Below are 46,252 nucleotides of genomic sequence, written 5' to 3'. Positions count from 1 at the left end.
CGCCGGCCGCGGCATCGGCGCCGCCCTCGCCCACGCCTTCGCCGCCGCCGGCGCCCGGGTGGTGGTCAACGACCACGACCCGACGGCCGCCCGGGCGGTGGCCGCCGCCATCGGCGCCGTCGCCGCCCCCGGTGACGCGGCGGGCGCGGCCGGCCTCGCCGGCCTGGTCGACCGGGCGCGCGCCGAACTCGGCGAGATCGACGTCTGGTGCGCCAACGCGGGGGTCGCGCCGGTGGGCGGCGCCGACGCCCCCGCCGAGGCCTGGGCGAGCGCCTGGGAGGTCAACGTCCTCGCCCACGTCCGCGCCGCCGACCTGCTGCTCCCCCGCTGGCTGGAGCGCGGGTCCGGCCGGTTCGTCGCCACCGTCTCGGCCGCCGGACTGCTCACCATGCTCGGCTCCGCCCCGTACTCGGTCTCCAAGCACGGCGCGCTCGCCTTCGCCGAATGGCTCTCCGCCACCTACCGCCACCGCGGTCTGCGGGTGCACGCGCTCTGCCCGCAGGGCGTGCGCACCGCGATGCTCGACGGCACCGGCCCGGTCGGCGAGGCCCTGCTCGCCCCGGCCGCGCTGGAACCCGAGGACGTCGCCGCGGCCGCCCTGGACGGCATCCGCGCGGAGCGGTTCCTGCTGCTCCCGCACCACGAGGTGGCCGGCCACTACGCCGGCCGCGCGACCGACCCCGACCGGTGGCTCACCGGCATGAACCGGCTCCAGCAGGGGCTGGAGAGGAGCGGGATCCTGTGAGGGCCTGGCAGGTACGAGAGCTCGGCGAGCCGGCCGCGGTGATGCGCCTGACCGAGGACGTGCCCCGGCCGGTGCCGGGGCCCGGGCAGCTGCTGGTCCGGGTACGGGCGGCGGCGGTGAACTTCCCCGACGCGCTGATGGTGCGCGGCCGGTACCAGGTGCGCCCACCGCTGCCGTTCACCCCGGGCGTCGAACTCTGCGGGGAGGTCCTGGAGTCCGCCGACGACTGGACGGCCGGCGAGCGCGTCATCGGCAACCCGGTGCTGCCCTCCGGCGCCTTCGCCGAGTACGCGCTGCTGGAGTCCGCCGCCACCCACCGGGCACCCGACGCGCTCGACGACGCCGAGGCGGCCGCCCTCCACATCGGCTACCAGACCGCCTGGTTCGCCCTGCACCGGCGGGCCGCGCTGCGCCCCGGCGAGACCCTGCTGGTGCACGCGGCGGCCGGCGGGGTCGGCAGCGCCGCCGTCCAGCTCGGCAAGGCGGCCGGCGCCCGGGTGATCGCCGTCGTCGGCGGGGCGGAGAAGGCCGCGGCGGCCGAGAAGCTCGGCGCCGACCTGGTGGTCGACCGGACCGCCGAGGACTTCGTCCAGGCGGTCAAGGACGCCACCGGCGGGCACGGCGCGGACGTGGTCTTCGACCCGGTCGGCGGCGACGCGTACACCGGCTCCACCCGGTGCGTCGCCTTCGAGGGCCGCATCGTGGTCGTCGGCTTCGCCGCCGGGCAGATCCCCGCCCCGGCCCTCAACCACGCGCTGGTGAAGAACTACGGCATCCTCGGCCTGCACTGGGGGCTGTACAACACCCGTGCCCCGCACACCGTCCGCGCCGCCCACGAGGAACTCACCGCACTCGCCGACCGCGGTGTCGTCCGCCCGCTGGTGAGCGCCCGTCTGCCGCTCGCGGACGCCGCCGGGGCGGTCCAGCGGGTGGCCGACGGGCGTTCCACGGGCCGGCTGGTGGTCCTCGGACGGTAGGCGCCCCCACCACCCGCGCGGCCCACCGGCCGGGGCTCTCCCCGCCGGTGGGCCGCTCGCTGCCCGGACCCGGACCCCGGGCGTCGCGCCGCCGCCTACCCCGCGTACTTCCGCAGCTCCCGCCGCGCCAGGGAGCGCTTGTGCACCTCGTCCGGCCCGTCGGCCAGGCGCAGCGTCCGGTTCCCGGCCCAGAGTTGGGCGAGCGGGGTGTCCTGGCTGACGCCGGCGGCGCCGTGCGCCTGGACGGCCTTGTCGAGGATCCACTCGACCGTGCGCGGGGTGGCGATCTTGATGGCCTGGATCTCGGTGTGCGCGCCGCGGTTGCCGACGGTGTCCATCAGCCAGGCGGTCTTGAGCACCAGCAGGCGCAACTGCTCGATGCGGACCCGGGATTCGGCGATCCAGTCCTGGACGACGCCCTGGTCGGCGAGCGGGCGGCCGAAGGCGACCCGGTCCAGGGCGCGGCGGCACATCAGCTCGACCGCCCGCTCGGCCATGCCGATGGCGCGCATGCAGTGGTGGATGCGGCCGGGGCCGAGCCGGGCCTGGGCGATGGCGAAGCCGGCGCCCTCCTCACCGACCAGGTTCTCCACCGGGACGCGGGCGTCCTCGAACAGCACCTCGGCGTGGCCGCCGTGGTCGGAGTCCTCGTAGCCGAAGACCGTCATCCCGCGTCGCACGGTGACGCCGGGGGTGTCGCGCGGCACCAGGATCATGCTCTGCTGCCGGTGCGTCGCGGCCCCCGGGTCGGTCTTGCCCATCACGATGAGGATCCGGCACTGCGGGTTCATCGCACCGGTGATGTACCACTTGCGGCCGTTGACCACGTACTCGTCGCCGTCGCGCTCGATCCGGGTGGCGATGTTGGTGGCGTCGGAGGAGGCCACATCGGGCTCGGTCATCGCGAAGGCGGAGCGGATCTCGCCGGCCAGCAGGGGCTTCAGCCAGCGTTCGCGCTGCTCCGCGGTGCCGAACTGGGCCAGCAGCTCCATGTTGCCGGTGTCGGGCGCGGCGCAGTTGAGGGCGGGCGGGGCGAGTTGGGGGCTGTGCCCGGTGATCTCGGCGAGCGGCGCGTACTGGAGGTTGGTCAGGCCGGCGCCCTCCGCGCCGGGCAGGAAGAGGTTCCACAGGCCCAGTTTCCTTGCCCGCTCCTGGAGTTCGGCGATCACCGGCGGCACCGTCCAGGCCGGGCGGGCCGGGTCGGCGAGCTGGGCGGCGAGGACGGGCTCGGCCGGGTACACGTACTCGGTCATGAACGCGAGGAGCCGCTCGCGCAGTTCGAGGGTGCGGGCGTCGGGGGCGAAGTCCATCGGGGTTCAGCTCTCCTTGGTGGCGGCGAGGGTGGCGAGGCCGTGGTCGGCGAGCAACGGGGCCATCGCGCCGGCGTGCTCGAAGCCGGCGCCGACCGTGCCGCCCTGCCGGTAGCGGTAGTGGATGCCCTCGGCGACGACGGCGAGCTTGAACGAGGCGAAGGCCACGTACCAGTCCAGCGCGGCGGCGTCCCGGCCGGTCACCGCCGCGTAGTGGGCGGCGAGTTCGGCGGGGGCGGGGAAGCCGGGGGCGGTGGCGGCGGAGGGGATGATCCCGCCGCCGACACCGGCGAGTCCGGTGTACATCACCAGCAGGCCGACGTCGGTGAGCGGGTCGCCGAGCGTGGACATCTCCCAGTCCAGGACGGCGGTGAGCCGGTCCTCGCCGTCCACCCGGTCGACCAGGACGTTGTCGAGCCGGTAGTCGCCGTGCACCAGGGCCGGCGGCCCGGAGACCGGCAACCGCTCGGCGAGCAGCGTGAACAGCCGCTCCACGCCCGGCAGTTCGCGGCTGCGGGAGGCGGCCAGCTGGGTGGACCAGCGGCGCAGCTGGCGCTCCAGGTAGCCCTCGGGGCGGCCGAAGTCGGCGAGGCCGACGGCCGACGGGTCGATCCGGTGCAGGGCGGCCAGGGTGTCCACCAGCCGCAGCCCGAGGGCGCGGGTCCGGGCCTCGCCGAGGGCGGTGAGGGCGGCCGGGTCGCGGTGGGCGGTGCCGGGCACCTCCTCCATCAGGTACCAGGGCGCGCCGATGACCTCGTCCGTGGGGTCGAGCAGCAGGGTGGCGGGGACGGGCACCTCGGTGTCGCGCAGGGCGCTCATCACCCGGCACTCGCGGCCCATGTCGTGGGCGGTGGCGAGGACGTGGCCGAGCGGCGGGCGGCGCAGCACCCAGCGGGAGGTGCCGTCGGTGAGCCGGTAGGTGAGGTTGGAGCGGCCGCCCTCGATCAGCCGGGCGTCCAGCGGGCCGCGGACGGCGCCGGGCAGCCGCCGCTCCAGGTGCTCGCGCAGCCGGGCGAGGTCCAGCCCGGGCGGGTCCGCGTCGGCGCGGCCCCGCGGGCCGGGGCGCCCTTCCGACACGGGCCGCCCTTGCGACGTGGGTCGCCCTTCCGACGTGGGCCGTCCGGACGGCGCGGGCCTGTCGGACGCGGGCTGCCGGGCGGGCCGCCCGGACGGCGAGGGCTGGGCGGGGGCATCGGGCATCTGGTCGCTCCCAACGGGCCAGGAAGGCGTCTACCGGTTCTGCTGACTAAGCGCTTGCTCAGCATTCATCGCGACGCCCGCCCTGTCAACGGTCCCGGCCGTCCGGAACCACCCCTCACGACCGCGACAATGACGCCCATGAGATTGATCCACACGCTCGCCGGCACGCTGATCCTGCTGCTCACCATCGCCAGCGTGCTGCGCACCATGGTCGTGCCGCGCGGCCTCTACTCGGCGCTGGTGCACCGGCTGTGGCGGGCCCTGCGGACGGTGCTGCGGCTGGTCGCGGCGCCGTTCGGCACCTACCGCGCACAGGACCGGGTGCAGACCTGGCTGGCGCCGCTGGTCCTGCTGGGCATGCTCGCGGTGTGGCTGGGCTCGATGCTGATCGCGTACACGCTGCTGCTGCACGGCACGTCGGAGCTGCCCTGGTCGGTGTCGTTCCGGGAGGCGGGTTCCAGCCTGCTGACCCTGGGCTTCGCCAGCGGCGAGCGGCTGCACCTGTCGGCGATCGACTTCATGGCGGCCGCCAGCGGGCCACTGGTGATCGCGCTGCTGATCTCGTACCTGCCGACCCTGTACGGCGCCTACAACCGCCGCGAGGTGGAGGTCACGCTGCTGCAGTCCCGGGCCGGTGAGCCCGCCTGGGGCCCGGAGCTGCTGGCCCGGCAGTCGCTGGTGGACACCGAGACCGCGCTGCCCCAGCTCTACCGGGACTGGGAGCGGCTGGCCGCCGACATCGGCGAGAGCCACTCCAACTACCCGGTGCTGCTCTCCTTCCGCTCCCCGCAGCCGCACCGCAGCTGGGTGGTCGGCCTGATCGCGGTGATGGACGCGGCCGCGCTGCACCTGGCGATCTGCCCGCGCACCGCGCCGCCGGAGGCCCGGCTGGTGCTGCGGGCGGGGTTCACGGCGCTGCGCGACATCGCCAGCTCGCTGCGGATCGACTTCGACCCGGACCCGACGCCGGAGACCCCGATACGGCTGAGCTACACCGAGTTCGACGCGGCCGTGGCGATGATCACCGCGGCCGGCTTCGAGCGCGAGCGGTCGGTGCCGGAGGCCTGGCCGCACTTCCACGGCTGGCGGGTCAACTACGAGGCGCTGGCGTACGAGCTGGCGCGCCGCAGCGACGCCGTACCGGCGCTGTGGACCGGCCCGCGTGACTTCCGCTCGGCGACCATCCCGCCGGCCCGCCCGGCCGACCGCCGCCCGGGCGGCCGCCAGGGCTGAGCCTCCGGGCCCGGTGACCGCGCCCCGGTCACCAGATCCCGGTCACCACGGCTCGGCCGTCGGGGCGGGATCAGACCTCGACGGTCCGGTCCGTCGCCAGCGACTGCTCGGCGGCGGCCAGGATCTCGACCACCCGCAGCCCGAAGGCGGCGTCGCAGGGATGGGGCAGGCCGGTGCGGGCGGAGTCCAGCAGGGCGTCCACGGCCCGGTGCAGCGCCCGGACCGGCCCCTCACCGCGCTCGGGCAGCCGGACCACCCCGGCCTCGCCGCGCAGCTCCATCCCGGTGCCGCCGCCCTCGACCGGGGTGGTGAGGCTGAGCGCGAGGGTGCTGGACGCGCCGCCTGCGTGCCGGAGCACCAGGTGGACGGTGTCGCCGGGCCCGTCGACGGCGGTCACCCGGGTGGCGTCGCCGAGCACCGGGAGCAGCACGGACAGCGCGTGCGGGCCGACGTCCCAGAGCGCGCCCTTCTCCACCCGCCAGGGCGAGGCCGCGTACGGGCTGGCGCTGTCGGGGGCGAAGACCGAGCCGAGCCAGTCGGAGCGGCCGGTGAACCAGCCGCCGGTGGCGGCCTGCCGCTCGATCCAGGGCAGTTGCTCGCCGCCGAAGCGGACGGTGAAGAAGACCACCGAGGCGAGCCGGTGGGCGGCGACCGCCTCGGCCACCCGGCGGGCGTCCGGGACGGTCAGCGCGACCGGCTTGTCCAGCAGCAGGTGGCGGCCCGCCTCGGCGGCGCGGACGGCGAGCCCGGCCTGGACGGTCGGGGGCAGCGCGATCGAGACCGCGTCGACCTCGGCCAGCAGCTTGTCGAGGTCCTCGTACCCGGGCACGCCGTGGGCGCCGCCGAGCGCGGCGGCCGCCTCGGGCCGCCGGCCCCAGACGCCCGCGAACTCGATTCCCGGGTGTTCGGCGAGGACGGGTGCGTGCACCCGCTCCGCCCAGGGGCCGGTGCCCAGCAGTCCGATCCGCACGTCCGTACCGCTCCGCTTCCTCGTGGTGCCGTTGTCGCCGTCCTGCCGACCTGCCGTTCCCGGGGCCGCGCCCGGTCCGGTCAGGCCTGGACGCGGGCCAGGGTGAAGCCGTCGTACCCCTTGCTGCCGACCGTCTGGACCGAGGTGGCGGAGACCCGCGGCTCGGCGTTGATCACGTCGTGCAGCCGCCGGGTGCCGAGCACGGAGGGGTCGGTGGAGTCGGCGTCGGCGACCGCGCCGCCGCGCACCACGTTGTCCACGATGATCAGCGAGCCGGGCCGGGTGAGCTTGAGGGCCCAGCCGAAGTAGTCGGGGTTGCCGACCTTGTCGGCGTCGATGAAGACCAGGTCGAAGGGCTCGACGCCCTCCTCGGCGAGCGCCGCGAGCGAGTCGGCGGCCGGGCCGAGCCGGACCTCGGCGGTCTTCTCCAGGCCGGCCCGGGCGAGGTTGCCCCGGGCGACCTCGGCGTGCTTCGGGTCGATCTCCAGGGTGATCAGGGTGCCGTCCGCGGGCAGGGCGCGGGCCAGCCAGATGGCGCTGTAGCCGGCGAGGGTGCCGACCTCCAGGATCCGGCGGGCGCCCTGGGTGAGGGCCAGCAGGTGCAGCAGCTTGCCCTGGTTGGGCGCGACCGCGATCCGGGGCAGGCCCGCCGCGTCGGCGTCGGCCTGGGCGGCCTCCAGCACCGGGTCGTGGCCGACCAGCCGCTCGGAGAAGTACTCGTCCACCGCGTCCCAGGTGGGCTGGTTCATCCGGTCCTCCACGTGCTGCGTCGTCGGTCACCGCCGGGATACGCCCGAATGCTACCCCGGCGGTGCGACGAGCCGGACGGACCGTCAGTCGGCGGTGACGCCCACCGCGGGCGTGGCCGGGGCGCCCTGCGCCGCGTCCTCGGCCTCGTGGGCGGCCTTCGCCTTGGCGGCCTTGCGCTTCACCAGCCAGGCCGAGAACGCGCCGCCGACGACGGCGAGGACCAGGCCGATCCAGGAGAAGCTCTTCAGGTAGTGCTCGGCGGCCTTGCCGACCTGGTAGACGAGCAGGGTGGTGCCGCCGGCCCAGACGATGCCGCCGAGCACGTTGGCGATCAGGAAGCGCCAGTACGGCATCTTCAGCGCACCGGCCAGCGGGCCGGCGAAGATGCGCAGCAGCGCGATGAAGCGGCCGAAGAAGACCGCCCACATGCCCCACTTCTGGAACGAACGCTCGGCGCTCGCCAGATGGTCCGGCCCGAAGTGCTTGGGGAACTTGCGCCCCAGCTTCTCGAACAGCGGCTTGCCGCCCCTGCGCCCGATCGAGTAGCCGATCGAGTCACCGATGATCGCGCCGGCGATCGCGCAGATCGCGACGCCCCACGGGTTGACGACGCCCTGTGCCGACAGGAGTGCGGCGGAGACCAGCGCGATCTCGCCGGGCAGGGGAATGCCGAGGCTCTCCAGGCCGATGATCAGGCCGACCATGGCGTAGACCGCGACGGGCGGGATGCCCTCGATCCACTCTGCGACGTTCAAAAGGCCGGTACCTCCGTGGCAGGCCGAGGCGACGCCCGGCCAGGCGCGTCTCGACGGTTTCCGATGGCGGCGACGCCGCTCCCCGAAAGGGCAGCCTAACGCGCCGGGCGGCCTGTCCCCCCGGCCGATCACCCCCGACTACGACGTACGGGCCCGCGGCGTGGTTCCCCGCACACCACGAATCGGCCACCCGGGAACGGGCCCGGGCACGGGCACGGGCACGAACGCGGGCACGAACGCGGGCACGGGCGCGGGCACGGGCGCGGGCACGGGCGCGGGCACGGGCGCGCGAACCGCCGGGGAGGCACCGAACGCCCACCCGGAGCCACCGCCCGGGAGGCCCGGGCGGCCCCGGGAGGCCCCGGGGCCCTCAGCCCCCGCCCAGGCGGCTCAGCGCCGTCATCGCCTCCCGCTCGACCCGGGCGAGCTCGCCGAGGACGGCGCCGGCCTCGTCGAGGTGGCGTGCGTCACGGGACTCGCCGGCTCTGGTGATCAGCTCCGCGACCGCCGTCCACAGGACGGCCGCCTCCGCGTACAGCGCGTGGCCGGTGCGCAGGTGGTCGCTGTCGAGCCGCTGCGCGCACTCGGCGAGGAAGTCGCGGTAGAGGTTGCGGAACAGGGCGCCGCCGGTGCCGGCCAGCTCCATCAGCCGGGCGGCCCGCGGCAGGTCCCGCCCGGGGTCGTCGGTCCGTTCCAGCCAGCCGCGGACCTGTCGGCCGGCCTTCTCGATGCCGCGGTGGCCCAGGTTGGCGATGGGCGGGTTGAGGAAGGACTCCGCGCAGGCGGTGATCGCGGGGACGATCCGGTCGCGCGGGTCGGGCGCTGCGGCCGGGACGGCGAGGGTGAAGGAGCGGTGCCGGGCGGTCATCGGGCCGCGTTCGGCCCTGGCCCGGGCGAGGCCCGCCAGCCCGGTGGTGACCGCCCCGCCCTGCTGGTCGGTGTCCACCAGGTGGGCGTCGTGCCGGTCGTAGCCGTACAGGGCGACGACGTGGCCGCCGAAGTGCGCCTTCGAGGTGAAGTAGTCCAGGTGGTAGCTGTCCAGCTGCAGTCCCACGGGCCGGCCGGCGTCGAGGGCGGCCGTCACGTTCTCCCACCCCTTGCGCGCGGAGGCGGTCTCCCGGACGTCCAGCTCCAGCCCGAGCCCGGCGGCCAGGTTCCGGGTGAGCTCGAACGGCTTGACGCGTCCCCCGAGGAAGGGGAAGTCCAGGTTCCGGCCGTCCCAGTAGATGAAGGAGAGCCCGGAGCCGAGGCCGAAGAGCATCGGCTCGGACAGGTCGAGCCCCTCGTGGCGCAGCAGCACCCCCAGCGCCGTCGTCTCGCAGTGCCGCCCACCGCGGGCCTCGACGTCCACCCTCACGCTCATGCCGTGTCCTCCTCGACGGGAATGATCAACCGGGTCATCAGTTCCTCCTGCGGCGCCTCCGCCGGACCGACGAGATAGGCCTCGCGTACGGGCCCGCGCGGACGCAGCCCGCGCTCGTGGACGGCGGCGAAGAGCGCGTTGTACGCCAGCGGCAGCTGCGCGTACGGCCCGAGGTGCACGGTCTCGGCGACCGGTCCGCCGGGCAGCACCTCGAACTCCAGGCCCTCGGCGCCCTCCCCCCGCGCGGTCGGCGCCCCGAGGGCGATGTCCAGCCGCTCCCCCAGGTCGAGCGGGTACAGCCCCCACAGCGGCGGCTCCCACCCGACGCCCGCCCGGCCCAGCGCGGGCAGCAGCCGGCCCACGCACCCGGCGACCGCCTCCCCGATGCCCGCGGGCGTGCAGACCGCGCGCACCACGGCCAGCCGCAGCGCGGGCACCCGGCCCAGGGCCACCTCGTAACCGGGCAGCCCGCCCTCCGCGAGGCGGTCCAGCATGGCCAGCCGCGCCTGCTCCCGACCGATCCGCTCGGCCAGCCGGTCCCGCTCGGCGCGCAGGATCCCGGCCCGCTCCTCGGGCCCGGCCAGGAGGGCCCGGGCGATCACCGCCAGCGGCAGGTCCATGTCCCGCAGCAGGGCGATGGTCAGCGCGTCGCGCGCCTGCTCGGGCGCGTAGTACCGGTACCCCGAGGCCGGGTCGACCAGCAGCGGGGCCAGCAGCCCGGTCTCGTCGTAGTGCCGCAGCTGCTTGACGCTGAGCCGGCACAGGCGGGCGAAGCGCCCGATGGTGAGGAGTTCGTCGTGCACGCCCTCATCGTGGACCCTCCCACGGGGGGAGGGTCCAACGCCGTCACGCGTGCCGGACGGCCGTACGGCGCGAAGCCCCCGGGGACGTCCCCGCGGGCGCCCGGGCGCTCCCGGCGAGGGCCGGGCGCAGCACCCGGGCGGCGGCCTCGGCCTGCCGGGCGTCGAGGATCCCGGCCTGCCGCTCGGCGCGGGAGGCCAGCCGCCACAGCCGGGTGTGGAGCGGGTCGCCGTCCGGAGCCGCCGCCCGCAGGGTCTTCCAGAGCGCGGTCTTCCCCTGGACGCCCGTGCGCATCGCCTCCAGCTCCAGCAGGTCGCTCAGCGGTGACCGGCGCACCAGCCGGCCGTTGAGCTTGAGCCGGCCGACCCGCTCGGCGGCGGCGCCGAGCAGTTGCCGGTGCCAGCGGGGCCGGACGCCGAACGAGCGCATCAGGTCGACGAGTTCGTCCCGGTCCTCGGTGATCTCGCGGGCCAGGGTGCGCAGGTCGTCGGCGCCGGGGCCGTCCGGGTGCTCCCGCGCGATCCGGCGGGCGAGGGCGGCGCCCCCGTAGGCGCCGGCCAGATGGTCGTTGAGGTAGATCGCGAGCAGCCGCTCGCGGTCGGGGGCGGGCGTGGTCATGGCGTCGCTCCTCCAAGGGTCCGGTGCCGCTCCGGCTTCCTGTGCACCACTGCCTTCACGTCGACCACCCTCTCCGCCGTTCGCGCTCGGCCGTACTCGTGGTCCGAAGGTCGCGGCTGCCCACCGGGAGCGGACGCAAACCGTCCGCCGCCGCCCGTTCGCCGCGCATGGCGGACGGGCGGGCCGGGTAGGCGCGGGATCCGATCCCGGACCGCTCCGACGAGAGGACGACGTGATGAACACCCGCGACGGGAACGACAACGACCCCCGGCCCGACGAGGAGACCCGGGAACGGTCCGCGGAGGAACGGGGCATCGCCCCCCCCCCCCCGCGCGCGACGTACGGGCCAAGGCCGAGGCCCACGGGGCGGGGCACGACGAGGCCCCGCGGCCGCCGGCGGCCGACCGGCAGGCGCCGTGACGCCCGTACGCCCGCCGAACACCGGACACCGGACACCGGACACCGGACACCGGTGGAACACGAACAGGGACCGACCACGGACCCTACGACCGACAGGAGGCGCGCACATGGATGACGGTGCTGATGGAGAACGTGCGGCACCACGTCGAGGAGGAGGAGCAGGACTGGTTCCCCGAGGTCCGCAAGGCCATGGGCCGCAACCGTCTCCAGGAGGTCGGCGACCTCCTCGAGGCGGCCAAGCGCTCGGCCACCCGCGACCCCCTGGAGGTGCCCAGCGCCTCCGAGTAGCGCGGGGTTTCCACGCGGGTTTCCGCGCGGGGTGCCGGGTAGGCGCCCGGCCGTACCGGACGCCCGAGGAGGAGCCATGCCGGCCGGATCGAACAAGAAGCGGGAACGCCAGTACGAGCACATCAAGGACAGCGCGCTGGACCGCGGGGAGAGCGAGAAGCGGGCGAAGGAGATCGCCGCCCGTACGGTGAACAAGGAGCGGGCGCGGCACGGCGAGTCGAAGACCGCCAGCCGCTCGTCCGTCCAGGACACCTCGTCCGCCAGGAGGGGCGGCCGCCGCTCCCACTCGGGCTCCGAGGGGCCCACCTACGACCAGCTCTACAACGAGGCCAGGCAGCGCAACATCCACGGCCGGTCCTCGATGAACAAGAAACAGCTCGCCGACGCCCTCGGCCACTGACCGGGCGAGCACGGACGGACCGGGCGACCGCGGAGCCGTTCGGCGGCCGGGTCATCCCGGTCCTCCCGGTCATCCCGGCGAAGGGAGTCGAACCGTCCGTGTCCGCACACCCTGCGCCCGACCCGGACCCGAACTGATCAGCCCTCACCGACCGTGCCGCAAAGTCCTCGTACGCGCGGGGTGGCCGGAGCGGTGGGGGTGTGGTGCATCGGTGGGCCGTGCGAACGCATGTGCATGTCCACATAGGATCTGACGTGCGTGGACGGCGGCCCGGTGCGGAGCGGTCCCGGCGTCGGGGGGGGCGCTCCTGCTCCGGCTGTCCGACGCCCACTTCTCCGCGACCGCCGCCGACTTCGCGCGTGCCCGTACCGATCGCCGGACCGCCCTCATCACCGGAGCCACCCTCATGACGTTCGCCCCGCCGGCCCCACCCGCCTTCGCCGACAGCTCCCCCCGGCAGAAGGCGGCGCGCGTCATCACCGACGTCCTGGCTCCCGCGAACCTCGTGATCGCGCTCCTGCTGCTGGTCGGCTGGCACAGCACCGAGTCGTGGTCCGGCCTCGGTTGGGGCCTCCTGGCGGCGCTGTTCTGCGGTGTCATCCCGATCAGCATCATCCTGTTCGGTGTCAGGCGCGGCGAGCTGACCGACAAGCACATCCGGGTCCGCCGCCAGCGTCTCGTCCCGATGGCGCTCAGTCTGGTCTCCGTCGTCGTCGGCATCGCCACCGTGTACCTGCTGGACGCGCCGCGCGACGTCTCCGCCCTCGTGGTCGCGATGCTGGTCGGCCTGGTCACCTCGCTGCTGGTGACCGTCGGCTGGCAGATCTCCATCCACAACTCGGTCGCCGGCGGGGCCGCCATGATCCTCGTGCTGGCCTTCGGCCCGGTGATGCTCCCCAGCGCCCTGCTCGTCGTCGCGGTCGGCTGGTCCCGGCTCGTCCTGAAGGCCCACACCCTCGCCCAGATCCTGGCCGGCACCGCCCTCGGCGGCACCGCAGCCCTCACCTTCGCCCTGCTGCGCTGACCGGCCCGCTCAGGAGGCCCGGTCGGGCTCCTGCGGCCGGTCGGCGAAGTGGAGCACGGTGACCGTGGGGCGGCGGCGGGCCAAGGGTGGGAGTGCCAGCGCCAGCGGTAGCAGGGCGCCGAGGAGGCCGCGTCCGCCGGTGGGGCGGACGTCGCGGACGGTGGTGATGGCCGGGGTGGCGGTGCGGAGCTTGCGCTGTTCGGCGGCGTCCATGGCCCAGGGCATGGGCGGGGCCTGGTAGGCGTGGGTGCGCATCCTGCCGGTGAGGGTGAGGCGGCTGAACCAGCGCGGTACGGCGTCCAGGACCAGGGAGGCGCCGGGGAGGCGTTCGGCGCAGCCGGCGATGAGGGCCTTGACCTGGGGCGGCGGGAGGTACATGAGCAGGCCTTGTGCTGTGACCAAGACGCCATGATCGCGGTCGAGCTCGTCGGTCCAGGTGAGGTCGGTGGCGTCCGCGGCCAGATAGCGCTGGCGCGGGCCGGGAGGTAGCAGCTGTTCGCGCAGGGCCATCGCCTCGGGGAGGTCGACGGAGAGCCAGTGGGCGCGGCCGTTGTCGACGCGCCAGAACTGGGTCTCCAGGCCGTCGCCGAGGCAGACGACGGTGCCGCGCGGCTCGCGGACGAGGAAGTCCTCCACCTCGCGGTCGAAGCAGCCGACCCGGAGGGCCTGGAGCTGGGCCTGGACGGCGCTGGTGCCGAAGCGTTCGGCGAAGGGGTAGTCGATACGGTCGGCCAGTTCGACGGCCTTGGGGTCGTGCAGGACCGCGTCCGGGCGGCGGGCCTCGACCGCGCGCTGGTGGAGCGTCCACAGGGCGGTCTCGGGGACGGCGTCGAACCTCACGGCACCGTTCATCGCTGCTCGCTCCTCCGGGGGTGGTGACCGCGGGGCCCGCCGGGCCCTGCCCGCCGATTGTGGCATCCGGGGGGCGGGGCCGGGCCGACCCGCCGTCCGCCGCTGGGCCGGACGGGTGGTCAGCCGACGCTGAAGGCGCCGTCGGGCGGGGGCGGCGAGGGGGTGGCGGTGGCGTCGGTGACCGGTGGGGTGCGGGCGGTCAGGGCGGCCAGGTCGGGGCCGTCGGTGAGGCGGGCGGGGAAGACGTCGGCGGCGAGCCGGCGGGCCAGTTCCGCCGTGGGGAGCGGGTCGGGTGAGCCGACCAGCAGGATGTTGCCGTAGCGGCGGCCGCGCAGGACGGCCGGTTCGGCGATCAGGCAGGTCTGTGGGAAGACCGCGTTCAGGGTGGCGGCCTGGGCGCGGGCGAAGTCCAGCGGGGGGCCGTCGGCGAGGTTGGCGGCGTAGCAGCCGCCGGGGCGCAGTGCGGCGGCCGCCAGCCGCAGGAACTCCACCGAGGTGAGGTGGGCGGGGGTGCGGGAGCCCTGGAAGACGTCGGCGACGACCAGGTCGAGGGAGCCGGGCGCGGTGCGGGCGAGGGCCTCGCGCGCGTCGGCGACCTCGGTGCCGATGTCGGCGCCGGGGCCCTGCCAGGGCAGGACCTCGGCGACCAGGTCGAGCAGCGGTCCGTCGACCTCCACCACGTGCTGGCGCGAGCCGGGCCGGGTGGCGGCCAGGTAGCGGGGGACGGTGAGCGCGCCGCCGCCGAGGTGCAGGGCGGTCAGCGGCGCGCCGGCCGGGGCGATCGCGTCGACGAGGTGGCCGATCCGCCGGGTGTACTCGAACTCCAGGTGGGTCGGGTCGCCGAGGTCGACGTAGGACTGCGGGGTGTCGTCGAGGGTGAGCAGCCAGCCGCCGTCGTGGTCGAGGTCGGGCAGCAGCTTGGCGGTGCCGAGGCCGACCGTCCGGGTGACCGGGCGGGGCTCGTCGGGGGGCAGCGTCACTTCGACTCGGAGGGCCGGGTCTGCGGCTGCGAGGACTTCGCGGGCTCGACGGACTCCCCGGCCTCGGCCGGCTCCGGCAGGTAGGCGGTGAGCCAGCGGTCCAGTTCGGTGAAGACCTGGTTGCGCGCGGTCTCGCCGGAGAGCACCAGGTCGTGCATGCCGCCCTTGATCCGGATGGTGGTGACGTGCCGGCCCACGCGCGGGCCGAGGGCCGCGATGTCGTCGGCGCGCAGCACGGCGTCGGCGTGGTGCAGGGCGGCGTGCCAGCGGTTGGTGGCGATGGAGGCGGTGGAGGCCATCAGCAGGACCGGGCAGTCGACGCCGAGGCCCTGACGCACCTGGCGGTGGCCGCGCTGGATGGCGGCGAGCCAGCCGGCGTACATCGGGAAGCCCTCGGCGGGCTTGAGGCGCAGGTCGAAGTCCCAGCTGCCGCGGTGGTCGCGGTGCAGGCTGTGGACGTAGTGCGGGTTGAGGGAGGACGGGAGCGTCCGGGTGGGGGCGAGGCGGGCGATCGCCTCGATGGCGGGGGCGCCGAGGGTGCGCACGGCGGGGGCGGCCGGCATGGAGAGGAACGGGCTGTTGAGGAACAGTCCGTCCACGATGCCGCGCCCGGCGCGCCGGGAGGCCCACAGGGCGGCGACGAGTCCGCCGGTGGAGTGGCCGTTGACCAACAGCCGGGTGTGGCCGTCCTGCTCCCGGATCACCCGGACCGCCGCGTCGAGCTCCTCGTCGTACACGGCGAGGTCGCGGACGAAGTTGGGCGACTGGTGGGGGCGCAGCGAGCGGCCGTACTTGCGCAGGTCGAGGGCGTAGAAGGAGTAGCCGAGCTCGGTGAAGTGGTCGGCCAGGTGGGTCTGGAAGAAGTAGTCGACGTAGCCGTGCACGTACAGCACCGCGCGTCGGGAGCCGGGGACGAGGCGGCGCACCAGGGTGGCGGTGGCCTCGCCCTCCTCGTCGGGGGTGAGCGGCAGGTCGGCGGCCTCGTAGGGGGCGCCCAGGATGTCGGTTCGGAACTCCACGGGCCCGACTGTACTGGCTCGTAGCCTCCGGGCCGGGACCTGAGCGGGACCCGCCGGTGTGACAATGCCCATGCGTTCGCCCGCGCGCGTCGGGCGCAGCGCCCCCCGTGCGCCTGCTGTGCGCCCGCGGTTCTGTGGAAGGCTGCTCGGACTGTTGTCATCTTCCTTGTCGTCCAGCAGAGTTGAGGTACTTGATGGCCCATGGCCGGCACTCCGACCCGTCCCTGTACCGCACCCCCGGCGAGGCGATCGCGGCGCCGCCGGAGAAGCTCGCGTACGTCGCCGCCTTCGACCGTTCGGCGCGGCGGCCGGACGCGCTGCTCACCGTGGACACCGATCCGGACTCGGCCACGTACGGGCGGGTGCTGAACTTCGCCGACATGCCGCACACCGGGGACGAGCTGCACCACTTCGGCTGGAACGCCTGCTCCAGCGCGCTGGCGCACGCCTGTCACGAGAACCCGGAGCGGCGGTACCTGCTGCTGCCGGGGCTGCGGTCCTCTCGGCTGCACGTGCTGGACACCCGGCCCGACCCGGTGCGCCCGAGACTGGTACGGACGGTGGAGGCGGAGGAACTGGCGGCGAGAGCCGGGTACTCGCGGCCGCACACCCTGCACTGCGGGCCGGGGGGCGTGTTCCTGTCCTGTCTCGGCGGGGCGGAGGACGGGGACGGACCGGGCGGGGTGGCGCTGCTGGACCACACCACCTTCGACGTGCTGCGCGCCTGGGAGACCGAGCGCGGCCCGCAGGTCTTCGCGTACGACGTCTGGTGGCACCTGGGCAGCAACATCGGGGTGACCAGCGAGTGGGGCACGCCGTGGATGGTCGAGAACGGGGTGGTGCCGGAGCTGCTGCTGGGCCGCAAGTACGGGCACGCGCTGCACTTCTGGGAGCTGGACTCGGGCCGGCACCTGCAACGGATCGACCTCGGGGACCAGTACCAGATGGTGCTGGAACTGCGCCCGGCGCACGACCCGCAGGCGCAGTGGGGCTTCGCGAGCGTGGTGACCAACGTGGAGGACCTGTCGGCCTCGGTGTGGCTCTGGTACCGGCAGGGCGAGGCGTTCACCGCGCGCAAGGTGATCGAGATACCCGCCGAGCCGGCCAAGTCGGAGGACCTGCCGCCGGCCCTGCAGCCGTTCGGCGCGGTGCCGCCGCTGGTGACCGACATCAACCTGTCGGTGGACGACCACTGGCTGTACGTCTCGGCCTGGGGCACCGGGGAGCTGTTCCAGTACGACGTGTCGGACCCGTTCCACCCGCGGCTGACCGGTTCGGTGCGGCTCGGCGGCATCACCGCCCGCACCCCGCACCCCGCCGAGCCCGGCACCCCGCTCAACGGCGGCCCGCAGATGGTCGAGATCAGCCGGGACGGGCGGCGGGTGTACCTGACCAACTCGCTGTACGGGGCGTGGGACGACCAGTTCTACCCGGACGGCATCGAGCCGTGGATCGTCAAGCTGGACGCCGACACCGAGGCCGGCGGGCTGACGGTCGACCACCGGTTCTTCCCGCACGGCGCGGAGTTCCGGGGGCTGCGGGTGCACCAGACGCACCTGGCGGGCGGGGACGCCTCCTCGGACTCCTACTGCTACCGCTGAGCCGCCGGCGGGCCCTCGCGACGGGACCCCTCGCGGCCGGGCCGGCTCAGGCCGGGCCGCCGCGGGGCGGGCCGAGCCGCAGCCGGTCGCCGACCGCGGTGCGCTCGACCAGGGCGGCGCCGACCCCGTCGGCGCCGGTGTGCCGGACGTGGAACTCCAGCTCGTTGCCGTCCGCGCCCGGCACGCCCTCCATCGGGTACTGCCGCCAGCTGTGCGGCAGCAGCGGGTGCTCGACCGTGCCGTGGCCGCCGTCGCGGTACGGGTAGGGCTCGCCGGTGCGCACCCGGATCACCGCGAGTCCGGGGTGACGGCGTTCGTGGCCGGTCACCACGGCGTGCCAGTACGGGGGTTCGGTGAGCGCGGACTCGGCGCCGGCCACCATCGCGGTGACGGCGAAGCGCAGCATCCTGGTCCAGGCGGCGTCCAGGGCGGCGCTCCAGCCGGTGCCCGCGCGGTGGCGCAGGGCCTCGCGCAGGGCCTCCTCGAAGGCCTCGTAGTGGACCGGGCGGACGCCGAGCTTGCGGTGGTCGCGGCCGAGCCGGTGCAGCCGGTCGGCGAGCTCGTCCGGGCGGTCCAGGTGCTCGATCAGGAACTCGAACATCCGCTCCAGGTGGACCTGCTGGAACTCCATCGAACCGGGGAACAGCGGGCGCAGGAAGGGCCGCCGCTGGAACATGAACGCGTAGAGGTCGTCGATGAGTTCGGCGAGCGGGGCGACCAGCGGGAGGGTGCCCAGGATGAGCCGGCGGTCGCCGGCGCCGTCGTGGTCCGCGGCCCTGACCGCGGACGGCGGGGCGGGGGACGACTGCCCCGGGGTGAGGATCTGCCGACGCAGGAGCATCGCGTGGTGACGGGCGATCAGCCGGTCGTACTCGTCGGTGGTGGCGGCGGTGCTGGTGAACTCCATGATCAGCAAGCTAATCACACGTCAGTTCCTGTACGGACACCGGGAGTTCACTCGGACGGAGGCTGGCAGAAGAGAGTTCACCCCCGGTGGCCGTACGGTCATTCAACGGGCCGGGGCCGACGGCCGGGAAGGGCCGATGGTCCCGGTCCGACGGGCCGGACGGGGACGTTGGTCCCGGTCCGGCCCCGTCGCGGGCCGGCCCCGTCGCGGGCCGCCCGGGGTCATCCCGTCTCGGCCGCCTCGGCCCGAGCGGAGGCGCCCGGGGCGGCCGGGGCGGCCCGATCGGCCGGGACGGCGGACCGGCGCGCGCCCACCAGTTGACGCAGGCGCCGACGCGGGGGCTGGTCGGGCAGCCAGCCGAAGGTGAGGCAGCCGCCCACCAGGCCCAGCAGCATGCCGATCAGGAAGCCGCCGAGGTTGGAGGTCAGCCAGCTGGCCAGTGACAGCAGCACGGCGAGGATCGAGTAGAACAGCCGCTGCGCCGGGTTGACCAGGATCAGCACGCCGCAGAGGACCAGCACGACCGGGACCAGGTAGCCGGCCAGCCCCTGCATCCCGATGTGGAGGACGACGGGCAGCGGCGCCCGCAGGGTGAACAGGATCTCGGCGCCGCCGAGCAGCACCAGCACCCCGCCCCAGAACGGCCGCCGGGCCCGCCAGCCCGGGCGCCTGCGCGACCGCGTCACCGGCCTCGGCGACCCCGGACCGGAACCCGGCGACTCCGCCGACCCCGACGAGTCCGACCCCGACGGCTTCGCCGAGCCCGACGACTCCGATCTCTCCCGCGCGCGCCGTGCCGCCGCCATGGTCAGCAGCCCTCCGAGCTGAAGCTCAGCCGCAGGTTGGGCAGTTTGAACGCCCCCGCCGTGGTGGCGTAGTTGTGCTGCCGCAGGTTGCGGATGGTGACGGTGTCGGCCTGCTGGCCGAAGACCCCGGGCTGGCCCTTGACCCCGGCCTTGGTGAAGGTGCTGGCGTCGCCGCCGATCTCGATGTTGGTGAACGAGGCGTCGCCGGAGAGCAGGTCGGAGTCGGTGGTGAGGTCGGTGGCGGTGACCGGTGTACCCGCGTCGCCGGCCCTGATCAGCAGGTTGATGCCGCCGAGGTCGACGCTCTGGCAGAGCTTGGTGAGCGAGGCGTTCTTGATCGCCGAGATGGCCACCAGCACCTGGCCGCCGGTGTCGCCCTCGTTCGGGCTGCCCTCGATCATGTGGTCCAGGCCGCCGAACTGCTCGAAGCCCTGGCCGTCCAGGCTGTCCGCGGTGACCGTGAACGGCATGCCGGAGATGGCGAACTGGGCGGCGAGCACGCCCTGTGCGGTGAGCGTCATCAGGGCGCCGGCGGCGACGACGGCGGGGACGGCCATCAGCGCCGCCCGCCTCAGCCGGACCCGGCCGCGGTGGCCGGCGGCTCCGGACGTCTCGGCCGCAGGCGCCCCGGCGGAATCGGTGGAATCAGGGGAATCGGTGAAGTCGGTGGAACCGGGTGCGTCAGGGGATTCGGGTGTGCGGGCAGGGTCCTCGGACATGGCCATGTGTGCTCCCTCGAAGGGTGGGGGTGTGCAGGCACTGGCACGTTGTCCTGGCGCGGACAGCGTCTGCGGCTCCGGACCGTGGACCGGCCGCCCCTCGGCAGCGGGGCGGGGCCGTTCGGGCCGCAGTGGCTCAACTGCGAAGCTACTGCCCGGTATTGGACCGGTCAAGACGGGTGGACGAAGGATCACCGGCGGCCAGCCGCCGGGCCGCCTCCGCCGGGCCGAGGAACGGCGCCAGGCAGAACAGGCCCAGGGTGGGCAGCAGTTCGGGCAGTTCACGGGTCCGCCCGGCGTCAATCGCCCGGTACAGCGTCGCGTACACCCCGCCGACGACCGCGTCCACCAGGCCCTGGGCCGGTACGCCTCCGGGCGGTTGGGGCACCTCGACGAAGAACGTCCGGAACCGGGTGAGGAGGTGCTCGCGCTCCTGCCGCCCGGAGGCACCCAGCGCCTCCAGTTCGATCACCGCCATGGTGGCGAAGGCCGGTACGCCGGCGAGCAGTTGGAGCATCGCGCGGAGGGCCTCGCGGATCCCCGCGCACCAGTCCTCCGGCTCGGCCGCGAAGGCCGCCGCCATCCGCCGGATGACCACCCCGGTGCCGTGCCGGTGGGTGGCCAGGAAGGCGTCCTCCTTGCCGCTGAACAGCTCGTAGAACACCGGCCGGGTCACTCCCGCCGCCCGGCAGATGTCGCTGACCGTGGCGTGCTGGTAGCCCTGCCGGGCCACGGTGTGCACCAGCGCGTCGAAGAGCCGTTCGCGCTGCGTGGCCGCGACCACCCCGGGTGGCAGCCGGCTCGGCCCGCGTTTGATGGACCTGGCCGGGTCCCGGCCGGCCCTGGCGCCGGGCAGCAGCGTCTCGCCGCCCTGGACGGGATTCAGTCCCATCGTCATCTCCACCCCCAACTCCTGTACATGCCATTGACATTGACGAAGCGTCGGGTTTACAACACTCGCAGGTTTCCAACCGGGCGACCGGCTCCCCGCGAGCCGTCCGCCCGACGTTCCCCCGCGTACCGCACGGCAAGTATGGCGAACGCCCGCCCGACGGTGGCAGCCGTCGGCGGGAACCCCCGCTCGCCCCACCCGTGAACGGGCCCGTGGCGCCGGGCCCGTGGCGCGCCGTACGTGCCACCACGCCCTGTGCGGCACGCCCCCCACGGCCTGCCGTACGCGGCACGCCGTACGCGGCACCACGTCCCCACGGCACCGGCCGGACCATCGCCGGTCCGCCGCCGGTCCGCGAGGGACGTACGGAACCGGAACCGCACTCCCCCACCCGACTCCGTACGGAGGCACACCCTCATGCGCATCCGCCGCACCCTCCCCGCCGCGGCCCTCGCCGTCGCGGCGCTGACCGCCACCGCCGTCTCCCCCGCCCAGGCCGTCCCCGACCGGGCCGCCTCCCCCGCCCGCACCACCGGCACCGCCGTGCTGACCCACGGCAGCGCCGGCGGCACCGCGGTCGCGGTCGGCGACGTGCTCACCGCCAACCTGCTGCCCGGCACCTACGCCACCTTCTACTCCAGCGCGACCGGGACGAGCGGCATCAAGTGCGCCGCCTCCTCGTTCTCCGCCACCGTGACCGACAACCCGGACGCCCCCGGCACGGCGACCGAGCGGCTGGACACCCAGACCTTCGGTTCCTGCACCAGCAACGTGCTGGGCGTCACCGGGGTGCAGAGCATCACCGTCAACAACCTGCCGTTCACCAACGCGGTCAGCGACAGCGCCGGCAACCCGGTCACCCTCGGCCCGTCCGGCCCGGGCACGCCGATGCAGACCACGGTGGTGCTGCGGACCATCCTCGGCACCATCACCTGCGTCTACCGGGCGCCCGGCAGCATCGCCGGCACCACCTCCAACACCAACCTGAGCATCGGCTTCACCGCGCAGCCGTTCAACAAGTACTCCGGCCCCAGCACCTGCTTCTCCGTGGGCTGGTTCAGCGCCACCTACGGCCCGGTGAGCGACTCCAGCGTGCCGGGCGCACCGCACATCTACGTCAACTAGGCCCTCTCGTAACGGAACAGAGGACCTCATCGCGTCCCGGGAGCGCCGCGAAGAGCCGCTCGACGGCCCGACCGGCCGCCTCGGCCGGCGAATCCGGTGCCCCCAGGACGATCCCGCCGCCGAACCGCACTCCCGGGTCGGCGGCGGTGACGTCCCCCATCAGCCCGCGCAGCCACCGTCCCGGTCCGCCACCCAGCGCTCCAGCGCCTCCGCCCGCCGGTCGAACGAATTGCGGCGCGGGCGGATCGCGGCGCGGACGCCGCCCGGAAGTGACCGGCCGGTAGGGTTCTGGGCACAGGTCGGTCGGACGGGAGTTGAGGGCATGGGCGGCGAAGGACGGACCACCGGGACGGGATTCTTCGAGTCGGTGGAGGACGTGACCCGTGCCCTCGCCGAGGTCGGCTACCTGGCGTCGACGGCGGTGGCCACCACCGTCTTCCTCGCGGACCGGCTGGGCAAGCCGCTGCTGGTGGAGGGCCCGGCCGGGGTCGGCAAGACCGAGCTGGCCAAGGCCGTCGCCCGGGTCGGCGCGGCCCGGCTGGTGCGGCTGCAGTGCTACGAGGGCATCGACGAGGCCCGCGCACTGTACGAGTGGAACCACGCCAAGCAGCTGCTGCGGATCACCGCCGGCCAGGGCGAGAGCTGGGACCAGGCCCGCGCCGACATCTTCGGCGAGGAGTTCCTGCTGACCCGGCCGCTGCTCACCGCGATCCGCGGCGAGGAGCCCACCGTGCTGCTGGTCGACGAGCTGGACAAGGCCGACGCCGAGGTCGAGGGCCTGCTGCTGGAGGTGCTCAGCGACTTCCAGGTGACCGTCCCGGAGCTCGGCACCATCACCGCCGACCGCCGCCCGTTCGTGCTGCTCACCTCCAACGCCACCCGGGAGCTGTCCGAGGCGTTGCGCCGGCGCTGCCTCTTCCTGCACCTGGACTTCCCCGACGCGGAGCTGGAGCGGCGGATCGTCGAGCTCCGGGTGCCCGGCCTGGACGCGGTGCTCGCCGAGTCGCTGGTCCGGGTGGTCGGCGCGCTGCGGGCGATGGAGTTGCGCAAGGCGCCGTCGGTGGCGGAGACCATCGACTGGGCGCGCACCCTGCTCGCGCTGGGCGCCGACACCCTGGACGAGGCGGTGGTCGGCGCCAGCCTCGGGGTGGTCCTCAAGCACCAGGAGGACGTGCTGAAGGCCACCCGGAAGCTGACCCTGGCGTGACGGGCACCACGGACGCGGCCCCGGCCGCGGCGGCCCCGAACACGGCGGACGCGGCCCCGGCCGGCGCACCGACACCCGGCGCCGTCGCCGTACGGCTGACCGCCTTCGTCCGGGCGCTGCGCGGGCACGGGCTGCGGATCGGACCGGCCGAGACCGTGGACGCGGCAGCCGTGGTCGAGGTCCTCGGGCTGGCCGAGCGGGAGCAGCTGCGCGCGGGCCTCGCCGCCGCACTGCTGCGCACCGACGGCCACCGGGCGGTGTTCGACGCCACCTTCGACCTGTTCTTCCCGCTCGGCGTCGGCGCCTTGGAGAGCACCCGGGCCGGCGCCCCGGAGGGTGCCCGGGACGACGGGCGGGCGCCCGGACCCGGCCGGGACGACCACGCCGAGGACCTGCGCGAACGCCTCGCCGCCGCCCTCGCCGCGAACGACCGGCAGGCGCTGGCCCGGCTGGCCGGCGAGGCCGTGCAGGCGTACGGGCGCTACGGCACCGGCTCCACGCCCGGCTCCGACGGCTGGTCCGCCCACCAGACGCTCGGCCGGCTCCGGCCGGAGACCCTGCTTGCCCGGGTGCTCGCCGCGCTGCGGGCCGGCACCGACCTGCCGGACTTCACCGACCTGCCCGACTTCACCGACCGGATCGCCGCCGACGAGATCCGCCGCCGGATCCAGGACTTCCGCGCCCTGGTCGGCACCGAGGCCCGGCGCCGCGTCGCCGAGCTGCGCGGCACCGAGCGGATCGCCGAACGGGCCGTCGCGCCGAGCCCGGACCAGCTGGACTTCCTCGCCGCCGGCCGCGACCAGCTCGCCGAACTGCGGCGCACCGTCCAGCCGTTGGCTCGCAAGCTGGCCACCCGGCTGGCCGCCCGCCGGCGCCGGGCCGCCCGCGGGACGATCGACCTGCGGCGCACCCTGCGCCGTTCGCTCTCCACCGGCGGCGTACCGCTGCGCCCGGCGTACCGGACCCGGCGGCCGGCCCGGCCGGAGATCGTGCTGCTCTGCGACGTCTCCGGCTCGGTCGCCGGCTTCGCCAACTTCACCATGCTGCTGGTGCAGGCGATGAGCGACCAGTTCAGCCGGGTGCGGGTGTTCGCCTTCGTCAACCGGACCGCCGAGGTGACCCACCTGGTCCGGGCCGGGCGCGCCGAACCGGAGCCGCTGGGCCGGCGGGTCCTCACCGAGGCCGAGGTGTACGGCTGGCACGGCAACAGCGACTACGGCGCGGCGCTGGGCGAATTCGCCGAGCGGTACGCGGACGCCGTCGGCCCGCGCACCAGCGTGCTGATCCTCGGCGACGCCCGCACCAACCACCGCGACCCCAACCTCCCGGCGCTGCGGCTGATCGCCGCGCGGGCCCGGCGGGTGCACTGGCTCAACCCGGAGCAGCCCGCGCTGTGGTCCGAGGGCGACTCGGCCGCCCACGCGTACGCCGGGGTGGTCGACATGCACCCGTGCCGCAACGCCCGCCGGCTCGCCGACCTGGTCGCGCGGCTGCTGCCGGTCTGAGCACCGACGGGCGGAGAGGCCACGGCGGCGACCCTCGGGGACGGGAGGGGTCAGCCGTCCAGGTGCCGCAGGAAGTCCAGCAGCGCGGCGTTGACCTCCACGGGCCGCTCCTGCTGGGTCCAGTGGCCGCAGCCGGGCAGGGTGACGCGCCGGTGCAGCCCGGGCACCCGGTCCAGCAGGACCTTCATCACCTCCGGCGGGATCAGCGCGTTCACCATGTCCCGGTCGCCCGTCACGAACAGCGCGGGCACCTCGACGCCCCGTCCGTCGAAGGCGGTGAGCAGCTCGATGTTGCGGTCGATGTTGCGGTACCAGTTGAGCCCGCCGGTGAACGCCCGCCCGCCGTGCCGGGCGTAGTCGGCGACGAAGACCTCGACGTCCTCCTCGGTGAGCCAGCCTGGCAGCCGCTCCGGCTCGGGCATGGTGTCCAGCAGCGTGGCGCCCTCCGGCACCACCCAGGCGCTCGGGTCGTGCGCCCCGCTCCGGTCGCCGGAACCGCCGGCCAGCACCCGGCGGAAGGTCGAGCGGAGGTCCTGCCCGAGCTCGGCGTCGGCGACGCCGAGGGGCTGGAAGTACAGCTGGTAGAAGCCGTCCCCGAAGGCCGCGCGGGACACGCTCGTCGGGGGCAGCCCGGCCACCGGGGCCGGCGGCACGCTCAGGCCCGCCACCGCGCGCACCACGTCCGGGCGCAGCGTCGCCGCCGCCCAGGCCACCGGCGCGCCCCAGTCGTGCCCGACCAGGACGGCCCGCTCCTCGCCCAGCGCCCGCACCAGCGCGGTCACGTCGCCCACCAGGTGGAGCAGGGTGTACGCGTCGACGGCCTCCGGCTGCTCGCTGCGCCCGTACCCGCGCTGGTCGGGGGCCACCACCCGGTAGCCGGCCCCGGCGAGGGCGGCGAACTGGTGCCGCCAGGAGTACCAGCTCTCCGGGAACCCGTGGAGCAGCACGACCAGCGGCCCCTCCCCCTGCTCGGCGATGTGCAGCCGTACGCCGTTGACCTCGATGTCCCTGTGCTGGACGTCCCTGTACGCGATCTCCGTACCGCTCACCACGGCTCCTCGGCGGTTCGTCGGCGACCGGACCCTACCGGCCGGTACGACTCCACCATGCCCAGCACGGGGCTACGCCATTCGGGTGAGGCGGCGCCGCTCCGGACGTCCCGCGACCGGCGCCGCACAGGCCCGGCGCCGGGCTCCGCGGGCGGGTCTCCGGACGGAGCAGCGCGCGGGGCGGCCGCGGGGCGGTGCGGGTACGTTCGGCATGTGCAGAGGTCACGCTTCGTCAGCTGCTGGGCGGCCGCCCTGGGCTCCGCCCTGCTGTCGGCCGGGCCGGTGGCCGGGCCGGCGACGGCGCAGGACGCGGTGAGCGTGATCGGTGGGGAACGGCTGGCCCGCTCTGCCGTCCAGGTGGCGCCGCGGGCCGGGGCGCCCACGCTGCCGCCGAAGCTGACCGGACGGTCCTGGCTGGTGGCCGACGCGGGGACGGGCGAGGTGCTGGCCGCGCAGAACGCCCATCTGCCGCTGCCGCCGGCGAGCACCCTGAAGATGCTGTTCGCCGAGACCGTGCTGCCGAAGTTCGAGCGCACGGCCGAACACCGGGTGGCCCCCGCCGAACTGGCCGGGATCGGCCCCGGCTCCAGCCTGGTGGGCATCAAGGAGAACCTCACCTATCGGGTCGAGGACCTGTGGCGGGGCGTCTTCCTCTCCTCCGGCAACGACGCCGTGCACGTGCTCTCCCACATGAACGGCGGCCTGGCCCGCACGGTCACCGAGATGCAGGCCCGCGCCGACGCCCTCCAGGCCCGGGACACCCATGTGATCTCCCCGGACGGCTACGACCAGGAGGGCCAGGTCTCCTCGGCGTACGACCTGACCCTGTTCGCCCGGGCCGGGCTGCGCAACGCGGACTTCCGGTCGTACTGCGGCACCCGGACCGCCCGCTTCCCCGGGGCCGTGGACAAGGTGACGGGCCTGCGCACCACCTTCGACATCGCCAACACCGACAAGCTGCTCGGCCGTTACCCCGGACTGATCGGGGTGAAGAACGGCTACACCACCAACGCCGGCGCCACCTTCACCGGCGCCGCCGAACGCGGCGGGCGCACCCTGCTGGTCACCGTGATGCACCCGGAGGCGCAGGTTCAGGTGTACGACGAGGCGGCGCTCCTGCTGGACTGGGGCTTCGCCGCGGCCGGCAGGGTCGACCCGGTCGGCCGGCTGGTGGAGGACACCACCGCCTCCTCCGCCCCGAGTCCCGCCGACGGGGGCCTGCCCCGCGCCCTGGAGCAGGCCGACCACGCGCTCGGGCCGGCCGGCTGGACGGCGTCCGCGCTGGGGGCCGCGCTCATCCTGCTGGCCGCCGGGCGGAGCCTGAAGCGGCGCCGCCGCTGGTCCCCGGCCGTGCCGCGACCGGCCGCCCCGGAGCTCGCCGTCACGGAGTTCTCCGCCCCGGAGTTCGCCGTCCCGGAGTTCTCCGCCCCGGAGTTCGCCGTCCCGGAGTTCTCCGTCCCGGAGCTCATCGGCGCCGCGCCGGTCACTGCGGGTGCCACCGCCCTGGGCACCCGAGCGGTGGGCGCGCGAGCGGTGGGATCCACCGCCCTGGGCGCGCGCCGGGCGCGTGGTGGCACCCGCCGCCGGCTCCTGCGCGCCTTCCGCGCCCGCCTCCACGCCCCGCGCACCGGCCGCCGCTGACCGCGGCCACCGAAGGACCACCGCCGACCGGGGCCACTGACGGACCGGAACACGCCGGACGGCACACGACGCCCCACGCACGCGTCGGCCCGTCCGTCGGTCCCGACCGGGACGGCCGTCTAGGATCTCCCCTCATGAGCGCCACACCGCCGCCCTCCAAGGACCAGCTAGAACGCCTCGTCCGCCTCTCCTCCGGCAGCTACCTGCTGGTCACCACCTACCGCAAGGACGGCACCGGCGTGCCCACCCCGGTCTGGGTGGTGCGGGACGGCGACGCGCTGGGCGTCTGGACCGTCGCCGACTCCTGGAAGGTCAAGCGGATCCGCAACCGCGCCGACGTGCTGGTCGGCCCCTGCGACGTGCGCGGCAACCCGACCGGCGAGCAGTACCCCGGCGTCGCCGAGATCTGCACCCCCGAGCGCACCGCCGCGTACCGCACGCTGCTGCGCCAGAAGTACGGCCTGCTCGGCGTCCTCACCCTGCTCGGCAGCAAGCTGCGCCGCGGCGACCGGGGCACGGTCGGCATCCGCATCACGCTGACCGACCGCCCCGACTGAGCCCGACCGCCCCGGCCGCCCCGGCCGCCCCACCGTTCGCCCCCGTCGCGCCCCGGCCTCCCCCGGTCCGCCTGTTCGTCCGTTGTACGCCTGGCCGTCGGCCGCCGCCCGCGGTACAGCACCAGTGGCGGTGCTACACACGCAGCGCCCGATGTTCCACTGGTCGTCAGGTCGTCAGGAGGAATCCGATGCGGCACAAGGTCCGAGTCCGGCTGCGAGCGGGGGCGGCGGTCACCACCGCCGTCCTGACGGGGGCGCTGCTGGGGTTGCCCGGCAGCCCCGCGCAGGCGCTCTCGCCGGACATCGTCATCAGCCAGGTGTTCGGCGGGGGCGGCAACAGCGGTGCCCCGTACACCCATGACTTCGTCGAGCTGTACAACCGCGGCACCACCACGGTGAACGTGACCGGCTGGAGCGTGCAGTACGCCTCGGCCTCCGGGTCGTCCTGGTCGCGGACCACGCTGTCCGGGAGCATCCCGCCCGGCCGGTACTTCCTCGTGAAGGAGGCCGCGGGCGCGGGTTCCGGCGCGCCGCTGCCCACGCCCGACGCGACCGGCACCGTCGCGATGAGCGCGACCAGCGGCAAGGTCGCGCTGGTGACCAACGGCACCGCCCTGACCTGCTCGACCGGGTGCGCGACGCAGCCGGGCGTGCGGGACTTCCTCGGGTACGGCCCCTCGGCCAGCTCGGCGGAGGGCTCGCCGACCGGGAACCTGTCGAACACCACCGCCGCGCTGCGGGCCGGCGGCGGGGCCGTCGACACCGACGCCAACGCGGCGGACTTCGCGCTCACCGCGCCGAACCCGCGCAACTCCGCGTACACCGGGGGCGGCGGCGGGGGCACCCGAATACGGGACGTGCAGGGCGCGGCGCACCTCTCACCGCGGTCCGGCCAGAGCGTCAGCGGCCTCCCGGGGGTGGTGACGGCGGTCGGGGCCAACGGGTTCTGGTTCCAGGACCCGCAGCCGGACGCCGACCCGGCGACCAGCGAGGGCCTGTTCGTTTACACCGGCTCCGCGCCCTCGGTGGCGGTGGCGGACTCGGTGACGGTCGGCGGGACGGTCAGCGAGTTCCGCCCGGGCGGCACCGGCGGCACCGCCAACCTGACCATCACCGAACTGACCTCGCCGTCGGTGACCCTGGTCGCCCACAACGCGGCGCTGCCGGCGCCCACGGTGGTCGGCGCGGGCGGGCGGGTCCCGCCGGCGACGGTGATCGACGACGACGCGACCGGCAGCGTGGAGACGAGCGGGGTGTTCCAGCCCGCCACCGACGGCATCGACTTCTGGGAGTCCCTGGAGGGCATGCGGGTCGAGCTGGACGGCGCGGCGGTGGTCGGCCCGCGCAGTTCCTTCGGCGAGATCCCGGTGGTCCCGGCCGGCAGCACCACCCGAACCTCCCGAGGCGGGATCGTGGTGCAGGCGGGCGACTTCAACCCGGAGCGGGTGCTCGTCGACGACCTGCTGGCGCCCACCCCGTCCGCAAATGTCGGCGACACCCTCGCCGGGGCGACGGTCGGCGTGCTGGACTACTCCTTCGGCAACTTCAAGCTGCTGCCGGCCACTTCGCCGACCGTCACGCCGGGCGGGATCGCCCCGGAGACCGCCGCCGCAGCCGGCGCCGGCCAACTGGCCGCCGCGACCTTCAACGTGGAGAACCTCGACCCGACCGACCCGCAGAGCACGTTCGACGGGCTGGCGGCGGCCGTGGTGAACAACCTGCGCTCGCCCGACCTGGTCGCCCTGGAGGAGATCCAGGACAACGACGGCGCGACCGACAGCGGCACCACCGCCGCCGACCAGACGATGTCCCGGCTGATCACGGCAATCTCCGCGGCGGGCGGTCCGGCCTACTCGTACCGGCAGATCAGCCCGCAGAACGACCAGGACGGCGGCGAGCCGGGCGGCAACATCCGGCAGGTCTTCCTGTACCGCACCGACCGCGGCCTGAGCTTCACCGACCGGCCGGGCGCGGGCGCCACCACCGCGAACTCCGTGGCCAACACCGGCGGGGTGCCGTCGCTGGCCTACTCCCCCGGCCGGATCGACCCGACGAACTCGGCGTTCGGCGCCAGCCGCAAGCCGCTGGCGGGCGAGTTCCGCTGGAACGGCCGGCCGGTCTTCGTGATCGCCAACCACTTCAACTCCAAGGGCGGCGACCAGCCGCTGTTCGGCCGCTACCAGCCACCGGCCCGCTCCTCCGAGACCCAGCGCCACAACCAGGCCTCGGTGGTGAAGGCCTTCACCGACCAGATCCTCGCCGTCGACCCGAACGCCGCGGTCATCGTCCTCGGCGACCTCAACGACTTCGAGTTCTCGGTGACCACCGACCTGCTGACGGCCGGCGGCTCCCTGGTCGACCTCCCGCGCACCCTGCCCGCCGCCGAACGCTACAGCTACGTCTACGAGGGCAACTCGCAGGTCCTGGACCACATCCTGATCTCGCCCGCCCTCGCGGCCACCGCCTACTCCTACGACATCGTGCACCTCAACAGCGAGTTCGCCGCGCAGCTGAGCGACCACGACCCGCAGACCGTCCGGCTGCCGCTGCCGTAAGGCGCCGGTCCCCGTACCCCGGGAGCGGGAGGCCGGCCGGCCTCCCGCTCCTCCCCTTTTTCCGTTCCATCCGTACGGGAACCGGCCGGGCGGGGCGGCCGACTGGTGGGAGGTGAGTACGAAGTCACCGGGTGGCCGGTCGTTGCGTGGGTTGGCGGGGTTCGCCCTGCTGTTGGTGGTGGTGTTCGCGGTGGCGTTCGCGGCCGGACGGGAGGCCGGGCCGGTGTCGCCGGGCCTGGTGCCCGGGAGCGGCGGGGGCACGCCCGGAACGGGCGGGCACCACCTGGGGATGGGGGCCGCGCGGTGAGCGGCCCGGACGCGCCGGCCGGCGAGGTCCTGGTGAGCACGGACCTGGCGGTCGGCGGGATGACCTGCGCGGCCTGCGTCGGGCGGGTGGAGAAGCGGCTGGCCCGGATCGACGGGGTCACCGCGGGCGTCAACCTGGCGACCGGCCGGGCCCGGGTGCTGCACCCGGCCGGGGTGCCGGTCGGGGAGCTGGTGGCGGCGGTCGAGGCGGCCGGGTACGACGCCGAACCGGTGGCACCGGGCGCGCCGCCCGTACCGGTGGCCGAGGCAGCCGGGGAGGCGCCGCGGCTGGTGCTGACGGCGCTGCTGTCCCTGCCCGTGCTGGTGCTGTCGATGGTGCCGGCCTGGCAGTTCCCCGGCTGGCAGTGGGTCTGCTTCGCCCTGGCCGTACCGGTGGTGAGCTGGGGGTCGGCCGGGTTCCACCGGCGGGCCCGGCAGGGGCTGCGGCACAGCACCGCGACCATGGACACCCTGGTGAGCCTCGGGGTGGTGGCCTCCTTCGGCTGGTCGGCGTACGCGCTGGTGTTCGGTGGCGCGGGGGCGATCGGCATGCGGATGCCGTTCGAGCTGACCGCGACCGGCGGCGGCGCGCACGTCTACCTGGAGGCGGCGGTCGGGGTGCCACTGTTCGTGCTGGCCGGACGGCTGTTGGAGGGCCGGGTGCGGCGGCGCGGCGGTTCGGCGCTGCGGGCGCTGGCCGAACTGGGCGCCAAGGAGGTCTGCGTCCGCGACCCGGAGAGCGGTGAGGAACGGCTGATGCCCGTCGAACTGCTGCTGCCCGGCCGGGAGTTCGTCGTGCGGCCGGGTGACCGGGTGGCCACCGACGGGGTGGTGGTGGAGGGCACCTCGGCGCTGGACCTGAGCCTGTTGACCGGGGAGAGCGTCCCGGTGGAGGTCGGCCCCGGCGACCGGGTGGCGGGTGCCGCGGTGAACGTCGGCGGCGCGCTGGTGGTCCGGGCCACGGCGGTCGGCGCGGACACCCGACTCGCCCGGATCACCGCGCTGGTGGCCGAGGCGCAGGCCGGCAAGGCGCGGGCGCAGCGGCTGGCGGACGCGGTGGCCGGGGTGTTCGTGCCGTGCGTACTCGCGGTGGCGGTGTGCGTGCTGGGCTTCTGGCTGGGCGCGGGCGCCGACCCGCAGGCGGCGGTGACGGCGGCGGTCGCGGTGCTGGTGGTCGCCTGTCCGTGCGCGCTGGGGCTGGCGACGCCGACGGCCCTGCTGGCGGCCACCGGCCGCGGGGCCGAACTGGGCGTGCTGGTGCGCGGTCCGGAGGTGCTGGAGAGTCTGCGCCGGATGGACACCGTGGTGCTGGACAAGACGGGCACGCTCACCACCGGCCGGATGCGGCTGGCGGAGGTCACCGTGGCCGCGGGCGTCCGGGAGGCGGAGGTGCTGCGGCTGGCCGCCGCGGTGGAGCGCCGGTCGGAGCACCCGATCGGGCGGGCGCTGGTGGCGGCCGCCTGCCGGGACGGCGAGGGGCCCGGCTCCCTGCCGCCGGTGGACGGCTTCGCGGCGACCGCCGGGGTCGGTGTGGCGGGCCGGGTCGAGGGGCGGACGGTCCGGGTGGTCCGTCCGGACGGCCGCGCGCCGCTCGCCCCGGCGCTGGCGGAGGCGGTGACGGCGGCCGGTGCGGCGGGCCGGACCGCGGTGGTGGTGGAGCTGGACGGCCGGCCGTCGGCCGTGCTGGCGGTCGGCGACACCGTACGGTCGGGCAGCTGGCGGGCGCTGCACCGGCTGCGCGGGCTGGGGCTGGAGACCGTACTGCTCACCGGGGACGGGCCGGGCGCGGCCCGGGCCGTGGCCGGTGAACTCGGCATCCGGCGGGTGCACGACTCGGCCTCCCCGGAGCGCAAGGCCGAGGTGGTGGCGGAGCTGCGCGGCGCCGGGCGGACGGTCGCGGTGGTCGGCGACGGCGTCAACGACGCGGTCGCGCTGGCCTCGGCGGACCTCGGGGTGGCACTCGCCTCGGGCAGCGACGCGGCGATCGGCGCGGCGGGGCTGACCCTGGTGCGCGGGGACATCGAGGCGGTGGTGGACGCCGTGCTGCTGGCCCGGCGGACGCTGGCCACGATCCGGGTGAACCTGGTGTGGGCGTTCGGCTACAACGCCGTGCTGATCCCGCTGGCGGCGGTGGGACTGCTCAACCCGATGCCGGCGGCGGTGGCGATGTCGCTGAGCTCGCTGCTGGTGGTGGGCAACAGCCTGCGGCTGCGCACCTGGCGCCCGGACCGGCGGGGAGCCGGACGGCCGGGGCCGCGGGGAGCCGGACGGCCGGAGCGACGAGGGGCCGGACGGCCGGGGGTGGCGCGATGAGGGCGCGGCTCGTACGGCTGCGGGCGGCGGCCGCGCCGGTGGGGGCGGCGGCGCTGGCGCTGGTGCTGCTGTCCGGGTGGACGGCGGTCGGCGGGGCGGGGCGGCAGCGGCCGGTGGAGGCGGGGCCGGGCCGGCTGCTGCTGCCGACGGCGGGCGCGGCCACCGCCACGGCGGCCTTCTTCACGGTCCGCAACCCGGGCGATGTGCCGGACCGGCTGATCGGCGCGAGCTGGGAGTTCGGTGGCGCGGTGACCCTGAAGCGGCACCGGCACCTGGGCGCGGCGGGCCGCTGGGAGCCGGTCACCGGGCTGGAGGTGCCGGCCGGGGGCGAGCTGGTGATGTCCCCGGAGGAGGGGGATCTGATGATCGCCGATCCGCCGCCGCTGAGGGTGGGCCAGATCGTGGAGTTCACGCTCCGCTTCCGCGCCAGCCCCGATCTGAGGGTCCGGGCCGAGGTGGTGCCGCCGGGCAGTCGCGGCACCACCACCGGCCCGGCCGTTCCGGGGCGCCAAGGCTTGTCTGACACGCGCTAGACGAGGTCGAGGACCTCGCTCACCGGGCGGCGCGGGGTGGCCGCGCCGGGCGGGCCGTAGCCAGCCCGGAGCACCAGCTGGACGTGGCCCGGTCCTTCGGCCGGGTCGCGCAGCCGCCACCGGGTGTCGGGCCACTCGGTGGCCTGGTGCAGGATCGTCAGCCGGATCCCGTGCAGGGTGGCCAGCAGCCAGACCCGTTCCAGCGCCTGCCCGGTGCGCAGCCGGTCCACCGGGCCGTCGCCGGTGGTGGTGAGGGTGCACAGCTGGGGCAGCGCCTCGAAGCGCTCGGAGGCCCGGGCCTCGCCCGCGTGGTACGGCGGCCGGCCGGTGAACTCGCGCATCGGCACCCGCGCGTCGTGGTCCTGCGGCCCGAGCGCCGCGACCGGGATGCCGTCGGTGGCCTCGTCGCCGGGGGCCCGCAGCCAGTCGCGGGTCTCGGCGAGCCGGCCCGGGTCGGCGGCGGTGCGGCGTTCGGCGTCGGCGGTCGCCTCCAGGACCCGGTGCACCCCGTCCTCCTCCAGGGCGGTCAGGGTGACGCCCTCGGCCCGGGCGGCGTCGATCAGTTCGCCGAGCACGGCCTCGGGCACGTCCCGGTTGGCGAACGGCCGGCGGCTGGAGTGGCGTTCGGCGATCGCCGAGTAGAGGTCGCGGCCGAACGGCGGTCCGCCGTCCACCGCGGTCGCCGCCGCCGGGCCGGGCGCGGCCAGGTCGAGCACCGCGAGCAGCCCCGGCGTCCCCGGGTCGGGCAGCAGCCGTACGGTCGGCACCCGGCCGAGGCGTACGGCGGCGACGCGCAGGTTGAACACGGCGGCGCCGACCGAGATCTGCAGGGCGGCGCCGTCCGGGTCGATCAGCGGCAGGGCCCGCGCCGGATCGGCGTGCACCTCCAGGCCGCACCGGTCGGTGGTCGGGCGGAACCGCCAGGGCTGGGTGTTGTGCAGCGAGGGTGCGGCGGATCCGGCGGCGGCGAGCAGCCGGAGTTCGTCGGCGCTGAGGGGGGTTGCCTCGGTCATGGTGATCCACTCCTTGCCACGGCCCGCCCGGGGGCGGCCCGGTACGGCCGGCCCCCGCACTACCGAGCCTGCGCCCGGGGGCGGTCGGCGAACAGGGTCCAAGGGCCCGCGCGGCCCGGCCGTACGACCCGCGGGCGCTCCGGCGGTGCGGTCCGGGGGGCGGGTTCCGGGCCGTACGGCGGGGCGGGCGGGCGTTCCGGGCGGGTCGCGCGGGCCGGTCGGGGGCGCGGGCCGGCGGTGGCCGGCGCCCGGTCAGAGGCGCCGGACCACCGCGACCGGCGCCCGGTCAGGGGTGCGGGACGGCCTGCACTCGGTTCAGGGGTGCGGGACGACCGCGACCGGCGCCTGGGCGTGGTGGAGGACGGCGTGCGCCACCCGGCCCAGGCGCGGGCCGAGCTGGTGCGGGCGCCGGCGCCGTCCGATCACCACCAGGTCGGCCGCGCCGGAGGCCTCCACCAGCGAACGGGCCGCGCCCAGGCGCACCCGCTGCACCAGCTCCACCCCGGCCGTCAGCGCCGGGTGTCGCTCGCAGAAGTCCTCCAGGGCGAGCGAGAGCAGCTTGGCCTCCAGGGCCTGGAGCTGCTCCAGTTCCGTCTCGGGCGGGATCCAGCCCGCGTAGGTGAAGGCCGGCGGCAGGTCCCAGCCGTGCACCACCCGCAGCCGGGCGCCGCGCAGCGCGGCCGCCTGGAAGGCGAAGGCGAGCAGCTCGTCGTCCGGGCCCCGGGCGTCCAGGCCGAGCAGCACCTCACCGGCCTGGACGCCCGCCACGCCGTCCTCCTCCACGTCCCGTCCGTCGCCCCCTCGGTCGGAGGCGTCGCCCTCCTCACGGGGCCGGACCAGGACCACCGGCGTGGCCGCGCGGCCGGCCACCGCCAGGCCGACCGAGCCGACCAGCAGGCCGGTGAAGCCGCCGAGGCCGCGTGAGCCGAGGACCAGCAGCCCGGCCTCCTCCGCCGCCGAGACCAGCCCGTCCACGGCCGCGTCGAGCACCACGTCGGTGTGCACGGCCAGACCGGGGTGGCGGCGGCGGATGCCGTCGGCGGTCGTGGTGAGCATGCGCTGCGCGGCGGCCGGCAGCTCCTCGCCGTTCACGAAGGCCGAGGCGCCGTCGGTGAGCCAGGGCCAGGCGTGCACCAGCCGCAGCGGCACCTCCCGGCGCAGCGCCTCCTCGGCGGCCCACCGCGCGGCGGCGGTGCTCTCCGGCGATCCGTCGATCCCGGCCAGCACGGGTGGCTTCATGGCGGCGTCCTCTCCCAGGGTTCCCCGGCGGCCGGGCCGCCGGAGCCGGCGGCTGACACACCGTCCGGCCCTTGCCACCCTGGCCTGCCCCGGGGGCGGGATACAGGGTCGCTGGTCCCGTCGGACAGGGCCGGAGGTCCCGGTCCGGCGCGGGGGCGCGGGCGCGCGCCGGGCGGCGGCCACCGGAGGGCCGCACTCCGGTGCCGGTTCGCACCGGACCCGGCGTTCCGCGCGGGGTGCGCGGGCGCTAGCGTGATTTCCGACAATTCCCCTGGTCGGATGATCGGGTCGGCTCCCGGTCCGGTGACCGGGGCGGCTCCGGCCCGACGACCGGGGCGGTCCCGGTCGGCTGACCGGGGCGGAGGAGCGACCGGTGCGGCCGTACCGGCGATGACGAGGAGGAACGCCGGTGGTCGGCGCGGACGGTGCCCGGTCGGTTGCGGCCACGGCGGTTACGAACGGTACGGCCGCCGACACCCCACCCGGGGACGCGGACCGGATGCCCCGGATGCCGCGGCTGCGCCTGGACGAGCTGCTGGAGGAGCTCCAGTGGCGCATCGACGCGGCGCGCGGCACCCGGGACCGGGTGCACAGCCTGCTGGAGGCGGTGCTGGCGGTGGGCCGGGAGCTAGACCTCGCCCAGGCGCTGCACCGGATCGTGGAGGCGGCCGCCGACCTGGTGGACGCCCGGTACGCGGCGCTGGGCGTGCTCGCCGCGGACGGGCACTCGCTGTCGCAGTTCCTGACGGTGGGTCTGAGTCAGGAGGAGATCGACGCGATCGGGCCGCTGCCGTCCGGCCGGGGCATCCTCGGCGAGCTGATCCGCCGGCCGCAGCCGCTGCGCTGTCCGGTGCTGTCGGACCACCCGGCCTCGGTCGGGTTCCCGGCGCACCACCCGCCGATGCACACCTTCCTCGGGGTGCCGGTGCGGGTGCGCGACGAGGTGTTCGGCCACCTGTACCTGACCGACAAGCGCGGCGGCCTGGACTTCGACGCGGACGACGAGGTGGTGATCTCCACGCTGGCGGTGGCCGCCGGGGTGGCGATCGACAACGCGCGGCTGTACGAGGAGGCGCAGCGCCAGCAGCGGTGGCTGCGGGCGAGTGCGGAGATCACCCGGGCGCTGCTGTCGGGCGCGCCGCGGATGGAGGTCGTGGAGCTGATCGCCCGCCGGGCGCGGGAGATCTCCGGCGCCGAACTGGCCGACGTCTCGGTGGCGTTGGCCGAGCCCGGTGAGCGCGCGGGCGAGCTGACCGTCCAGGTGGCGCTGGGCGGGGACCCGGCCGGGCGGCTGGGGGTGACGGTGCCGGTCGAGGGGACGCTGTCCGGCGCCGCGTACCTGTCGGGCTCGCCGGCGACCAGCGAGTCGCTGGAGTGCGACGCCCGCTATCCGGCCGGTCCGCCCGGGCGGTTCGACGGGCTGGGGCCGGCGGTCGCGGTACCGCTGGGGACGTCCACGGGTTTCGGCCGGGGTGTGCTGCTGCTGGCCCGGGAGACCGGACGGGAGGCGTTCACGGCGGCCGAGACCGGCCCGCTGGAGGGCTTCGCCGACCAGGCCGCACTGGCCCTGGAGCTGGCCGAACGCCGCCGCGACGCCGAGCAGTTGACGCTGCTGGAGGACCGCGACCGGATCGCCCGGGACCTCCACGACCTGGCCATCCAGCGGCTCTTCGCGACCGGGATGACGCTGCAGAGCGCGGGCCGGCTGATCGAGAGCCAGGGCGCCGCCGACCGGGTCGGCCGGGCGGTCGCGGACCTGGACGAGACCATCAAGATCATCCGGTCGACGATCTTCGGCCTGCGCGCCCACAACGAGCCGGACCGGGGCCTGCGCGCCCGCGCCACCCGGGCCGTCGGCGAGGCGCAGGCCGTGCTGGGCTTCCCGCCCCGGCTCTCCATGGAGGGCCTGCTCGACACCGACGTCCCGCCGGAGCTGGCCGAGCAGGTACTGGCCGTCCTGGGCGAGGCGCTCAGCAACGCGGCCCGGCACGCGCGGGCGGGCCGGGTGGAGGTGGCGCTGCGGGCGCTCGGCGGGCAGGTGACGCTGAGCGTGACCGACGACGGCGTGGGCGTCCCGGACGGCGGGCGGCGCAGCGGACTGCGCAACCTCGCCGAGCGGGCCGAGAAGGTCGGCGGCCGCTTCGAGGTGCGGGCCGCCGAGGGCGGCGGGACGGCGCTGGTCTGGGAGGCACCGCTCGGGTGAACGGCGGCGGCCCGGGTCGGCGGGAGCGCCGCCCCGATGAACGCCCCCGGCCCCGGCCCCGTTTCGGTGGGGCCGGGGCCGGGTCCGGGTCCGGGTCCGGTGATCACGGTCACGGTCACGGTCACCAGGAGCGGGCCGAACCGCCCGTCGTGGCCGCGGCGGCCGACGCCCGGGCCTGCTCGGTGGCGATCAGCGCGGCCTGCACCCGGCGCTCGACGCCGAGCTTGGCCAGCAGGCGCGAGACGTGGTTCTTGACGGTCTTCTCGGCGAGGTAGAGCCGCTCGCCGATCTGCCGGTTGGTCAGGCCCTCGCCGATCAGCGCGAGCACCTCCTGCTCGCGGGCGGTGAGCTCCGGGCCGGTGGCGGCGGGGCGCTCGGGCTCGCGGTCGCCGCGCATCCGGGCGAGCAGCCGGGCGGCCGCGCCCGGGTCGAGCATCGAGCGGCCGGAGGCCACCGTGCGGACGGCCTCGACCAGGTCGGTGCCGCTGATCTGCTTGAGCACGTAGCCGGCCGCGCCGGCCATCACCGCGTCGAGCAGGGCCTCCTCGTCGTCGAAGGAGGTGAGCATCAGACAGGCCAGATCGGGCATCTTGGACCGCAGTTCACGGCAGACGGCCACACCGTCGCCGTCCCCGAGGCGGACGTCGAGCACCGCGACGTCCGGGCGCAGCGCGGGCACCCGGACCAACGCCTGCTCGGCGGTGGCGGCCTCGCCGACCACCGTCAGGTCGGGCTCGCAGTCCAGCAGGTCGTGCACGCCGCGGCGCACCACCTCGTGGTCGTCCAGCAGGAACACCCGCACCGGCGCACCGGTCTCCGCCGCCCCGCTCGCCATCGCCGTCTCCGTCTCCTCGCGCCCGGCACGGTGCACGGGACGCTCGCATCCTCCCGTCCGACCGGGACTTCCCGCCAGGGCCCAAGGACCCCATTCGAAGGATGTTCGAGGAGCGGCGAGCGCGTTTCCACGGAGGTCGGCCGGTTCCCGGACGACGGGTGCCCGTTCAGGGCCGGTGCCGGCGGGTCAGGGCCGGGTGTCTGTTCAGGGCCGGTACCCGCGGTTCAGGGCCGGTGCCGGCGGGCCTCGCCGAGGCCGATGAGCAGGAAGACCGCGGAGACCGTGAGCGCGCTGCCCGTCGCGGCGGCCAGGCGGGGTGCGAGCGGGCCGCCGCCGGTGAAGAGGATGGCGGCGGCGCCGAGGGAGGCGACGGCCAGGCCGACCAGCAGCCAGCCGAACAGCTGGCGGGCGGCGGCGCGGGGCGTCGTCGGCATCGGCCCGGCGTCGAGCATCGCCCAGCGCACCGCGTCCTCGTGCCGCTCCCGGCGGCTCTGGTGGTGGGCGCGGACCCGCAGGATGACGCCGGCGACCAGCCCGGCCAGCGCGACCTGCGCGGCGGGCCGCCAGTCCGTCAGCACCAGCAGCAGCCCGCCCGCCAGGGCGACGCCGGCCCACCAGGTCACGCAGGCCGCGGCGGCCGTACGGGCGGAACGCGGGCGGTCGTCACCGGCCTGCAGGTCGGCGATGGCGGGCAGGTACCAGACGCAGCCGGAGGCGGTGATCGCGGCCGTGCCGATGGCCAGGACGGTGTTGGACATGCCTTCGCTCCTCGACCGGAGGGTTGGTTGGCTCGGAAGGGTTCGCGGGGGTGGGCCGTCCCCGCCCGCCCGGGGGTGTCAGGTGTACGGGCGGGGACGGCGCTCCGGGGCGGGCGGCTCCGCGGCCGCGTCGCTCGTATTCGAGCGGCCGCGGAGCCGTCCGGGTCAGGGCTCGCGGACCTCGTCGTCGGCGGGCCTGCGGCGGCCGGGCAGGTCGTACGCGGCGGGGGTGACGCCGGCGAGGTGCTTGGCCGGTTCGCCGTGCTCGTCGAGCCAGTCGCGGGCGGCGATCTCCGGGTGGTGGAGGTCGAAGGCCGGGGATTCGGAGCGGATGCGGGGCAGGGTGGTGAAGTTGTGCCGCGGCGGCGGGCAGGAGGTGGCCCACTCCAGCGAACGGCCGAAGCCCCACGGGTCGTCCACGGTGACCTTCTCGCCGTACTTGGCGGTCTTCCAGACGTTGTACAGGAACGGCAGGATCGACAGGCCGAGCAGGAACGAGGCGATCGTCGAGACGGTGTTCAGGGTGGTGAAGCCGTCGGAGGCGAGGTAGTCGGCGTAGCGGCGGGGCATGCCCTCGGCGCCGAGCCAGTGCTGCACCAGGAAGGTGCCGTGGAAGCCGATGGTCAGCGTCCAGAAGGTGATCTTGCCGAGCCGCTCGTCCAGCATCTTGCCGGTCATCTTCGGCCACCAGAAGTGGAAGCCGGCGAACATCGCGTACACCACGGTGCCGAACAGAGTGTAGTGGAAGTGCGCGACGACGAAGTACGAGTCCGAGACGTGGAAGTCGATCGGCGGGGCCGCCAGCAGCACGCCGGTGAGACCGCCGAAGAGGAAGGTGACCAGGAAGCCGACCGTCCAGAGCATCGGCGTCTCGAAGCTCAGTGAGCCCTTCCACATGGTGCCGACCCAGTTGAAGAACTTGACGCCCGTGGGCACCGCGATCAGGAAGGTCATGAACGAGAAGAACGGCAGCAGCACCTGCCCGGTGACGTACATGTGGTGCGCCCACACCGTGACCGACAGGCCCGCGATGGCCACCGTGGCGGCGATCAGGCCGGCGTAGCCGAACATCGGCTTGCGGGAGAAGACCGGGATGACCTCGGAGACGATGCCGAAGAACGGCAGCGCCAGGATGTACACCTCGGGGTGGCCGAAGAACCAGAACAGGTGCTGCCAGAGCATCGCCCCGCCGCTGGCCGGGTCGAAGACGTGCGAGCCGAACTTGCGGTCGCACTCCAGCGCCAGCAGCGCGGCGGCCAGCACGGGGAAGACCAGCAGCACCAGCACCGCGGTCAGCAGCACGTTCCAGCAGAAGATGGACATCCGGCTCATGGTCAGGCCCGGGGCGCGCATGCAGATGATGGTGGTGATGAAGTTGACCGCGCCGAGGATGCTGCCGAAGCCGGAGAGCGTCACGCCCATGATCCACATGTCGGCGCCGACGCCCGGCGAGTGGATCGCGTCGGAGAGCGGCGCGTAGAGGAACCAGCCGAAGTCGGCGGCGCCCTGCGGGGTCGCGAACCCGGCGGCGGCGATCAGCGAACCGAACATGAACAGCCAGTAGGCGAGCATGTTCAGCCGGGGGAAGGCCACGTCGGGCGCGCCGATCTGCAGCGGCATGATCCAGTTGGCGAAGCCGGTGAACAGCGGCATCGCGAACAGCAGCAGCATCACCGAACCGTGCATGGTGAAGGCCTGGTTGAACTGCTCGTTGGAGAGGATCTGCGTCCCCGGGCGGGCCAGTTCGGCGCGCATCACCAGCGCCAGGATGCCGCCGATCAGGAAGAACCCGAAGGCCGACACCAGGTACATGCTGCCGATGGTCTTGTGGTCGGTGGTGGTCAGCATCCTGACCAGGGCCGAACCGGGCCGGCGGGTCCGGTCACCGACCGGCCCGGCCGCGGCCGGCGGCAGCGCGCTGTCGCCCCTTGCCTCGATGGCGCTCAAGGACGCACTCCTTACGAACTTCTGCGAATGGATGGCGATCCATGATCAGAAGGGAAGGGGCCCGCCCCCTAGGGCCGTTGGTCCCGCCCGGCCCGGGTCGGTGGGCCCGCGTTCCCGGGCCGGACCCGGGCCCAAGGGCACCCTCGGGCGGAAAAACGAAATGCCGGTACCGGCAGTGGAGTTGACCCCACTGCCGGTACCGGCGTTCGGCACACGGCGTTCAAAGCGTGATGTTCAACGGACGGCGTTCAGCGCGTGGCCGGCTCCGCGAGGAGGCGGTAGCCGGTGACCAGATCGGGCCGGATGGCCACCGTGTGGTCCATGGAGGCGTTCACCCAGGGCCGCAACAGCCGCTGGTAGTGCGCGAGTCGGTGAGGATCGGTGACCGCCCGGGCGTAGCCGGTCACCACCACGCTCCAGCCCAACCGGGTCACCGGGTCGATCGCGTCGGCCTCGTACGCGACCACCACGCCGTCCGTGTCCGCGCCGAGCGCCGCCGTGGTGAGGGCGGCCCCGTCGTGGGTGCGGATCACCACGACGTCGTCCACCAGCAGGTGGTTGACCGGCCGGATGGCGGGCAGCGCCTGCGCGGTGAACACCACCCGGCCGAACGGGACGCTTCCCAGGAGTCTCAACGCCTCGGCCCGCTGGAGCGGTTCGAGGTGGCGCGGCGGTGGTTCGGCCCGCGAGCCGAAACTGCGTACGGCGCCGTTCACGAGGCGGCCGCGATCAGTCCGAGCCGTCCGTCGAACCGCCGGTAGAGCACCTGGCCCCGGCCGTCCCCGGGCGGGGCGAAGAACAGGAACGGCAGCTCCGCCGCCACCAGCCGCTCGATGGCCTGCGGCTCGGTCAACTCCGGTGCCCCGCACGGGCTGAGCGTCATCGGCACGCTGGTCTGCGAGGGCGGCGCCGCGGCCCGGGTGCGGGCCAGCCGGTAGCCGGTCGGGCCCACCCGGTAGACCACCGCGTCGGTCTCGGTGGCCGGGTCGGTGAACAGGTGGATGTCGTAGTCCATCGCGTCCATCGTCCGGGCCGCCGAGTCCGGCGAACACCACACCAGGTGCGCGCACTTGCGGCGGACGATGCGCGGAAGCTCGGTCGCGTACGACAGGCGTGCGCGCAGCTCCTCCGGGGCGGCCCGCAGCCCGCTCCCGGCCGGCCGGTCCAGGCCGTCCGGCGTGCGGACCGGATCCGCCGCGGGCGCGTCGGCCACCCGCGGCGGCGGGGACGCCACCGGCCGCCCCGCCGGGACCGCGGCCGACTGCGCCCCCGCCGGGACCCTGCCGCGCGGGCGGCGCGGCCACGGCCGGGGCACCCAGCCGCCGGCGACGGCGGTGATCCGGGAGCGCAGCCCCTCGGTCACCCGCTCCAGGGCCTCGCCGAGATCCCCGGCGACCTCCTGGACCCGGATGCGCCGGCCGTCCACCTCCGCGTTCACCTGGGCCAGGACGGTGGCGGCGCCGACCAGCCCGACCCGTACCCGCAGCGCCTCGACCAGCGCGTCCGCGCCGCCCACGACGGCCGCGACCCGGGCGCCGGTGTCGGCCGCGAAGCTCCGCGAAATCCCGTCCCGCACCTGCACCGTGACCAACTCGCCCACCTCAGGCCTCTCCCGTCCCACCAATCCCGTACCCGAACCACGGACAAACCGTCACGCGTCGATCACCTTGCCCCGGCCCACCGCCCCCCGGCAAGGGTCGAACGGCCCCATCCGTGAGGGGACGGATCCGCATCGTGGAACCCGCCCGGAACGGCCCAGGCCGCCGGGGGTGGGGCGGGCACGGAGCACCCGGGGCGAGGTCACCGTCGTGGCCCGGTCGGCCACCCCGGCGCACGTCCCGGCCGTCCCACAGGCCCCGCACGCCCCATGGGACCCCGCGGGTCCCGTACGGCCCACCGGCGCACCCGCGTCACGCCCGTCCCGCGGGTCCCGTACGGCCACCGGCTCCCGCGCGCCCCGCCCCCTCCGCGCGGACCGGCGCGGACGCGGCCGCCCGGATCGTACGGGCGCGACGACGCAAAGATGGGGGCGGATCCCCCATGGACCGACGGCCGCGGCCCGGGAAGGATCAGCAGCGGAGACGGCGGGCGCCCGCGACGCCCGTCCGTCTCCCCGGCATCGGAGGTGCGATGGTGGAGGTGAACGCCGTGCGCGCAGGGCGCCCCGACGGGGGTGACGCGACGGCCTGGGGGCCGGCCGCTCCGGGGGCCGCCGGCACCCTGCCGACGCCGCAGCCTCCGGTGCCCGCCGACCGCGCCGCCTCGGCCGCCGCCCGGGCCGTCCCGGCCGCCTGGTGGCAGCCCGCCCGGCTGCCCGGTGAGGCCGGGCCGACGGCCGTCCCCGCCTGGGCCTCCTTCGCCGAGGCCGCGCTGGCGGCCGCACCCGTCCGGGCCGGTGTCCCGAACCGCACCCACCCCGGGACCAGCGGCTTCGCGCCCGTCGTCGCGCCGTTCACCGAACGGGCCGTCGAACGGCTGCTCGCCGCCCTCCCCGCCCGGTTCGCCGAGCGGCCCGGACGCTTCGACCTGCCGGCACTGCGGGCCGGCTTCGCCACCCGGCTGACCGAGCGCCTCACCCGCACGGCCGCCCGGACGCTCGTCCTGGAGCTCAACGTCGCCCGGGTGCGGGCCCGGCTCACCGGCGGCACCCCGCAGGAGCGGTTCCGCGACTTCGTGCGCCGCACCGCCTCCCGCGACGGGCTGACCGCGCTGCTGCACGCCTACCCGGTGCTGGCCCGGCTGCTCGCGCAGGCGAGCCTGGACGCCGCCGACGCCTTCGCCGAGTTGCTGCTGCGGCTGGCCGCCGACCGGGAGCGGCTGGTCGCCACCCTGCTGGCCGGCACCGACCCCGGGGCGCTGGTCGCCGTGGACACCGGCGCGGGCGACCGCCATCGACGCGGCCGTTCGGTGGCGGTGCTGCACTTCGCGACCGGCACGGCCGTGGTCCACCGACCCCGGCCGCCCGCCGTGCACCGGCACTTCAACGGCCTGGTCCGCTGGTTCAACGCCCTGCCCGGCACGCCGGGGCTGCGCACCCCGCGGCTGCTGGACCGCGGCGGCTACGGCTGGCTGGAGCACGTGGAGGCCCGGCCGTGCCGGACGGCCGCCGAGGTCGAGCGGTTCTACCGCCGTCAGGGCGCGCTGCTCGCGCTGCTGCACGTCCTGGACGGCACCGACGCGCACTACGAGAACCTGGTCGCCTGCGGAGAGCACCCCGTACTGGTGGACGTGGAGACCCTGTTCCACCCGCCGGTGCCCGCCCCCGCCGATCCGGCCGCCGACGACCCGGCCGCGGCAGCGCTGCGCCGATCCGTCCAACGGGTGGGCCTGCTCCCGCAGTTGCTGCTGGGCGACGACGGCGCGCTGGACGTCTCCGGGCTCGGCGGCGGGCATCCCGGCCTCTGCCCGGTACCGGGCGTGGACTGGGACGGCGCGGGCACCGACACCATGCGGCTGGTGCGCCGGGCCCGCCCGTTCGAGGCGGCCGCCCACAACCGGCCCCGGCTGGCCGGCGCCCCCGTCGACCCGGCCGCGCACACCGAGGCCCTGGTCGCGGGCTTCCGCGCCGGGTACGCGGCGCTGGCCGCCGCCCGCGGTGAACTGGCCGGGCCGCACGGCCGGTTGAAGGCCTTCACCGAGGCCGAGGTCCGGGTGGTGCCCCGCGCCACCCGGGTGTACGCGACCCTGCTGGACGAGTCCACCCACCCGGACCTGCTCCGTGAGGCCTCCGAACGGGACGCCCTGCTCGCCCTGTTGAGCACCGACCAGGTCGCCGACCCGGGCCGCCCCGAGCTGGCCGGGGCGGAACGGGCCGAGCTGTGGGCCGGCGACATCCCGCTGTTCACCGCCCGCCCGGGCCGCACCGGGCTGTGGACCTCCGACGGCCGGCGTCTGCCGGACGACACCGGCGCCACCGGAATCGCCCGGGCCGAGGCCCGGCTCGCCACCCTCGACGGGGTGGACCGCCGCGACCAGGAGTGGATCGTCCGGGCCTCGATGGCCGGCACCTCCACGGCACCGCCCCACCGCTGCGGGCGCCCGGCACCGGAGAACGTCTGGGCCACCGCGCCCGAACCCGAGCACCTGCTCGCCACCGCCCGCAGCGTCGGCGACCGGCTGGTCGCGCTCGCCCACCCCGGCCCGGTCCGCACCAACTGGCTCGGCCTGGAACTGCTCGCCGAACGCTACTGGCGGGTCCGCGCGATGGGCGCCGACCTCGGCGGCGGCTACACCGGCCCGGCGCTGTTCCTGGCCCGCCTCGCCGAACTCACCGGCTCCGAGCGGTACGCCGACACCGCGCGGCGCGCGCTGGCCCCCGTCCCCGCGCTGCTCGACTCGCTGGCCGCCCACCCCGGCCGGGCCGCCGCCGTCGGCTCGGGTGCCTTCGCCGGCCTCGGCGGCATCGCGTACGGGCTCGCCGAGGTCGCCCACGCGCTGGACGACCCGCTGATCGCGCAGTGCGTCGAACCGGCGGTCCGGCTGACCACGGCCGCCGCCGAGACGGAGACCGACACCGGCGTGCACGGCGGCACCGCCGGGGGCCTGGCCGCCCTCCTCGCCGTGCACGCCACCACCGGCCTGCCGGCCGCCCTGCACGGTGCCGAACGCTGCGCCGAACGCCTCGCGGCGGCCCCGCTGCCCGCCGTCACCGGCTTCGCGCACGGCAGCGCGGGGGTGGGCTGGGCACTGCTGCGCTGGGAGCACCGGCGCACGGCCGGGGCGGGGCCCGCCGACGGCCGTACGGCGGATGACCGTGCGGGCCGCACCGCCGACGGCCGTACGGCAGGCGACCGCACCGCTGGCGACCGGGTGGCGGTCGACCGGCCGGCCGACGAC

41 protein-coding genes are annotated in these 46,252 nt (G+C 75.4%); 18 read left to right on the top strand and 23 right to left on the bottom strand.

Going from position 1 to position 46,252, the window contains the following annotated elements:
- A partial coding sequence (locus ACWEQL_RS17730; RefSeq protein WP_452151183.1) for an SDR family oxidoreductase occupies positions 1-745 on the top strand: 745 nt, incomplete at its 5' end.
- Positions 742-1,722 (top strand): NADPH:quinone oxidoreductase family protein, encoded by a 981-nt coding sequence (locus tag ACWEQL_RS17725; protein WP_452151182.1) that lies wholly within the window; start codon positions 742-744, stop codon positions 1,720-1,722. The genes ACWEQL_RS17730 and ACWEQL_RS17725, both read left to right, overlap by 4 nt.
- 95 nt (positions 1,723-1,817) lie before the next feature.
- Here the strand turns inward: ACWEQL_RS17725 and ACWEQL_RS17720 are convergent, their stop codons facing one another.
- Together ACWEQL_RS17720 and ACWEQL_RS17715 are read right to left on the bottom strand one after the other, a co-directional pair.
- Positions 1,818-3,032 carry an acyl-CoA dehydrogenase family protein gene (locus ACWEQL_RS17720; protein WP_452151181.1) on the bottom strand — a complete coding sequence of 405 codons (1,215 nt, stop codon included), beginning with the start codon at positions 3,030-3,032 and terminating at the stop codon, positions 1,818-1,820.
- Between the two features lie 6 nt (positions 3,033-3,038).
- Positions 3,039-4,109 (bottom strand): phosphotransferase family protein, encoded by a 1,071-nt coding sequence (locus ACWEQL_RS17715; protein WP_452151180.1) that lies wholly within the window; start codon positions 4,107-4,109, stop codon positions 3,039-3,041.
- A 261-nt stretch (positions 4,110-4,370) separates the two neighbouring features.
- Here ACWEQL_RS17715 and ACWEQL_RS17710 point away from each other — a divergent pair, with 261 nt between their 5' ends.
- A complete protein-coding gene (locus tag ACWEQL_RS17710; protein WP_452151179.1) occupies positions 4,371-5,465 on the top strand; it encodes a hypothetical protein in 1,095 nt (364 codons plus the stop codon).
- Positions 5,466-5,535: 70 nt separating this feature from the next.
- On the opposite strand, the gene ACWEQL_RS17705 is transcribed toward ACWEQL_RS17710, so the two are convergent.
- The 6 genes from ACWEQL_RS17705 to ACWEQL_RS17680 all read right to left on the bottom strand — a co-directional run bounded on the left by ACWEQL_RS17705 (position 5,536) and on the right by ACWEQL_RS17680 (position 10,722).
- Positions 5,536-6,435 carry a Gfo/Idh/MocA family protein gene (locus ACWEQL_RS17705; protein WP_452151178.1) on the bottom strand — a complete coding sequence of 300 codons (900 nt, stop codon included), beginning with the start codon at positions 6,433-6,435 and terminating at the stop codon, positions 5,536-5,538.
- Between the two features lie 80 nt (positions 6,436-6,515).
- Positions 6,516-7,184 carry an O-methyltransferase gene (locus ACWEQL_RS17700; protein ID WP_452151177.1) on the bottom strand — a complete coding sequence of 223 codons (669 nt, stop codon included), beginning with the start codon at positions 7,182-7,184 and terminating at the stop codon, positions 6,516-6,518.
- A gap of 84 nt (positions 7,185-7,268) precedes the next feature.
- Positions 7,269-7,940 carry a DedA family protein gene (locus ACWEQL_RS17695; RefSeq protein ID WP_452151176.1) on the bottom strand — a complete coding sequence of 224 codons (672 nt, stop codon included), beginning with the start codon at positions 7,938-7,940 and terminating at the stop codon, positions 7,269-7,271.
- A gap of 370 nt (positions 7,941-8,310) precedes the next feature.
- Positions 8,311-9,303: a BtrH N-terminal domain-containing protein gene (locus tag ACWEQL_RS17690; protein ID WP_452151175.1), complete on the bottom strand. Its 993-nt coding sequence runs from the start codon at positions 9,301-9,303 to the stop codon at positions 8,311-8,313.
- Positions 9,300-10,106 (bottom strand): MerR family transcriptional regulator, encoded by an 807-nt coding sequence (locus ACWEQL_RS17685; RefSeq protein WP_452151174.1) that lies wholly within the window; start codon positions 10,104-10,106, stop codon positions 9,300-9,302. Before ACWEQL_RS17685 ends, ACWEQL_RS17690 begins: the two co-directional genes overlap by 4 nt.
- A gap of 43 nt (positions 10,107-10,149) precedes the next feature.
- Positions 10,150-10,722: a hypothetical protein gene (locus ACWEQL_RS17680; protein WP_452151173.1), complete on the bottom strand. Its 573-nt coding sequence runs from the start codon at positions 10,720-10,722 to the stop codon at positions 10,150-10,152.
- 531 nt (positions 10,723-11,253) lie between these two features.
- Here ACWEQL_RS17680 and ACWEQL_RS17675 point away from each other — a divergent pair.
- From ACWEQL_RS17675 to ACWEQL_RS17665, 3 genes are all read left to right on the top strand, one after another.
- Positions 11,254-11,430 (top strand): hypothetical protein, encoded by a 177-nt coding sequence (locus ACWEQL_RS17675; protein ID WP_452151172.1) that lies wholly within the window; start codon positions 11,254-11,256, stop codon positions 11,428-11,430.
- A 76-nt stretch (positions 11,431-11,506) separates the two neighbouring features.
- Positions 11,507-11,830: a plasmid stabilization protein gene (locus ACWEQL_RS17670; protein ID WP_452151171.1), complete on the top strand. Its 324-nt coding sequence runs from the start codon at positions 11,507-11,509 to the stop codon at positions 11,828-11,830.
- A gap of 406 nt (positions 11,831-12,236) precedes the next feature.
- A complete protein-coding gene (locus tag ACWEQL_RS17665) occupies positions 12,237-12,854 on the top strand; it encodes a hypothetical protein (protein WP_452151170.1) in 618 nt (205 codons plus the stop codon).
- A 9-nt stretch (positions 12,855-12,863) separates the two neighbouring features.
- On the opposite strand, the gene ACWEQL_RS17660 is transcribed toward ACWEQL_RS17665, so the two are convergent.
- The 3 genes from ACWEQL_RS17660 to ACWEQL_RS17650 form a co-directional block, all read right to left on the bottom strand.
- Positions 12,864-13,706 carry a class I SAM-dependent methyltransferase gene (locus ACWEQL_RS17660; RefSeq protein WP_452151169.1) on the bottom strand — a complete coding sequence of 281 codons (843 nt, stop codon included), beginning with the start codon at positions 13,704-13,706 and terminating at the stop codon, positions 12,864-12,866.
- Positions 13,707-13,825: 119 nt separating this feature from the next.
- Positions 13,826-14,680 carry a spermidine synthase gene (locus ACWEQL_RS17655; RefSeq protein WP_452151188.1) on the bottom strand — a complete coding sequence of 285 codons (855 nt, stop codon included), beginning with the start codon at positions 14,678-14,680 and terminating at the stop codon, positions 13,826-13,828.
- Positions 14,681-14,682: 2 nt separating this feature from the next.
- The gene (locus ACWEQL_RS17650; protein WP_452151168.1) at positions 14,683-15,705 is read right to left on the bottom strand and encodes an alpha/beta hydrolase; all 1,023 of its coding nucleotides are present in this window, start codon (positions 15,703-15,705) and stop codon (positions 14,683-14,685) included.
- Between the two features lie 194 nt (positions 15,706-15,899).
- Between ACWEQL_RS17650 and ACWEQL_RS17645 the strand changes: the two genes are divergently transcribed.
- Positions 15,900-17,306 (top strand): selenium-binding protein SBP56-related protein, encoded by a 1,407-nt coding sequence (locus tag ACWEQL_RS17645; RefSeq protein WP_452151167.1) that lies wholly within the window; start codon positions 15,900-15,902, stop codon positions 17,304-17,306.
- 46 nt (positions 17,307-17,352) lie between these two features.
- On the opposite strand, the gene ACWEQL_RS17640 is transcribed toward ACWEQL_RS17645, so the two are convergent.
- The 4 genes from ACWEQL_RS17640 to ACWEQL_RS17625 all read right to left on the bottom strand — a co-directional run bounded on the left by ACWEQL_RS17640 (position 17,353) and on the right by ACWEQL_RS17625 (position 20,630).
- The gene (locus ACWEQL_RS17640) at positions 17,353-18,213 is read right to left on the bottom strand and encodes a globin domain-containing protein (protein ID WP_452151166.1); all 861 of its coding nucleotides are present in this window, start codon (positions 18,211-18,213) and stop codon (positions 17,353-17,355) included.
- A 221-nt stretch (positions 18,214-18,434) separates the two neighbouring features.
- Entirely contained in the window at positions 18,435-18,899 is a 465-nt protein-coding gene (locus ACWEQL_RS17635) for a DUF6114 domain-containing protein (RefSeq protein ID WP_452151165.1), read from the bottom strand.
- Positions 18,900-19,021: 122 nt separating this feature from the next.
- Positions 19,022-19,744 (bottom strand): DUF6230 family protein, encoded by a 723-nt coding sequence (locus tag ACWEQL_RS17630; protein ID WP_452151164.1) that lies wholly within the window; start codon positions 19,742-19,744, stop codon positions 19,022-19,024.
- 142 nt (positions 19,745-19,886) lie between these two features.
- Positions 19,887-20,630, bottom strand: coding sequence for a TetR/AcrR family transcriptional regulator (locus ACWEQL_RS17625; RefSeq protein ID WP_452151163.1), 744 nt, complete (start codon positions 20,628-20,630; stop codon positions 19,887-19,889).
- A gap of 417 nt (positions 20,631-21,047) precedes the next feature.
- Between ACWEQL_RS17625 and ACWEQL_RS17620 the strand changes: the two genes are divergently transcribed.
- From ACWEQL_RS17620 to ACWEQL_RS17610, 3 genes are all read left to right on the top strand, one after another.
- Positions 21,048-21,755, top strand: a complete 708-nt coding sequence (locus ACWEQL_RS17620) for a Tat pathway signal sequence domain protein (RefSeq protein WP_452151162.1) — start codon at positions 21,048-21,050, stop codon at positions 21,753-21,755.
- 322 nt (positions 21,756-22,077) lie between these two features.
- Entirely contained in the window at positions 22,078-22,962 is an 885-nt protein-coding gene (locus ACWEQL_RS17615) for an AAA family ATPase (RefSeq protein ID WP_452151161.1), read from the top strand.
- Positions 22,963-23,057: 95 nt separating this feature from the next.
- Complete coding sequence (locus tag ACWEQL_RS17610; protein WP_452151187.1) at positions 23,058-24,467, top strand: VWA domain-containing protein; 1,410 nt, start codon at positions 23,058-23,060, stop codon at positions 24,465-24,467.
- Between the two features lie 50 nt (positions 24,468-24,517).
- Here ACWEQL_RS17610 and ACWEQL_RS17605 read toward each other — a convergent pair whose 3' ends face one another.
- Positions 24,518-25,516: an alpha/beta fold hydrolase gene (locus ACWEQL_RS17605; protein ID WP_452151160.1), complete on the bottom strand. Its 999-nt coding sequence runs from the start codon at positions 25,514-25,516 to the stop codon at positions 24,518-24,520.
- Positions 25,517-25,729: 213 nt separating this feature from the next.
- Between ACWEQL_RS17605 and ACWEQL_RS17600 the strand changes: the two genes are divergently transcribed.
- From ACWEQL_RS17600 to ACWEQL_RS17575, 6 genes are all read left to right on the top strand, one after another.
- Entirely contained in the window at positions 25,730-27,157 is a 1,428-nt protein-coding gene (locus tag ACWEQL_RS17600) for a D-alanyl-D-alanine carboxypeptidase family protein (protein WP_452151159.1), read from the top strand.
- 134 nt (positions 27,158-27,291) lie between these two features.
- A complete protein-coding gene (locus tag ACWEQL_RS17595; RefSeq protein ID WP_452151158.1) occupies positions 27,292-27,714 on the top strand; it encodes a PPOX class F420-dependent oxidoreductase in 423 nt (140 codons plus the stop codon).
- A 188-nt stretch (positions 27,715-27,902) separates the two neighbouring features.
- The gene (locus tag ACWEQL_RS17590) at positions 27,903-30,269 is read left to right on the top strand and encodes a lamin tail domain-containing protein (RefSeq protein ID WP_452151157.1); all 2,367 of its coding nucleotides are present in this window, start codon (positions 27,903-27,905) and stop codon (positions 30,267-30,269) included.
- A 142-nt stretch (positions 30,270-30,411) separates the two neighbouring features.
- Entirely contained in the window at positions 30,412-30,576 is a 165-nt protein-coding gene (locus ACWEQL_RS17585) for a hypothetical protein (RefSeq protein WP_452151156.1), read from the top strand.
- A 59-nt stretch (positions 30,577-30,635) separates the two neighbouring features.
- Positions 30,636-32,888, top strand: a complete 2,253-nt coding sequence (locus ACWEQL_RS17580) for a heavy metal translocating P-type ATPase (RefSeq protein WP_452151186.1) — start codon at positions 30,636-30,638, stop codon at positions 32,886-32,888.
- A complete protein-coding gene (locus ACWEQL_RS17575) occupies positions 32,885-33,421 on the top strand; it encodes a copper chaperone PCu(A)C (protein ID WP_452151155.1) in 537 nt (178 codons plus the stop codon). Before ACWEQL_RS17580 ends, ACWEQL_RS17575 begins: the two co-directional genes overlap by 4 nt.
- On the opposite strand, the gene ACWEQL_RS17570 is transcribed toward ACWEQL_RS17575, so the two are convergent.
- The gene (locus tag ACWEQL_RS17570) at positions 33,418-34,434 is read right to left on the bottom strand and encodes an Acg family FMN-binding oxidoreductase (protein ID WP_452151154.1); all 1,017 of its coding nucleotides are present in this window, start codon (positions 34,432-34,434) and stop codon (positions 33,418-33,420) included. The genes ACWEQL_RS17575 and ACWEQL_RS17570 overlap by 4 nt on opposite strands.
- A 315-nt stretch (positions 34,435-34,749) precedes the next feature.
- On the bottom strand, positions 34,750-35,673 hold the full coding sequence (locus tag ACWEQL_RS17565; RefSeq protein ID WP_452151153.1) for a universal stress protein: 924 nt from the start codon (positions 35,671-35,673) through the stop codon (positions 34,750-34,752).
- 499 nt (positions 35,674-36,172) lie between these two features.
- Between ACWEQL_RS17565 and ACWEQL_RS17560 the strand changes: the two genes are divergently transcribed.
- Positions 36,173-37,876, top strand: a complete 1,704-nt coding sequence (locus tag ACWEQL_RS17560; RefSeq protein ID WP_452151152.1) for a sensor histidine kinase — start codon at positions 36,173-36,175, stop codon at positions 37,874-37,876.
- Between the two features lie 121 nt (positions 37,877-37,997).
- Here ACWEQL_RS17560 and ACWEQL_RS17555 read toward each other — a convergent pair whose 3' ends face one another.
- From ACWEQL_RS17555 to ACWEQL_RS17535, 5 genes are all read right to left on the bottom strand, one after another.
- Positions 37,998-38,711, bottom strand: a complete 714-nt coding sequence (locus ACWEQL_RS17555) for a response regulator (RefSeq protein ID WP_452151185.1) — start codon at positions 38,709-38,711, stop codon at positions 37,998-38,000.
- A 224-nt stretch (positions 38,712-38,935) separates the two neighbouring features.
- Positions 38,936-39,469: a hypothetical protein gene (locus ACWEQL_RS17550; RefSeq protein ID WP_452151151.1), complete on the bottom strand. Its 534-nt coding sequence runs from the start codon at positions 39,467-39,469 to the stop codon at positions 38,936-38,938.
- Between the two features lie 165 nt (positions 39,470-39,634).
- Entirely contained in the window at positions 39,635-41,383 is a 1,749-nt protein-coding gene (gene ctaD, locus ACWEQL_RS17545; RefSeq protein ID WP_452151184.1) for an aa3-type cytochrome oxidase subunit I, read from the bottom strand.
- A gap of 281 nt (positions 41,384-41,664) precedes the next feature.
- Positions 41,665-42,132 carry a pyridoxamine 5'-phosphate oxidase family protein gene (locus ACWEQL_RS17540; protein ID WP_452151150.1) on the bottom strand — a complete coding sequence of 156 codons (468 nt, stop codon included), beginning with the start codon at positions 42,130-42,132 and terminating at the stop codon, positions 41,665-41,667.
- The gene (locus tag ACWEQL_RS17535) at positions 42,129-43,016 is read right to left on the bottom strand and encodes a sigma 54 modulation/S30EA ribosomal C-terminal domain-containing protein (RefSeq protein ID WP_452151149.1); all 888 of its coding nucleotides are present in this window, start codon (positions 43,014-43,016) and stop codon (positions 42,129-42,131) included. Before ACWEQL_RS17535 ends, ACWEQL_RS17540 begins: the two co-directional genes overlap by 4 nt.
- A 548-nt stretch (positions 43,017-43,564) precedes the next feature.
- Here ACWEQL_RS17535 and ACWEQL_RS17530 point away from each other — a divergent pair.
- On the top strand, positions 43,565-46,252 hold a 2,688-nt coding region (locus tag ACWEQL_RS17530), incomplete at its 3' end, for a type 2 lanthipeptide synthetase LanM family protein (protein WP_452151148.1).

Source organism: Kitasatospora sp. NPDC004240 (genome assembly GCF_053603215.1).
Note: the sequence above shows the minus strand (reverse complement) of the source record. Positions and strands in the feature narration are given on the sequence as shown.

Excerpts from the sequence above, each read along its gene's own strand:
- ACWEQL_RS17615 (WP_452151161.1), top strand. The coding sequence starts at position 22,078 with ATGGGCGGCGAAGGACGGACCACCGGGACGGGATTCTTCGAGTCGGTG.
- ACWEQL_RS17625 (WP_452151163.1), bottom strand. The coding sequence starts at position 20,630 with ATGGGACTGAATCCCGTCCAGGGCGGCGAGACGCTGCTGCCCGGCGCC.
- ACWEQL_RS17580 (WP_452151186.1), top strand. The coding sequence starts at position 30,636 with ATGACCTGCGCGGCCTGCGTCGGGCGGGTGGAGAAGCGGCTGGCCCGG.
- ACWEQL_RS17555 (WP_452151185.1), bottom strand. The coding sequence starts at position 38,711 with ATGGCGAGCGGGGCGGCGGAGACCGGTGCGCCGGTGCGGGTGTTCCTG.
- ACWEQL_RS17700 (WP_452151177.1), bottom strand. The coding sequence starts at position 7,184 with ATGAACCAGCCCACCTGGGACGCGGTGGACGAGTACTTCTCCGAGCGG.
- ACWEQL_RS17720 (WP_452151181.1), bottom strand. The coding sequence starts at position 3,032 with ATGGACTTCGCCCCCGACGCCCGCACCCTCGAACTGCGCGAGCGGCTC.
- ACWEQL_RS17680 (WP_452151173.1), bottom strand. The coding sequence starts at position 10,722 with ATGACCACGCCCGCCCCCGACCGCGAGCGGCTGCTCGCGATCTACCTC.
- ACWEQL_RS17670 (WP_452151171.1), top strand. The coding sequence starts at position 11,507 with ATGCCGGCCGGATCGAACAAGAAGCGGGAACGCCAGTACGAGCACATC.
- ACWEQL_RS17575 (WP_452151155.1), top strand. The coding sequence starts at position 32,885 with ATGAGGGCGCGGCTCGTACGGCTGCGGGCGGCGGCCGCGCCGGTGGGG.
- ACWEQL_RS17590 (WP_452151157.1), top strand. The coding sequence starts at position 27,903 with ATGCGGCACAAGGTCCGAGTCCGGCTGCGAGCGGGGGCGGCGGTCACC.
- ACWEQL_RS17620 (WP_452151162.1), top strand. The coding sequence starts at position 21,048 with ATGCGCATCCGCCGCACCCTCCCCGCCGCGGCCCTCGCCGTCGCGGCG.
- ACWEQL_RS17690 (WP_452151175.1), bottom strand. The coding sequence starts at position 9,303 with ATGAGCGTGAGGGTGGACGTCGAGGCCCGCGGTGGGCGGCACTGCGAG.
- ACWEQL_RS17570 (WP_452151154.1), bottom strand. The coding sequence starts at position 34,434 with ATGACCGAGGCAACCCCCCTCAGCGCCGACGAACTCCGGCTGCTCGCC.
- ACWEQL_RS17645 (WP_452151167.1), top strand. The coding sequence starts at position 15,900 with ATGGCCCATGGCCGGCACTCCGACCCGTCCCTGTACCGCACCCCCGGC.
- ACWEQL_RS17595 (WP_452151158.1), top strand. The coding sequence starts at position 27,292 with ATGAGCGCCACACCGCCGCCCTCCAAGGACCAGCTAGAACGCCTCGTC.
- ACWEQL_RS17665 (WP_452151170.1), top strand. The coding sequence starts at position 12,237 with ATGACGTTCGCCCCGCCGGCCCCACCCGCCTTCGCCGACAGCTCCCCC.
- ACWEQL_RS17640 (WP_452151166.1), bottom strand. The coding sequence starts at position 18,213 with ATGGAGTTCACCAGCACCGCCGCCACCACCGACGAGTACGACCGGCTG.
- ACWEQL_RS17550 (WP_452151151.1), bottom strand. The coding sequence starts at position 39,469 with ATGTCCAACACCGTCCTGGCCATCGGCACGGCCGCGATCACCGCCTCC.
- ACWEQL_RS17565 (WP_452151153.1), bottom strand. The coding sequence starts at position 35,673 with ATGAAGCCACCCGTGCTGGCCGGGATCGACGGATCGCCGGAGAGCACC.
- ACWEQL_RS17710 (WP_452151179.1), top strand. The coding sequence starts at position 4,371 with ATGAGATTGATCCACACGCTCGCCGGCACGCTGATCCTGCTGCTCACC.
- ACWEQL_RS17630 (WP_452151164.1), bottom strand. The coding sequence starts at position 19,744 with ATGGCCATGTCCGAGGACCCTGCCCGCACACCCGAATCCCCTGACGCA.
- ACWEQL_RS17660 (WP_452151169.1), bottom strand. The coding sequence starts at position 13,706 with ATGAACGGTGCCGTGAGGTTCGACGCCGTCCCCGAGACCGCCCTGTGG.
- ACWEQL_RS17675 (WP_452151172.1), top strand. The coding sequence starts at position 11,254 with ATGACGGTGCTGATGGAGAACGTGCGGCACCACGTCGAGGAGGAGGAG.
- ACWEQL_RS17560 (WP_452151152.1), top strand. The coding sequence starts at position 36,173 with ATGCCCCGGATGCCGCGGCTGCGCCTGGACGAGCTGCTGGAGGAGCTC.